Genomic DNA, 57,671 nt, shown 5'->3' with positions numbered 1-57,671 from the left:
CGGCCGGCAAGCTGGCCGAGGTCGGGCCGGTGCTGCCGGCCGACGAGCGCATCGAGGAGCTCCGCGCCGCCACGCGCATCGAGCGTGTCGACCCTGCCTGAGCCAGTCCGGAGAGAGGGTATCCCTGCTGTCGATCGCGCCGGCGGTCACCGCTCGACCAGCAGCACCGGGCTGCCCGAGAGGTCGAGCGTCACCTTGCCGCCGCGCGCGTCCAGGGGCGTCTTCGCGCCGTCCCACGCATGGACCTCGAACCCCGTCGCGGTCGCGAGCACGACGCTCGCGCGCGCCTCCTCCGTGTCGCCCGGCGTCACGGCCCAGAGGGCGATGCGGCGCTCGCCGTCCTTCCGGAAGACGGCGCCCCGCGCGCCCCCGGGCAACGCGAGCTCCCTCGTCGCGCCGTCGTCGTACGACGCCCCGGAGAGCACCTCGGTGAGGATGGTGTAGGCCTCGCCGAGATCGGTCTTGGTCGCCTGATCCACGCTGGTGAGGGCGCCGAGGTCGTCGTAGAGCCCCATGTGCGCGAACACGTCGTCGCTCCCCTCCTCGCCGTTCGACAGGATGAACCAGTCGACGCCGCCGATGCCGCGCGCGTGCGCCATGATCATCACCTTGAGGAGGTAGTTGCGCGCGTACTCCGGGCTCCCCACGTCCGGGTAGTCCGGCGTCGGCGCGAGCGGCGCGCCGCTCTCCGAGACGTTCCACCCTTGCACCTCGACGCCGGCGCCGGCGAGCGCCTCGGCAAAGGCGTCTCTCGTGGCGAGGAGCTCGTCGACGGACGCGTCCGAGCTCTTCGGGCTGAAGATGGGATAATAGTGGAAGTCGACGACGTCGACGTAGGCGCCGCCCTTCTCCGGATACTCCGGCGTGACGGCGCCGCCGTCGGGGTTGTCGGTGTAACGCAGGATCGCGGAGAGGAACGACGGATAGCCGATGCCCCCCGTCGCGATCCGCGCGTCCGGGTCGGCCCGGCGCGCGGCCTCCTTCGTGACGCGCAGCATCCGTACGTAGTCGAAGATCGAGCCGTTGAACCGCGGGAGATCGGCGGCCCTGGGCGGCTCGGTCTCCCACGCTCGCGTGACGCTCCAGTCGGCCACCCAGTCTGGCTCGTTCCACACGTGCCACAGGTGGATCCAGGGCTTGTACGTGTCGACGGTCCGGTACACGTACGACGCCCACGTGTTGCCCGGGTTCACCGTCCCGTCGGGCAAGAAGACCGGCTCGTAAAGGCTCTTCGGGATGTAGTGCTCGTTCTCCCAGTCGGCCGCGCCGGGCGGCGCCACGGTCAAGTCCACCGACTCGGAGCCGATGAGGAACCCGATGTGATCGGCCATCCCCAGGGACGCGTACGTCTGGATGTCGCCGAGCTCGATATCGACTCCCCACGTCGCCAGGTGGGCCGCCGGGAGCTTGACGCGGAGGCTGCGGGCGCCCGCGCGCGCCGCGAGGGTCGCCTCCTTGTCGTCGCCCCAGGCCGCGTTGCGGTGGCCGAGGTTCACGCCGTGGCGAAACGCGCGAGGGAGCCCCGCGCCGCCGGCGCCGCCCCCTCCAGCCCCGGCGCCGCTCCCTCCCCCGCCGGCGCCGCTCCCGCCGCTCCCCGCTCCGCCGGGGCCGTCATCGCCGCCCGGCGCGTCGCCCCCCGAACCACACGCGATGAGCGCGGAAGCGCACAGCAGAACGAACCCTCGGCGCATGAACGAGACCTCCTCCCGGCGGGCGCCGGGCGGCCAGTATAACTGCGCCCGGTCTTCACGCGCCGTCCGCGGCGAGGTGGACCTTGAGGACGCTCTCCTCGGCGGGCACGCCGAGCCGGAGGGGGAAGCCGTAGTGGCCAGTCCCGCGGTGCACGTAGAGCCGGTCCGGGCCGCGGGCCCACAGGCCGTGATCGGGCATCGTCACGAAGAGCCGCATGGCGGTCCAGGTGCCGCCGAGGCTGACGATGCCGACCTGCCCGCCGTGGGTGTGGCCCGACAGCACGAGGTCCCCCTCCCCCTCGCCGAGGTGGCGGAACGCGCCCGGATCGTGGAGCAGGATGAGCCGGAGCGCGCCGGGGACGCGCGGGTGCCGGGCGCAGACCTCGGCCATGCGCTGCGCGCGATCGCGGTAGTGGAAGTCCATCCCGAGGATCTGCACCGGCCCCGCGGCGGTCTCGACGAGCGCGGCGTCGTCCACGAGCAGGCGCGCGCCCGCCCGGGCGAGCGCGGTCGCGACGTGGCGGGGCGCCTCGTGATCATGGTTGCCGTGGCAGGCGAACACCCGGCCCTCGAGGGCGCGGAGCGGCGACAGCGCCTCGGCGAGGTGCTCCGCGGTGCCCTGCGACTCCATGGTCAGGTAATCGCCGGTGAGCACGACGAGGTCGGGATCTCGCGCCACCGCGCGCTCGCAGATGCCGCGGAGCCGCGCGACGGACATGAACGGTCCGAGGTGGGGGTCGGTGATCTGGACAACGCGGAGGGGGCGGCGCGCGTCGGGCGCCTGCTCGCGCGGCAGCGGGTGGCGGCGCAGCCCCTCGACGCGGGCGCGGTCGACGACGAGCTCGACCTCCTCGCGACGCGCGGTGAGCGACTGGAGGATGCCGATGCCCGCCAGAGCGAACGGCGCCCAGAGGCCGTACGGCGTCGCCCCGAGCCCGCCCGCGATGGCCCACGGGAACGACAGAAAGGTCGCCGCGACGAAATAGGACGCGGGGATGCTCACCAGCGCGCGGTAGGCGACCGGGCGCATGCGCGGGCGCGAGAGCAGGAGGAAGTGCAGGTACACCGCGCCGTGGAGGTACGCGAACACCGGCGCGAGCGGGCCGACGTGACGGAAGAGCGCGCACGCGATCAGGGTGTGGATGCCGAGCAGCACGCCGACGAAGCGCGCGTAGAGCCCGCCGCGGCGGCGCCTCGCCGCCGCCACGACGGCGATCCAGGCGAGGACCGAGGCCACCCAGAACAGGACGATGGGGGACGGGAACGTCAAGCTGCAGCTCCAGGCGACTCAGGCGTACAGAGCCACCGTGGTCTGCCCGGCCTGGTCGGACGCCAAGTCTCCCGCGTCCAGGGTGTCCGCGCCAGGATCCCGGGGCCGATCGAGGCGCGGATGAGCCGGCCGCAGCGGAGCGCCGCGCCGCCTGGCCGCGTTGCGGCACAGGAACCTTGCTGGTACGGAGGTGCGATGCTCCTCTCCGTGAGGCGCGCGCTCGATCTCGACCAGCGATGAGGCCCCTTTCCACCACGGCTCCCGCCGCGAGGGACGCGCCCGATGATCCCCTATCCGAGACGCGATTGGCTTCACCTGCTGGTCTCCCCGCACGGCTCCTTGTCGCCGGGCGTGATGCGACGGGTGCTGGTCTTCGGGGCCATCGCCGCGGCGCTCTGGCTCGCGGACAGGTACATCCCGCGCGTGGGCCTGTCGATTGGCTTTTACGAGGTCGCGGGCGCGGTGATCGCGCTCATCCTCGCGTTCCGCACGAACACGGCCTATAACCGCTTCTGGGAGGGTCGGACGCTCTGGGGCTCGATCGTGAACGCGAGCCGCAACATCACGCGCATCGTGAGCACCCATGCGTCGGTGGACCCGGCCGCGGCGCGCGAGGTCGCCGTCTGGGTGGTGGTGTTCGTCCACGCCGCGCGGCGCTCGCTGCGCGGGCAGGCCGAGCGCCCCGAGATCGAGCGGCTCCTCTCCGCGGAGCAGGCCGAGGCGCTGGCGGCGCACGCGCACCCGCCGCTCCACGCCGCACAGCAGATCTCCGCGCGGATCGCGGCCTTCGCGCGGGCCGGGAGCCTCGAGCCCAACATGGCGGTGTGCGCCGAGGAGGAGCTGAACACCCTGGTCAACTGCCTCGGCGGCTGCGAGCGCATCCTCAAGACGCCTACGCCGCTCGGCTACGTGCTGCTCTTGCAGCGCGGCGTGGTGCTTTACCTGGCCACGCTGCCCCTCGCGCTCATCGACGCGATCGGGTTCATGACGCCGATCGTGACGATGATGGTCGCCTACCCCGTCCTGATGATCGAGGCGCTCGGCGGGGAGCTCGACGACCCCTTCGGCCACGAGCCGAACGATCTGCCCCTCACGCGCATCTGCGACACGATCGAGCGCAACCTCCTCGGCTCGTCGCCGCTCGTCCTTGTGATGGCATCGAAGGCCGAGAGCTACGAGGACTGAGCGCCGCATCCCGCGAGATTCGCCCCTGGTCGCGCGCGCGATCGAGGATCATGGATCCTCGATCCGTTCGCGCTCGGCGCCGAGGCCCTGCTCCGCTCACCGGATCGCGAGCGGGATCCCGGGCGATCCGGACGCGCCCCGGAGGGGCAGCGGGCTGTAGACGTAGAAGAACTCGTACGGGCTCCTGTGGCCGCGCGGCCGCTCCTCGAGCTCTGCGGCCAGATCCGCGGCCAGCTCCGAGAGCACCATCGCCTCGTGCATGAAGATTCCGCTCTTCACCAGCAGGTGATGGTGGACCGGGAAGACCACGCCCGGCGCGACAGGAGGCTTCGGCGGGGTGACCTCGATGCCGAAATTGTCCGACCCGACGCAGGCGATTCCCCTGGACGAGAGCCACTTTGCGACCTCGAGCCCGATCCCCGGCTGGGCCAGCCCCACGCCCGGCTGCGTGTAATACCCCTCGGTGCCGAGCTCCCAGTTCTCCTCCCAGCCCGTGAAGATCAGCACGACGTCGCCGGCGCCGATGTCGCGCGCGTCCATCTTCTGCGCGCGCAGCGTCTTCATCACCATGGACAGCGTGATCTCCTGGCCCCACGCGAGCGTCTCCCCGCCGTTCGCGTGGCGCTTCACGTCGAGGAGCACGCCGCGCGTGACGAGGGGCTTCACGTGCTCGACGCCGAGGTGCGCGAGCCCGTCTTCCGTCATGACCTCGGCGCCCGTGAACTGGTTGTAGAACAGCGCGTCGGCGGGGTCGGAGCTCCCGGGCGGGATGTAGCCGAAATGCCCGAGCGCGTCGAACTGCGTCCCCATCTGGCCGAACTCCCCGTGCATCACCTCGGAGTTCGTGACCTGCTGCGCCAGCAGCGTGACCGGCCCGGCATCCACGGAGAGCCCCTGGTTGCCGGGGAACGTCGCCATACCCGGCTCGTAGACGTGGCCCAGGCGATAGACCTTGCCCTCCTTGATCAGGCGCTTGCCGTCGAGGACCTTGTCGGGCGTCTGCGTGTTGGAGGCGCCCGCCTCGTCGTCAGGGCCCCACGGCGAGGGATCGGGCACCGGATCGTACGCCTCCAGCATCGGCACGCCGCGGGCCAGCGCCGCGCCTCCGATCAGGCTGGCGGCCATGGTCACCACGATCGCGCCCCGTAACGGCATCACTCCAGGCTTCATCGACAACCTCCTGGGCTACATCGCACGTTGTACCGACAGCGCCGCACGCGCCCGTCACGGGCGCGGACGCACGTCATTACCATTGTACACCGAAATGGGCGCCAGAGCACCGCTATCCCGCGAACTTCGCGGTCTCCGCCGATTCCGTGGAGCGCTTGTGCGCACGCGCGCACGCGCGTACACCCGGGGTCTTACAGGGGGAGCGCGCGCGGCTATCAGCGGCTACCAGCGGCGTCGGCCTCCGAGCGCGTAGGCAATGCCGCTCTGCAGGGTCCCTTTGGTCACGATGCCGCTCAGATCGGCGCCCAGCGTCGTGAGCGTCTGCGCGATCTGCGGCTTGATCCCGGTGAGCACGACCCGGGTGCCGAGCAGCCCCGCGGCCCGCGCCGCGTCGACGAGCGACCGCGCCACCCGCGCGTCCACGTCCTTCACCCCGGTGATGTCGAGGATCGCGATCCTGGCTTTCTGGACGGCGATCCCTTCGAGCAGCGTCGTCAGGATCTGCTCGGCGCGCGCGGGGTCGACGCTCCCGACGATCGGCATCGCGACGACGCCGCGCGCCAGGGGCAAGAGCGGCGTGATGAGCTCCTGGATCGTCGCCCGCTGCATCTCGATGAGCTGCCGCTGCATCTCCGCGCGCTCGGCCTCGGCCTGCTTGGTCCGGCTGATGTCCACCGAGACAGTCCCGACCGCGTAGAGCTTCCCCTCGGCGTCGCGGATGGGGAACTTGGTCGACAGGTACGTGCGCGGACCGTCGGGGTAGACGAGCACGTGCTCGGACGCGCCGGGCCGCCCGGCGGCCGCGGTCTCTTCATTGGCCTTTCGTATCGAGGCGGACGCCGCCGGCGGGAGGAGGTCATAGACGACCTTTCCGAGCAATTCCTCGCGGCTCATCCTGTAATAGGACTCGATCTCGCGGTTCACGAGCAGGAGCCGGCCCTCGACGTCCACCGCGACCATCATGGATGGCGTGTATTCGAGGAATCCATGGAGCAGGCTCTCGCTCCTCTCGAGCATCTGCTCCGTGTGCTTGCGCGCCGTGATGTCGTGCGCCGATCCCAGCACCCGGCGCCCCCGCCCCTCCGGCCCGCGGTCGAGCGCGACGCCTCGCTCGAGGAACCAGCGCCAGCCGCCGTCGCGGCCGCGCGCGCGGTACTCCACCGTCGCCTGCTCCCCGCTCTCCCCGGCGGCCACGCGAGCCCGGTACTCCTCGATGCGATCGAGTTCGTCTGGATGGAACATCGAGGAGGGGCCGTCGCCGCGGAGCGGGCCCGCCGCCCCGCCGCCCCCTCCGGCGAGCTCGCCGAACTCCCGGTTCCAGTAGATGTACCGCCGCTCGTCGAGATCGAGGACGTAAACGAGGGTGGGCAGCGCGTCGAGCAATCGGTCCGGGATGCTGCGGTCGGCCTCCTCCAGCTCGGCATTGCGGGAGCGCAGGCGCTCCACTTCCTTCCGCAACGCAACCACCTCCGCCTCGAGCGCCACGGTCTTCTGCGGCTCGTTCATCGCCTCCCGGGGGATCTTATCCCAGCTTCGGGCTATGGCGGATCACAATCTTCCTTATCATACAGGATTTCGCGAGCGGCCTTGGCCCGCTCCGCGCACAACCTGGGGAAATTCATTCTCCCCCGCTCAGGCCTGCAGCACCCGCAGCGACCCCCTCACCACTCCATAGCTCCCCTCGGCCCGCAGCCCGCGCGCGACCTCCGCGGGCGCCACCTCCCCGGCGAGCAGCCGCCGGTACGCCTCCACGACCCGCCGCGCCCCCTCGGCGTCCTCGCGCACGAGCTCGATCCGGAACCGCCGCACACCGCTCTTCGCCAGCGTCGGCACGAGGTGCGCCGCGCTCTGCGGCGCCGCGTGAAACACCGTGTTCCGACACCCCACGTCCGCCTCGAGCGGGTGATCCATCCCCGCACGATCCCGCAACGACAGCGCGTGCTCCTCGCACGGCCGGCCGCAGGTGCGGTGATCCTTGCCCTCCGAGAGCGTCGCCGCGATGACGCAGTGCTCCATGTGGAAGAGCGGCATCGGGTGGTGCACCACCACCTCGGCGAACGGCGCGAACGGCGAGTCGAGCAGCCCCTCGAGCTGCGCGGCGTCGAGGTCGAACGACGGCGTGAACGCGGCGAGCCCCCGCGAGAGGACCTCGCGCGCGGCCAGCTTGTTCGTGACGTTCAGCGAGAAATCGCCGATCCGCGGCACGCCCGGCGTCGCGTCGAGCAGCGCGCCGAGGCTGCGGACCAGGATGGCCGACGGCCCGAGCGAGAGCAGGTACCTGTCGATCTTCTCCTCGCCCGGCTTGCGGATCCGCGGCGGCGCGACCGCCACCGAGGCCCCGGCCGCGATGAGCTCGCGCGCCGCGGCGCCGAGGCCGACCATCTCCAGGAAATCGAGGTACACGCCGCTCGCGCCCGCGCCGAGCGCCGCGCGCGCCTGGGCCACGTTGCGGCACAGCACGAAGAGGCCGGGCGGCGGCGGCTCGACCGCCGGGGGGACGGCCCCGGCGACGAGGTCCTCGGCCGGCGCGGCAGCGCTCGGGTGCGCCCGGTGCGACGCCTCGAGGAGCGCCGCGACGAGCGCCCGGCGGGCGCGGTTCAGCGCCGACGGCGGCACGAGCGCCGGCCCGTCGAGCGACAGCCCGACGCCGCGCAGCACGAACGGCGTGTCCCCGAGCCGGTCGAGCTGCTTGCGCAGCGTGGCCTCGTCGAGCGGCGACCGATCGGCGCGGCCGAGCGGGGCGTCGACCTCGACCGCGGCCGCCGCGCCGCCATCGGCCACCGCCGAGAGCCGCGGGCGCTCGCCGAGGCGGCCCTCCAGGCGGACGTCGATCGCCACGCGGCGCGGGGCGCGATCGAGCGCCTCGCGGACCTCGCGCGCCGCGGCGGGGTCGCTCGTGCGGAAGACGCGGCGCCCGCGCAGCGACCGGGCACCGCGCAGCACGTCGTCCGGCAGGCGCTTGTCAGGGCCGAGCCAGACCTCGACGTCGCCGCCCGCCGGCGCGCGCTCGACCTCGCGGCCGTCGATCCACAGCCCCCAGATGCGGCCGCCGATCTCGCCCTCGCCGGCGAAGCCGCCCTCCACGAGGATCCCCTCGCCGCGCGCGAGCGGCCGGGCGGCGCGCACGACAACGACCTCGTGGCCGCGCCGGCGCCCGGCGCCGCGCGCCTCGCCCACCTCGAGGCCGCGGTGGTCGCAGGTGCGGCCGTCGACGAGGCGCTGGTGGTCGACGCCGCGCAGGAAGCCGGGCCCCGAGCCGCGCGAGAACGCCTGGAGCGCCGCCTCGCGATCCGGGGACCCCGGTCCGGCCCCCTCGCCGAGCGCCGCGTCGATCGCGGCCCGGTAGAGCCGCGCGGTGGCGCCGACGTACTCGGGACCCTTCAGGCGCCCCTCGATCTTCACCGAGGCGACGCCGAGGGCGACGAGGTCCGGGATGACGTCGGTGGCGTCGAGGTCCTCCGGCGAGAGCAGGTAGGCCGCGTCGCCGAGGTCGCGGAGCGCGCCGTCCACGACGAGCCGGTACGGCAGGCGGCAGGCCTGGGCGCACGCGCCGCGGTTGGCGCTGCGACCGCCGATGGCCTCGCTCGTCAGGCACTGCCCCGAGTAGGCGATGCAGAGCGCCCCGTGCACGAAGACCTCGAGCTCGACGTCCGTCGCCCGGCGGATGGCCGCGATGTCGTCGAGCGAGAGCTCCCGGGCGAGGATGACGCGCGCGGCGCCGAGCGAGCGCGCGAGCTCGACGCCGGCCGCGTCGGTGCAGGTCATCTGCGTGGAGGCGTGGATCGGGAGCCCGGGCGCGATCGCCCGCGCGAGGCGCATCACCCCGAGGTCCTGGACGATGATCGCGTCGGCGCCGGCCGCGGCGCAGGCCTCGATCGCGGCGCGGACGGCCGGGAGCTCGTCGTCGAACACGAGCGTGTTCAGGGTGACGTAGCCCTTCACGCCGTGGGCGTGGAGGAAGCGCATCGTCTCGGCGAGCTCCGCCGCGTCGAAGTTCGCGGCCCGGGCGCGGGCGTTGAAGGGCGAGGGCGCCGCCGAGGCGCCGGAGGCGCCGCCCCGGAGGCCGAAGTAGACGGCATCGGCGCCGCCGCGCACGGCCGCTTCGAGGGCGGCGCGGTCGCCGGCCGGGGCGAGGACTTCAGGGCGCGCGGACCGCATCATAGGCGGGCGGTTCTAGCAAGGCGCGCAGCGGTTGTCCCCGCGCCGCGAGCAAGAAAGCGTCCCAGTCGGGCTCGCTCCGGCGCGCCCGAGCGCCTTGACCTGCCTTCCCGAGGTGGGGCACGATCCCGCAACAGCCCACCCGACCGAAACGCCCTCTGGCCCTCGCCGGCCGGCGGGGCGAGGCCTGGATGGCCGAGCCGGATGAGCGGCCGTGACGACCTTCCCCATCAACCACCAGCGCGGAACTCGGGAGCTGAACGTCGGAGAGGCGCTTGCATTTCCCGCCCGCCCATGCGTCTTCACGGCGCATGCCGCAAAGGGATGCCATGACGAGAGACGGATTTCGCTTCAGGTACGCGCTCTCACCGGCCGTCTCCTGGCTGCCCGCCGCCGTCCTGGCGGTGACGTCCGCGTGCTCCAGCGAGGTGACGTCGGAGCCGATCTGCGATGCCCCCTACTCGAACTGCGGCGGGGTCTGCGTGGCGCTGCGCTCCGATCGCGACCACTGCGGCGCCTGCGGCAATGAATGTTCGTCCGGCGAGCTGTGCGTCGCCGGCGCCTGCGAGGAGCGGCCGCCGCAGGGAGCCGGGGTCGGCGGCAGCGATGGCGTCCCGCAAGGCGACGGCGGCGGCCCGGAAGACGACGGCGGCGCGGGCGGCGATCCGGTGGCGTGCGACGAGACCCGCTACGTGAAGCGGTGCGACGGCGACTGCGTCGACACGCGCACCGACCCGGACCATTGCGGCAGGTGCGGCCAGGCATGCGACCCGGGCCGCGCGTGCGCCGGCGCGCGGTGCCAGCCGATCTGCCGGGAGGGCTTCACCGAGTGCGCCGACGCCTGCGTCGACCTCGACGCGGATCCGCAGCACTGCGGTCGCTGCGGTCACGCCTGCGATCCCGGGCAACCGTGCGAGGCCGGCTCCTGCGGGTGCAGCACGGAGCCCTCCGAGGACATCGGGTCCACCGTCCCCCAGGAGGTGAGCGGCACCACGCGCGGCGCCGACGACAGCCGCTTGCCGAGCTGCGGGGCGCCGGACACCGCCGATCAAACGTTCCTGTTCACCGCCCCCACGACGGGGACGTACTTCTTCGACACCCTGGAGGCGGCCTTCGACACGACGCTCGCGGCGCTCGCGGCGGGCACCTGCGCCGAGCTGGCCTGCAACGACGACGGCGAGGGCATCCAGTCGCAGATCGCCGTCGATCTCCTCGAGGGGGAGTCCATCCTCGTGGTGGTGAGCGGCGCGAGCGGCGCGGAGGGCGACTTCACCCTCCGCGTGACCCAGCCGGGGCCGGTCCTGTGCACGCCGACCGCCCTCGAGCCCGTGGTACCGCAGACGTTGACGGGCACGACCGTGGGGCTCGAGGATTCGGTGTACTACAACTGTGGTGTCACCTCGATCCCGGACGCCACCTACACGTTCATGGCCCCCGAGGTGGGCGCCTACGTCTTCAGCGCGCGCTTCCCGGAGGAGATCATCATCGACATCCTCGACGGCGGCGCCTGTGACGGCATGTCGCTCGGCTGCCAGTACGGCTACGGCCAGGCGAACACGATCGTGGAGCTCGATGCCGAGCAAACGGTGCTCGTCGCCGTGTCGGGCCCGAGCAGCCCGCTGACCCGCTTCACGCTGGACATCTTCAAGGCCCCTCCGTGCCCGGGCCAGGATCTCGGCTCGACGGTCCCGCAGACGGTGACGGGGAGCAACGAGGGGCTCCCCAACGTGCTGTCGGCCTGCTACGCCTTCTCGACCGGCGGCGAGGCGACCTACGGATTCACCGCGCCGCGCGACGGCGTGTACCTGTTCGACACCGAGGGGTCGACCTTCCCCGTCCTGATGGAGGTGCGCCGCGACTCCTGCGCCGGCGAGGTCCTCACGTGCTCCGACGGCGAGCTCTCCGCTGCCCGGATCACGACCCCTCTCACGGCCGGCGAGACCGTGGTCATCGTGCTGGACACGTACATCGGCACGGGTGATTACCGGCTCGAGATCAGCGAGATAGCGTGCCCCCTGATCGACCTCGGCTCGACGGCCCCGCAGACGGTCACGGGCACGACCGCCGGGTTCACCGACGTGCTCGCGCCGAGCTGCGGCTACTCCGGGGGGCCCGAGGTGACCTATCGCTTCACCGCCCCGGCCGACGGCCTCTACACCTTCGACACGGAGGGCTCGGCGTTCGACACGACCGTGGACGTGCGGGACGGCTCGTGCGCCGGCCGCTCGCTCCGGTGCAACGACAACGTGGATCCGACGGGGGAGCTCACCCACTCGCAGGTGAGCCTGCTCCTCTCCGCCGATCAGACCGTGATCGTCTCCGTGGACAGCAACTACGCGAGCGGCGAGTACACGCTGAACATCACCCAGCAGGAGGCGCCGCCGTGCCCGCTCATCGATCTCGGCAGCGCCGTCCCGCAGACGGTGACGGGCAGCAACGAGGGCTATCCCGATCTGCTCACCCCCGAGTGCGGCTGGGGCGCCGGCGGTGAGGCGACCTATCGATTCACGGCCCCCGCGGAGGGATACTACGTCTTCGACACCGCAGGCTCCACCATCGAGACGGTGCTGTCCGTGCGCGAGGACGGCTGCGGAGGCCCCGAGCTCGCCTGCGCCAGCGACGGCGCGCGCTCGCGGACGATCGTCTGGCTCGAGGCGGAGCAGGCCGTCGTGCTCAGCGTCGACAGCAACGGCGACGAGGGCGAGTACATGCTCAACGTGGGCCAGTTCGACGGCTCCGGCACGTGCGAGGCGCCCATCGAGCTCGGGTCCGTCGTCCCGCAGACCGCGACGGGGACGACCCGGGGGAGCCTGGATGAGCGGAGCGCGAGCTGCGGCGGCTCCAGCGCGCCCGAGGTCCTCTATTCGTTCACCGCGCCCGAGGCGGGGACCTACACGATCGACACGCACGACTCCGAGTACGACACGGTCCTCGCCGTCTTCGACGGGGGCTGCTCGGGCGACGAGCTCGCGTGCAGCGACGACGCGCCCCCGGAGGAAGACTGGTTCCCGGTCACGTCGGAGCTCACGGTGTCGCTCGAGGCGGGGCAGACCATCCTTATCCAGGTCGACGGCTACGACCGGGACTCCGGCCCCTACGCGCTCAACATCCGTCGTTGACCCGCCCCGCGCCGCGCCGCCGGGCGGCGCCGCGGAGTCCCGTCCCGACAGGATCTAGAACGAGACGAAGTCCTGATCGCCCGCGGCGTGCGGCACGCGCCCGTTGCTCGATGCGCCGCCGCCCGGGGGGCCCTTGTGCGGCGGCCTCCACAGCGCCCTGCCGCCGCGGCGGTCCGGCAGACGCCCCGGCGCCGCAGGCCCGTGGCCCGGGTCGCCGTCGCTCTCCTGCGCGAGGCGGAACGACGCCATCACGTTCTGGAGCTGCTCTGCCTGCGCCGAGAGCTCGGCCGCCGTGCTGGCGAGCTCCTCCGCGATCGCCGCGTTGCGCTGCGTGGACTGCTCTATCAGCTCCACCGCCCCGCTGATCTGGGCCACGCCGTTCGACTGCTCCTTGGACGCCACGGCGACGCCCTGCACCAGCTCCGCGGTCTCCCGGATCGACGGGACGAGCTCCGCGATGAGCTGTCCCGAGCGCTCCGCGACGACGATGCTCGACGCGGCGAACGAGCCGATCTCCTTCGCCGCGTCGCGGCTTCGCTCGGCCAGCCGCCGCACCTCCGTGGCGACCACGGCGAACCCCTTGCCGTGCTCGCCCGCGCGCGCGGCCTCGATCGCGGCGTTCAAGGCGAGCAGGTTCGTCTGGTACGCGATCTCCTCGATGATCACGATCCGCTGGGTGATCGCCTTCATCGCCTCGACCGTCTCCCGGACCGCCTGACCGCTCTGCTCCGCGTCCCTCGTCCTCCGGTGCGCCGTCTCCTCGACCTGCTTGCAGTTGGCGGCGTTCTTCGCGATCGTGCCGCTCAGCTGCTGCAGGCTGGTCATCGTCTCCTCCACGGACGCCGCCTGCTCGCTGGTGCCCTGCGACAGGCTCTGCGCCGTCGCCGAGAGCTGCACCGAGACCGAGGAGACCGAGACCGCGCCGCCCCGGACCTCGCCGATGAGGCCCGCCAGGCGCTCCGACATGGCCTTCACGGCGCCGAGCATCTGGCCGAACTCGTCGGAGCTCTTCACCGTGACGTCGCCCGTGAAGTCGCCCGCGGCGATGCGCTGGTGGATCGACACGGCCTGGGTGAGGGGCACCAGCATCATCCTGGTGAAGAGGACGGCGAGCACGGCGGCGACGACGAGCGCGAGCAGACCTCCTATCTGCAGCGTCACGTACATCGTCTGGACGAGCGCGTTCGTCGCCGCCTGCCGCTGGCCGAGGAGGGCGATCTCCTCGTCGTCGATCTCCTTGAGCGCCGCGCGCATCTGGTCCATGAGGCTCTTCTCGCGCCCCTTCCTGACCTCCTCGACGGCGCGATCCGCCGACGCCTTTAGATCGTCCGCGCTGCGGCGTTGCTGGATGAGCGGCTCCAGCACGGAGGAGAGCCACTCGTCCTGGAGCTTGTCGACCTTCTCGAGGCGCGCCTGCTGACGCGGGTTGTCCCTGGTGAGCTCCCGGGCACGACTCATGCTTTGCTCGAACCGATCGCGCCCGCGGCGGTACGGCTCCAGGAACGACTCCACCCCGGTGATGATGAAGCCACGCTCCCCTGTCTCGGTGTCGAGCAGCGACTCCATGATATCGCTCGTCGCGAGCATCACCTCGTACGTGTGCTGGTCCCATGAGCGGGCCTCGTCGAGCTCCGCGAACTTCTTGTAGGCCGTGCCCGCCAGTCCGAGGACGATGACGACCATGGCGGCGAAGCCGAGGTAGAGCTTCCGGCCTACTCCGATATGCGCAAGCATGATGCATGCTCCGGGCTGGATGTGTTGCGGCTTCCTTCGAGCCCTGCCGGGGGCTGGAGCCGATAAACGGACGGCGCGACGCACCGCACGCGGTGGTCCGTCCCGTGGAGGCCCTCGGCGTGTCCGAGGAACAGGTACCCTGAAGGCGCGAGGCTGGCGATGAGCCTCGCCACGATCGACGCCTTCGTCGCGGCGTCGAAGTAGATGAGGACGTTCCGGCAGAAGATGAGATCGAACAGGCCGAATCGCTTGGGCGCCGCGTCGAGCAGGTTGAAGCGCCGGAAGGTGATGAGCCTGCGCAGCTCCGGCCGGGCCTTCATGAGGCCCGCGCTCGGGCCCGTCCCCCGGAGCATGTAGGCGCGCAGGCGCTCCTCCGGGATCTCCGAGGCCCGCTCGATCGGCCACACCGCGCGTTGCGCCTGGTCGAGCGCGCGGACGGACAGGTCCGTCGCGAGGATGCAGATCCCCGGAGCGCCGGTCGACGCGGCGCCGGCCCCTGACGGCGCAGCGTCAACCGGCGTGCCGCTGCGAGCCCGGGAGTGCGGGCTGTCGAGCAACGACATCGCGATCGAGTAGGGCTCTTCCCCGGTCGAGCAGGCCGCGCTCCAGGCGCGCAGCGGGCGGCGGACGCGCGCGGAGGGCGCTCCGTGGCCCGCGCTCTCGTGCCACGCCGGGAGGATCTCGCGCTCGAGGAGCTCGAACTGATCGCGCTCCCGGAAGAAATGGGTCTCGTTCGTGCAGATGCAGTCGAGCATGTGCACGAGCTCGCCCTCGCCGCCCGGCGCTGTCACGCGGCGGTAGTACTCGCCGAAGCTGCGGAGCCCGAGCGCGCGGAGCCGGGGCCCGAGGCGGCAGAGCAGGAGCGGCTTCTTCTGCGGGCCGAGCGCGATGCCAGAGGCGCGCTTGACGAGCCTCTGGAACAGCGCGAAATCCTCGTCGCTGAGGGCGCGCGGGCTCAGCTCGGCGAGCGAGATCATGGCCTGTCCCCTTCGCCGGCCGGCGCGCCGTGGCTGCCTGGGAGCGCCGGCGGGGCCCCGGGGGCCGGGGGGCCGGGGGGCCGGGCGAAGAGCTCCGCCGGCGAGAGGATGCGGTCGATGTTGAGCAGCAGCACGAGCTTCTGGCCCACCTTCGCCATCCCGAGCAGCTGATCCACGCGCACCTGCGCGCCGAAGGCCGGCGCGCGCTCGATCTCGTCCTCGGAGAGCGTGAGCACATCGCCCACGCCGTCGATGAGCAGGCCGAGGCGGGTGTTCTCGCCGTCGAGCTCGGTCTCGACGATGAGGACGCACGTCCACCGGCTCACCCTCGTCGGCGGCAGCCCGAGCTTGACCGCGAGATCGATGACCGGCACGACGCGGCCCCGGAGGTTCATGGCGCCGACGATGCACGCTGGCATCATCGGGACCCGCGATGTGACGCAGCGCTCGACGATCTCCCGCGCCCGGAGGATGTTCACCGCGTACTCGTCCCCCGCGATGATGAAGGAGATGTATTGCGACACGGGGCTCGACGCGTCGGAGATCATGACGCCTCCATGGAGAGAGATGGGAAACGCGCCCCCTGCGCGCCGGGGCGCCGGCTCATACCGGGCTGCCTCCAGCGGCCGATGGCGCTGCCCTGCGCTCGTCGGGGGCGTCGGCCGGGCCGAGGTCCCTGAGGACGCCGCCGAGCAACGCGTCGACGTCGAGGATCATCGCCACGCTGCCGTCTCCGAGGATGGTCGAGCCGGAGATGCCCCGGACGCGGCGAAACAGCTGGCCGAGCGGCTTGACCACCGTGCGCCCCTCGCCGTCGAGGAGGTCGACCACGATGCCGGCCTCGGCGCCGTCGTGCGCGACGACGACGACGCGCTCATCCGGCGGGGGAGATCCGCCGAGCCCGAAGAGCGCCCGGAGGCGGACGCACGGCAGCGCGCGTCCGCGCCGGATCATGAGCCCCTGGGCGCCGCCGTGCGCGAGCGCGCCGCGGGGCAGATCGCAGCAGGCGAGCACCGCGCGGAGCGGGATCACGTACCGCTCGCCGCCGATCCCGACGGAGAGCCCCTCGATGGTGGCCAGGGTGAGCGGGAGCTGGATCGACAGCGACGTCCCGTCCCCTTCCCGGCTCTCGATCCGGATCGTGCCCTGGATCGACTCCACGCTTCGCCGCACGACATCCATGCCCATGCCGCGCCCGGCCAGGTGGGACGACTCCACCGCCGTGGAGAACCCGGGCTCGAACACGAGGCTGAAGAGCTCCTGATCGGGGAGCGCCTCGGGCGCCGGGTGCCCCCCCAGCGCGCGGACGCGGGCGGCGATGCGCTCGCGGCTCATCCCCGCGCCGTCGTCGGAGATCCGGAGCGCGATGCCGCCCCGCTCGTGCGCGGCGTGCAGGGTGATCGTGCCGCAGGGGTCCTTGCCCGCGGCGAACCGCGCCTCGGGCGCCTCGATGCCGTGACAGATCGCGTTGCGCAGGAGGTGCGTCAGGGCGTCCCGGAACCGCTCGACCACGGCCGTGTCCACCTCGACGTCGCCGTCCACGACGACGAGGCGCGCCTGCCTGCCTTGCGCGTGGGCGAGATCGCGCACCGTGCGCTCGTAGTGCCGGAACCAGGGGCCGACAGGCACCATGCGCGCGGCGCGCACCGCCTCCTCCAGCTCCTTGCAGAGCCGATCTTGCTCCTCCATCTCGTCGCGCAGCGCAGCGCCGGCCTCCCCGCGCACCGCGCGGAGCGTCCGGGCGATCCTGTTCCGGCCGAGGGTAAGCTCTCCGATGAGATCCGCCATGCGATCGAGCTTCTCGACGGCGACACGGATGCTCTTGATGCTCGTCGCTCCCTCCGCTTCATCCTCGGTCGCGCGGCGCGCGCTCGCCGCCCCCGCGTCCTCTTTCGTCTTCAGCCCTCCGCGCCGCGCTTCCTCCAGGCGCGCGACGACCTCTCTGTACGAGGTGCTGCGCTCGGCCTGCCCCCGCTCGACCTCGGCGACGAGCCCGCGGGCTGCGTCCACCGTCTCGAGCAGCAGCGAGACCACGGGCGTCGAGAGCGGGAGTTCGCCGCGGCAGAGCGCCTCGATGACGTCCTCGGCGGCGTGCCCGAGCTCGCTCAAGCCGCCGAGGCCTACCGAGCCGGCGCTCCCCTTGAGCGTATGGGTGGCGCGGAAGATGCGCTGGAGGACGTCGTGCGCGTCGCGGCCGGTCTCGAGCTGCAGCAGAGCGCGCTCGATCTCGTCGACGATCTCGTGCGCCTCTGGCATGAACGTATGGAGCAGCTCGTCGCGATCGCAGTCCATGCGGCTCACAGGGGCTGGATCGAGATGGCGCCGTCGCTCGTCCGGAAGACGATCTTGCGTCCCCGGTTGCCGCCCGTGTCCTGCTGGGCGATCCGTATCCGCTCCGCGCGCAGGAACGCGAGCCCGGCATCCACGTTCTGGGCGCCGAGGTGGGTGCCGCGCTCCCGGAACGCGGAGATGAGGCAAGCGCCCCCGACGACGCGCGCTTGCAGCGCCCGGCTGGAGGCCCCGAGCTTCACGAGCCGCTCGAGGAGGCGCTGGCACGCGACATCGGCGAAGCGCACCGACGCCACCGACGGGTTCGGACTTTCCGGGAGCACGTAATGGTTCATCCCGCCGACGCCGGTGGTAGCGTCCCAGAGGCAGATCGCCACACAGGAACCGACGATGGTGGTCACCGTGGTCGGCTCGGGCGAGGCGAAGAGCTGGCCTGGCATGACGTGCTGGATCTCGGTCGGCAGCGAGCGCCAGCTCGGCGGTCCGACCGACGCGGAAGGCGCCCTTCGGTCGGACGGACTGGTCCTCTCCTCTCCGCCGACATCGTCGGGCAGGGGTACGGACTCATCGTCGCCGCTGGAAGGGGCGAGACGTCTACCCTCGGATGCCCTCGCCGCCGTGTCAGTCCCCAAGGCAGTTCCTGACCTTTTCCAGGAGCTCCATCGTGTCGATGGGCTTCGTGACGAAATCGGAGCAGCCGCACCGGAACCCCTGTTCCATGTGCGCGACATCGCTCCGGCTGGTGACGAGCAGGATCGGCGTGCTGCGCGTCGCCTCGTCCGCGCGCAGCTGCCGGCAGGCGTCGAACCCGTTCATGTGCGGCATGACGACATCGAGGAGGATGAGATCCGGCCGCTGCTCCAGGGCCACTTCGATCCCCTGGCTACCGTCGTTCGCCGTGATGAGATCGTAGTGCTCGCCCAGCGCCATCTGCTCGATACGCAGGATGGTCTGCGAATCGTCGACCAGCAGAATCTTCTTCCGCGGCATCGTTCCCCCCCTCGATCCGAGTCAGCGGACATGGCGCGGCCGTGCCATCGCGCATGGCCACCATGACTCCCCCTCTTCCACCTGCCTACAGGCCGTCTCCCCCGGCGCGGGATCACCCTATCACGAGGGCAGGCGGAAATTTCAATAGAAAATTGCAACAGGCACGCATCTGGTCCCTGTCGGTCGCGATGATTTGCCGGCGCGCCGGGATCCTCTGTGTGTTCGAACTCTTCCCCATGATGGCGCCAGGGATGAGCTTCGGAAACGCCCTGTTGGGCTCTGCCCGACGGCCGTCAAGCGCCCGGGGAGCGCGCGAGAAGGGGAAACAGCGCCGTTCGAGTCCGGCCGGCGGTCCGGCCGCTCGAGACGTTCGTCAGGCAGAACGTGCGCCGGATCGCCCGGCGCTCGCGTACACTCCCGGCGCTCGGCATGGATCAGCCCGTCTCCGGGGTCAGCAGGGCGCAGCAGGCAGACGTCGCGGGCGCGCTCGCGGAGCGGGCCTTCGGCGCGCTCGGCGTCCTGCTCCGCGGCTTCGAGGAGGCGGCCGAGCGCGACGGGCCGGACGCGCTCGAGGACGCCCTCGCCCGCGGTCCGGAGCACCTCTACGGCGGGCTTCTGACGGCGCTCCTCCGGCTCGTGTTCCTGCTCCACGCGGAGGCTCGCGGGCTCCTGCCGGTCGAGCACCCGCGCTACGCGGCGCACCTCGGCGTGCTCTCGCTGTTCCGGGAGCTCGCGGCGGAGCGCGGCGCGAGCCCGGCCGCGATGCGGCGGCGCTTCGGGGCCTGGGAGCGGCTCGTCGCGCTGTTCCGCGCCGTGTTTCACGGGCTCTGCGGCCCCGAGCTGACCCTGCCGGCGCGGCGAGGGCAGCTCTTCGACCCCGAGCGCTACCCGTTCCTGGAGCGCGCGGGGACCGGCGCAACCCGGGCGAGCGCGGCGAGCGCCCCCGGCAGCGCACGCGCGCGCGCGGCGGCGGAGCGCCGCGAGGCGCCGTGGGGCGGTAGCCGCGGGCAGGCGCCGTCGGTGGACGACGCCACGGTCTACGCCGTGCTCGAGCGGCTCCTCGTGCTCGACGGGCGGCCGATGTCGTACCAGGCCCTCGACGTCGAGCAGATCGGCGGGCTCTACGAGGCGCTCATGGGCTACCGGGTCGAGCGCGCCGCCGGGACGACCGTGTGCCTCCGGCCGGAGAAGGTCTGGGTGAGCGCGGCCGAGGCGCTCGCCCAGCCGAGGGCGCGGCGGGCGGCGTGGGTCGCCGAGCGGGCGGGGCTCTCGCGCCGGGAGGCGCGGGCCCTCGGCGAGGCGCTCGCCGCCGCGAGGACCGAGGGCGACCTCCTCGAGGCGCTCGGGCCGCTGCGCGCGAGGGACGCCGAGGTGCTCGAGGCGGGGCGGCTGTACCTCCAGCCGGGCGCCGAGCGGCGGCGGACGAGCTCCCATTATACCCCGAGGAGCCTGTCGGCGCCGATCGTCGCGCGCACGCTCGAGCCCCTCGTGCGGCAGCTCGGGGAAGAGCCGCCCTCGGAGCGCCTCCTCGGGCTCGCCATCTGCGATCCCGCGATGGGGTCGGGCGCCTTTCTGATGGAGGCGTGCCGGTACCTGGCCGACCGGGTGGTCGCCGCCTGGACCCGCGAGGCCGCGCGCGGCGACGCGGCGGCGGCGCGGCGGCTCGCCGGCGACGCGGCGGGCGGGGACGTCGGCCTGGCGCGGCGGCTCGTGGCGCAGCGCTGCCTGTACGGCGCCGACAAGAACCCGTTCGCGGTGAGCCTGGCGCGGCTGTCGCTCTGGCTCGTGGCGCGCGCCACGGACGAGCCGTTCACGTTCGTCGATCACGCCCTCCGCCACGGCGACTCGCTGGTGGGGCTCGACCTCGCCCAGCTCCGCGCGTTCCACTGGGAGCCCGCCGCGCCGGCGCCGCCGTTCCGCGAGGCCGTCGACGCGGCGGTCGACGCGGCGCTCCGGCTGCGGCGGCAGCTCGCCGACGGCGCCGGCAGCGCGGAGGGTGACGCGGCGCGGAGCGGCGACGCCAGCGCGGCGCGGCTGGTGCAGGAGGCGGAGGAGGCGATCGGCCGGGCGCGGCTCCTCGGCGATCTCGTGGTGGGCGCGTTCTTCGCGCACGAGAGGGACCGGGACCGCCAGCGGGAGCGCGACCGCCGGGCGAGGCTCGCGAGCGCGTGGCTCAGCGGCGGGGGGCCGCCGCCGGAGGAGCTCCTGGCGATGCAGCGGGCGCTCCGGGAGGGCGCGCCCGGGGGATCGCCGCCGCTGCCGGCGTTCCACTGGGCGCTGGAGTTCCCGGAGGTGTTCCAGGAGCCGCGCGCGGCCGACGAGGAGCCGGGCGGCGCTCCGGCGCCGCGCTCGGGGAGGCTCGACGCGTTCGTCGGGAACCCGCCGTTCCTCGGGGGCAAGCGGATCTCGACGGATCACGGCGACGTCTACGCCGCGTGGCTCGAGGCGCTGCACGGCGCCACGAGGAACACCGATCTGGCGGCCCACTTCTTCCGCCGCGCGGCCGCGCTGCTCGGGCGCCGCGGGACGGTGGGGCTCATCGCCACGAACACGATCGCCCAGGGCGACACCCGGCGATCGGGGCTCCAGCCGCTCGTCGAGGGCGGGCGGGCGATCATCTACCACGCGGTCCGCAGCGCCCCGTGGCCCGGGGACGCCGCGGTCCACGTCGCCGTCGTCCACCTCGCGGTGGGCATGTCGCCGCGCGACGGCGTGCCCCCGCCCCGCCTCGACGGCCGCCCCGTGCGCCACATCAACTCCCACCTGCGCGCCATGCCGGAGCGGCCCGACCCGCGCCCGCTGCGGGCGAGCCAGGATCTGTGCTTCATCGGCTGCTTCCTGCGCGGCGGGGGCTTCGTCCTCGCCGAGGGCGAGGGGCGGGCGCTGCGCGCGGCCGATCCGGCGGCGGGCGACGTGCTCCGGCCGTTCCTCGGCGGCGAGGAGGTCAACTCCTCCCCTTCGCACAGCCCGCACCGCTGCGTGATCGACTTCGGCGAGCGCGGGCTCGAGGAGGCCGGCCGGTGGCCCGCGCTCCTGTCGATCGTCCGGAGCCGGGTGAAGCCCGAGCGCGATCGCCTGAGGAGCACGGGGGTGGACGCGGGCCACAAGGCGCGCTGGTGGCAGTTCGCGAACCCGCGCCCGGAGCTCCGGCGCAGGCTGGCGCCGCTCCGGCGGTGCCTCGTCGCGGCGCGGGTGACGAAGCACCTCTGCTTTGCGTTCCAGCCCGTGGACCGGACGTTCTCGGACCAGCTCTGCGTCTTCGCCATCGAGGATCACGCGCGCTTCGCGGTGCTCCAGTCGCGCGCGCACGAGGCGTGGGCGCGCCTGCTCTCCTCGACGATGGGAGAGGGCCTCCGGTACGCGCCGTCGGACTGCGTGGAGACGTTCCCCTTCCCTCGCCCGGAGCACCTCGGCCCTGGCGGCCCCGTCGAGGCCGCCGGCGAGCGCCTCTACGTGGCGCGCGCCCGGTTGATGACCGAGCTGGGAGAGGGCCTGACCGCGATGTACAACCTCCTCAAGGACCCTGCCTGCGCGCGCCCCGGCGTCGTCGAGCTTCGAAGTCTCCACGAGGAGATGGACCGCGCCGTCCTCGCCGCGTACGGGTTCGACGACATCGAGGTCCCCCCGTACGCCGCGCCGTCCACGCCCGGTGAGCGGCAGGCGGCGGGCGCGTTCGAGGACCAGGTGATCGACCGGCTCTTCGCGCTGAACGAGGCGCGCGCTGCGGAGGAAGGTCGGGAGCGCGGAGATCGCTAGTTCCGCCCGCCAGGAGTCGGGCCAGGGATCCGGAGAGAGAGTTCAACGCAAAGGCGCAAAGACGCCAGGGCGCAAAGAAGACAATTCCCATACATTTTTGCGTCTTTGCGCTCTTGGCGCCTTTGCGTTGAACTCTCTCTCTTCTCTCAAGGCAGAGCCCTGGCAGGATTTCTGCCCCGCGGAACTGGCGCCGGGTCGCCCGGGTGAGAACGCGGCGCGCTGAGGCCGGCCCGAGGACGCAGCGTTCGTCGTCCTGCCTTCACTTCGCCCACGCCGCGCCGGTCGGAAACTCGAAGCGATCGAGCGACTCGGGCCGCATGGTGATGCTGTACCCCGGCGCGGCGGGCGGCATGTACCGGCCAGCCTGGAGGACGACCGGATCGACGAAGTGCTCGTGGAGATGGTCGACATACTCCAGGATGCGGTCCTCGAGCGACGCGCTCACGCAGATGTAGTCGAAGAGCGAGATGTGCTGCATGATCTCGGAGAGGCCCACCCCGCCGGTGTGAGGGCAGACCGGGACGCCGAACTTGGCCGCCATGAGCAGCACGGCGAGCACCTCGTTGACGCCGCCCAGCCGGGCGCCGTCCACCTGGCAGAACCGGATCGCGTCCGCCTGGAACATCTGCTTGAACATGACGCGATTGTGGGTGTGCTCCCCCGTCGCCACGCCGATCGGCGCGATCGCCCTGGCGATCGCGGCGTGGCCGAGGATGTCGTCGGGGCTCGTCGGCTCCTCGATCCACCACGGATCGAACGCGGCGAGGCGCTGCATGCTCGCGATGGCCTGGCCCACGTCCCACACCTGGTTCGCATCCATCATGAGCCGGCGCTGCGCCCCGATCTCCTCCCGGACGATCCGCGCCCGGCGGACGTCATCATCGATGCTCGCGCCGACCTTGATCTTGAAATGCGAGAAGCCGCGCGCGAGCGCCTCGCGGCAGAGCTGGCGCAGCTTGTCGTCGGAATAGCCGATCCACCCTGCCGAGGTCGTGTACGCCGGAAAGCCGTGCTGCCGCATCTCATCTTCCCGCGCTGCGCGGGTAGGCGCGCTCCGGCGGAGGATCTCGAGCGCCTCCTCGGGGCTCAGCACATCCGTGATGTAGCGGAAGCTGACGCAGCGGACGAGCTCCTCCGGGGTCATGTCCACGAGCAGCTTCCAGAGCGGCTTGCCCGCGGTCTTCGCCCACAGGTCCCAGGCCGCGTTGACGACGGCGGCCGTCGCCAGGTGGATGATCCCCTTCTCCGGGCCGACCCAGCGGAGCTGGCTGTCGCCGGTGATCTCGTCCCAGAAGGCGCCCATGTCGGCCGTCATGGCGTCGACGCGCCTGCCCACGAGCATCGGGCGGAGCGCGTCGATCGCCGCCACGCACAGCTCGTTGCCACGGCCGATCGTGAAGGTCAGGCCATGCCCCTCGATCCGCTCCGGGCCGTCGGTCTCGAGCACGACGTAGGCCGCCGAGTAGTCCGGCCTCGGGTTCATGGCGTCCGAGCCGGCGAGAGAGCGCGAGGTCGGAAAGCGGATGTCGCGGGCGATGACATCGGTGATGCGCACGGACATGGGGTCCCCCTTCGTGTGGACTACGCCGGACAGCGCGCCGGAGATGTCGATGCGGCAAAGGCTGGATGGAGCGTCGCTGTCGCGGCTAACCGCCGCTGGCCCGCTGCGCCGTCTGCCCTCGCGACAGGAAGGCGCGGACCTCCTCGGCGAGGCGCGCGGGCGGCGCGATGCCGTCCACGCGCGTCCAGCGCCCCTCCGCCTCGCGGCCGATGAGCGTCACCGGGGTGTGCTGCTCCTTGATGGGCGCGCGCCCGCCCAGCGCGTCGAGCACCCGCCTCACGCGCTCGCGGCTGCCCGTCAGGAACACCCAGCCCGGCCGCCGGCCGAACTTGTCCGCATAGCGCTTCAGCCGCTCCGGCGTGTCGGTCGCCGGGTCGAGCGAGATGGAGACGAGCCGCACGTCCCGCTCCAGCGCGTCGCCGAGCTCGCCCTGGAGCCGGCCGAAGATCGCCGCCATCGGCGAGCAGATCGTCGTGCAGGCGGTGAAGATGAAGTTGACGACGAGCACGCGGCCCTTCGCGAGCTCGCGCAGGCGGACCGGCGCGCCGTCCTGGTCCACGAGCTCCTCGTCCGGCACCGCGACGTCCGGCGCCGGCGCCGAGCGCACCGCCGCGGCGGCGCCCGGCCCCGCTGGCGCCGGCGTCCCGCTGGCGTCGCCGTCGCCCGGAGGCCCGCCCCCGCGGCCGCACGAGGCGGCGGCGAGCGCGACGGCGAGGAGCAAAGCGTTCGACACGGAAGACGAGAGAGAGCGCATATCGGCCTCACCGCAGATCCCTGCCCGGCCGCATCGAACGGCTGCCGTCCGAGCGCCACCCTCCGGCTGGTTGATCGGCGCGCGGCGCGCGCCGCACGCCGGCGACGCCGCACGCCGGGACTGGCCAGCAGGCCTGGAGCTTTGTCTGCTCGGTCCCGTCGGGTCAAGAACCTTTGCGCTGCGCCGGAGATGCGGAGTCGAGGCAGGCGGATGCCCCGGGCGTCACCCGTCAGAAATCGATGCAGACGGGCTCGTCGATCCGCAGCACAGACTCCTGGTCGAAGCGCGTCTTGTACTCCTCGCGGATCGCCTCGATGCTGTCGTGGGCGGCCTGACCGCCGTCGTGGAGGAGCATGATCAGCCGGCTGTCCTCCCGGATCAGCTCACCCGTCGACGCGAGGTACTGGCCGTCGACGTCGAACTGCGTCAGCCCGTCCTTGAACCGCGGCGTCACCGCCGTATCGACGAACTCCTGCCACTCCTCCGGCGTGACCGAGGGCTCCTCGAACCGATCCAGACCGAAGAAGAGCTCGGTCCGGATCATGAGATCCCCGCTGTCGCAGGTGACGCCGGCGCCGGGGGCGGGCCCCGCGTCGTCCGCGGCGCTCTCGCACCCCGCGGTCGCGAGGATCACGGCGAGGAGGGGACACGCGAGCGATCGGCTGGGCATGGCGGCTTCCTCCGAGATGAGGGCTGTCGGGCGCTGGGGCAGCGCGCCCGGCAGCCTATCACAGCCGCCCCCGCGCTCAGTACATCAGGTTGCCCTGGCCGAGCACGAACGTGATGTTCTGACCGAACTCGGCCCGGGCGGTCGTCACGCGCGAGATGGCGTTCACGACGCGGTTGCGGCGCTCGCTCGCCGAGCCTGCCGTGAGGCCCTGGGCGATCTCGGCGCGCGCGAGGTCGAGCTGCTGCGACGCGGCGGGATACAGCGTCATCGGCGCCATCACCTCGATGGCGTCGTCGAGCTCGACGCGGGCGAGCTCCAACAGCCGCTGCTGCACGTCGGCGCGCGTGTTCGCGAAGCGGTCGACGAGCACCCGCGCGGCGTCCAGCCGCTGCTTCGCCATGTCGACGTTGAAGGCCGCGTTCAGCGCGCGCAAGAACCGGGAGATGGCGTTCGAGTCGAGCGGCGCGAGGTCGAGCGGCGTCCCGAAGCGCTGCTCGAGCTCCAGGGCGGCGGGAGAGAGGTTGAAGGGCGTCGAGGCGTAGAACGTCACGGCATCGTTGATGCCCGGATCTGCCCTGTCGTTGATCTGCAGGTTGTTGTGGAAGAAGGGCGGCGTGTCCGCGGCCTCGATCAGGGGCGGCGGGTTGAAGGTGCCATTGCCGAACGAATTGGCGAACCCGATGCCCGTGGCGTCGAAGTTGGGCGCAGCGAGGTCTCGCCCCCCGAAGCCGCCGTCCGCGAGGAACTCGTCCCCGAAGGTGCCCCCGTTGAGCGGCGACCCCTTGGTGCGTGTTCCTGTATCGAAGTTGCGGTTGTTGCCGGTGTCCTGGAAGTTCGCGCCGGCGTTGTGGTGGCACACGTTGCAGCGGCCGCGGTTCGGGTCGATGAACGCGAGCCGGCCGTCCTCCGCCTCCGCATCGGACATGCGAACGCGGTCGAGATCGAGCTCGTTCAGCCGGCCCAGGCTGAGCTGGAAGGCCACGGTCACGCTCTCCTCTTCCGGTGTCGGCAAGCGGAAATCGACGCCCGGCTCGCGATCGAGGCGCTTCGGGAAGTGCTGGGTGATCGCGTCCTTGAGGAAGCCGCGCAGCGTGCCGTCGCTCGAGCCGTCTCCACCCCAGCCTGTCCGCTCCGCGGGCGGGTTGGTGGTGCCGTCCCCGGAGTCCGCCCGGATGCTGGTGCTCAAGGAGAGGATGTGGTTCACCCCGCGCGAGACGAACCGATGGCTCGAATCGATGAAGCCGTCCACGTTCTCGAGGATGGCCGCGTCGTCCAGGAGGTCCGAGGTCTCGAGCTCGGCGAGCTCCGGCACCTGCCGGAAGACGAAGAGCGGGTCATCCGGGCTGTTCTGGTCCAGGGCCCTGATGAACTGCACGTCGAGCGTGGTGTTGTTGTCCACGGGGTGGCAGGTGCCGCATGTGCGGCCGTTGCCCTCGAACGTCTCGTGGAAGAAGACGCCCGCGCCCGCGCAGATGTCCTGGGAGACGAGCCCGGCCACGACGCGCGGATCCTGCGCGCACTCGGCGAGCCGATCCGCCAGGGTGACGGCCTGCGACACCGCGTCGAGGTGCGCCGTGGCGCCCTCCTCCGCGTCCGAGCACCCCGCGGCGAACAGGGCCACGCAGCCCCCGAGCGCCATCCATCGCCGAGTAGTCGATCGTACCATCGAGATCTCCTGTGTTGCGAGCGGCAGCCCGGCTCCGAGGGCATCTTCGCGCTTATTAAATAGTATTTACAAACGCGCCCGAAGACAGGCGGCGCGAGGCACCGGCGTGCCTCGACCCTCGAGGCTCGGCTGGCTCCTGCGTCGCCGCTCGACGCTCGCCGGGTGGATGCCGGCCCCCTCGCTCCTCCTTCGCGCAAAGCGCGCCGGACCGCGTCGCTTTCCTGCTGCCTTGACGGCCGTGGTCGATCCCGCCCCGTCGGAGGCTGGTCCTTCGAGCGAGCGCCCCGGCCCTAGCTCATGTTGTACGCGACCATCGCGATCCCCGCCGCGATCATGACGATGCCGCCGATCTGCAGCGTCGTCAGGGTCTCACGCAGGTAGTAGACGGAAAAGACGGAGATGATCAGGAATCCTCCCGACGACATGATCGGGTAGGCGATCGACAGGTTGATGCGCTTCAGGGCGAGCACGTAGAACAGGATGTTCGAGGCGAAGAGCACGAGCCCGAGCATGAGGTGGTAGTTCGTCGCGAGCGCGAGCCCCTTCTGGACGAGCGAGAGCCCTTCCATCGCAGGGACGCGCCGCGACGCCAGCTTCATGAGGATGTTCGCGGTCGCGTTGAACAGGAGGGCGATGATCAGGAAGAGGTAACCTTGAGCCATTGTCTGCTGTGCGGCGGGCGCCGGCGCCCGGACCCGCCATTCCCGGGAGACCTCTGGCGCAGCCGGCGGCACGGATCAACAGCGAATCGCGCGCCTCGCGCGCCTCGCGCGCCTCGCGCACGGGCCTCGGTGAAGCTGCGACGGCGCGCGTGCGCCAGATCGCCGTGGCCGGCCGCATGCCCCGGTGCGAGACTGCCGCCCACCATGAGCCTGGACCCTATGGAGATGCCTTTTTCCCCGACGATCGCGGCGGTGGGAACGGCGCTGCCGCCGCACTACGCGACGCAGGAGGAGACCTGCGCGGGGCTGCGCCGGCTCTGGGCGGGCAAGGGCGATGCGCTCGCGCTCGTGGAGCGGGTCCGGCGATCGATCGAGGTGCGGGGGCGCCACCTCGCGCTGCCGATCGACGATTATTACGCGCCCTCGACGTTCGCCGAGCAGAACCGCCGCTGGAACGAGTGCGCGATCGAGCTCGGCGAGCGCGCCTGCCGCGACGCGCTCGAGCGGGCGGGCCTCGGGCCCGAGGACGTCGACCACATCGTCTTCGTCTCGGTGACCGGCATCTCGGCGCCCAGCCTGGACGCGCGGCTCGTCAACCGGCTCGGCTTCCGGCGCGACATCAAGCGCACCCCGGTCTTCGGCCTCGGGTGCGTGGCCGGCGTGGCCGGGGTCGGGCGCGTCACCGACACGCTGCGCGCCTTCCCGCAGCACACATCGCTCCTGCTCTCGGTCGAGCTCTGCTCGCTCACGCTGCAGCGCGACGACACCTCGGCGGCGAACGTGATCGCCGCGCAGCTCTTCGCCGACGGCGCCGCCGCCGTCGTCGCGCGCGGCGCGCAGGCCGCCCGCAAGAGCGGCCGGACGGGCGGCGCCGCGGTGCTCGACGCGCAGGCCGTCTTCTACCCCGAGACCGAGCACATCATGGGCTGGGACGTCGTCGACACCGGCTTCCGCGTCGTCCTCTCCGCGGGCGTGCCGGCGCTCGTGCGGGAGCACGTGCGGCGCGACGTCGACGCGTTCCTCGCGCGCCACCGCCTGTCGCGGGGCGACATCCGCCACTGGATCGTCCACACCGGCGGGCCGAAGGTGCTCGAGGCGATCACCGAGACGCTCGAGCTGCCCGAGGAGGCGCTCGCCCGCTCGTGGCGCTCGCTGCGCGAGATCGGCAACGTGTCGTCCGCGTCGGTGCTGTTCGTCCTGCGCGACTTCCTCGACGCGGCGGACGCCCGGCCCGGGGACCACGGCGTGATGATGGCGTTCGGCCCCGGCTTCTGCTCGGAGATCGCGCTCCTCCGATGGTGACCTCGGAGCTCCTCTACCTCGCCTTCCTGGGCGCCGTCGGGCTCGAGCGGCTGGCCGAGCTCGTCATCTCGCGCCGCAACGCGCGCCGCGCCTTCGCCAGGGGCGGCGTCGAGGTCGGGCAGCGGCACTTCCGGGTGATGGCGCTGATGCACACCGCCTTCCTCGCGGCGTGCGCGCTCGAGGTCGACGCGCTCGACCGGCCGTTCCCCGGGCTGCTCGGCGTCGCCGCGCTCGCCGCCGCGCTGCTCGCGCAGGCGATGCGGTACTGGGTCATCGCCACGCTCGGGGAGCAGTGGAACGTGCGGATCATCGTCGTGCCGGGCGCGCGGCCGGTGTCCGGCGGGCCCTACCGCTACCTGCGCCACCCGAACTACGCGGCCGTGATCGTCGAGATGGTCGCCCTCCCGCTCATCCACGGCGCCTGGCTGACCGCGCTCGTCTTCAGCGCGCTCAACGCGGCCGTGCTCCGGGTGCGCATCCGCGCCGAGGAGGAGGCGCTCGGGCCCTCGTACGCGGCGCAGATGGGCGGCCTGCCGCGGCTCGTGCCGGGCCGCCGCGCCGCGCCCGAGCGGCCCTCGGCGCCGTGAGCGCGCGGTGCGACATCGCCGTGGTCGGCGGCGGGCCGGCGGGCCTCGCGGTCGCGATCGGCTGCGCGCGGCGGGGCCACGACGTGCTCGTCCTCGACCAGGCGGCGTGGCCGATCGACAAGGCGTGCGGCGAGGGCGTGATGCCCGAGGGCTGCCGCGCGCTCGCGGAGCTCGGCGCGCTGTCCGAGCTCGATCCGGCCGAGCGGGCGCCGATCGAGGGCATCCGGTACCTCCGCGCGGACGGCCTGCGCGTCGAGGCGCCGCTGCCGGCGCCCGGGGGGCTCGGCGTACGCCGTACGGCGCTCTCCGCGGCGCTCGCGGCGCGCGCGCGGGCCGCCGGCGCGCGGCTCTCCGCGGGCGAGCCGGTGCTCCGGATCGAGCGGGCGGACGGCGGCGCGCGGCTCGTCACGCGGCGTCGGGTCGTCGAGGCGCGCTACGTGGTCGGCGCGGACGGGCTCGGCTCCCGCGTGCGCCGCGCGCTCGGCTGGGACGCGCCGCCCTCGGGGCCGCGCCGGCTCGGCCTGCGCCAGCACTTCCGGTGCGCGCCGTGGTCGACGTTCGTCGAGGTGCACCTCGCGGACGGCGTCGAGGCGTACGTCACGCCCGCGGGGCCCGAGCGCGTCGGCGTCGCGTTCCTGTGGGACGGCGACAGGCTCGAGGGCCGCGCGTCGGCCGAGCGCCTCGTGCGCCGCTTCCCGGCGCTGGCCGACCGTGTCGCGGGGGTGCCGGCCGACTCGACGCCGCGGGGCAGCGGCCCGCTCGAGCGGGCGTCGGCGCGGCTGCACGACGACCGCTTCGCGCTGGTCGGCGACGCGGCCGGCTACATCGACGCGATCACCGGCGAGGGGATCTCGCTCGCGCTCGTCAGCGCGGCGGCGCTGTCGACCGCCCTCGACGCGGCGCTGCGCGGCGGCGGCGCGGCCCCGCTCGCCGCGTACGCGCGCGTCTTCCGGCGGGAGTTCCTGCGCTACGCGGTCGCGACGCGCGCGGTGCTCTTCGTGGCCCGGCGCCCGCGCCTCCGCGACGGCCTCCTGACCGCGCTCGCGTCCGCGCCGTGGCTCTTCCGCTGCGCGGTCGGCGCCGTCCTCGGCCCGCGCTGAGCCTGTCCGACCGTGCGGCCATCGCCGGGCGCGCGCCTTGTGGGACCAGGGCCGCTCGGATAGGCTCCCGCCCGCTCAGCGCACCGGCGCGAGCAGGATGGATCCGGATGATCCGGCGAGAAGGAGCCTGCCAAGTGCAATTGCCTGCTTTGGGTGTCGCAGCGGAGCGCGTGAAGGGGAGCGCCCACGTCTCCCCTTCCCTCTCCCGGGTCGCGGGCGTCGGACGCCGCCTGGCCGCGCTGCTCGCGCCCGCGCTCCTCGTCGGGTGCGGTTACACCGAGTTCGAGTGGCAGGCCCAGCTCGACAGGTCCGAGCGCCTCCAGCGCGATCTGCAGACGAGCCAGCAGCGCATTCGCCTGCTCGAGGAGGAGGTCGCGCGCGGGGGCGCCGCGGCGCCGGCGAGGGAGGATCCGCTGGGCGCCGAGGGCCTCGACCTCGGCGCGGGGGTCCCGCGCGGCGACACGGCCGTGGCGCGGCCGGCGCCCGAGCGCGACAGCGGCGTCCTGCGGGCGTTCCTCCCGGTGGCCGCCGGAGAGGTCACGGTCGCCCCGCGCGACGGCCGCGTGGTGATCTCGATCCCGACGCGCGTCCTGTTCAAGGGCAACCGCGACGCGTTCTCCCCGGCGGGAGAGAAGACCCTGCGGGACATCGCCGCGATCATCCGCGGCCAGGAGGCGTTCAAGGGCCTCGGCTATCAGATCGTCGGTCACACGACGAGCGGCGCGCCGAGCGTCGCGTGGCGCAACGGCTGGGACGTGACGGTCGCCCAGGCGCGCGCCGTCCTGCTCTTCCTGGCGCAGCCCAAGGAGGCCGGCCTGCCCGTCGCGCGCCTGAGCCTCGCGGCCTTCGCCGACCTGCCGCCTGCCGACGCGGGCGGCGGTGCGCCCGCGCAGCCGGCGGATCCGCGCCTCGAGATCGTCGTCGAGGGGACGGCGCAGTTCGTGGAAGGCCCGACCGGCGAGGCTCGCCCGGCTGGCGCGGCAACCCCGGCCGGCGCGGCAACCCCGGCCGGCGCGACACGCCCGGCCGGCGCGGCCCCCCCGGCGGCCGGCGCGAAGGGCGCGGACGACACGTACCCCTGAGGGCGACCCGCGCGCCGCCGCGGCCTTCCCGCCGCGGCGAGCCCGTCACGCCCCGCGCAGCGCCTCGACCCTCCTCCTGAGCGCCCCCGCGTCCCCGAGCTCCCCCGCGACCGAGCGCACCGCCTCGGACGCCGCGGCGGACGCGACGTCGTGGATCCGCGCCCGCAGCCGCCGCCCGCTCGCCACCAGGTAGGCCGCCGAGAGCGCCGCGGCCACCTCGCGGTCCGCGCCGCCGCCCTGGAGGAGCGACGCGGCAAGCCCGCAGAGCGCCTCGACCGCCTTGGCCACCTGGGCGCCGTAGATCGGGTGGGCCGAGTCGATGCCCTGCTCATGGCACGCCGCGAGGCACAGCGCCGTGCTGGTGAGCCGCCCGAGATCGGTCGGCTCCCCGCGCTCCCAGAGCCCGGACGCGAGCTGCTCCTCGAAGACGCGCCCCAGGTCAGGCCCCTGGGGCTCGCCCCCTCCGGGGGCAGCGCCAGGCGCCGGCGGCGGGGGCGCTCCCGGCCCGGATCCGTACCGCGCTCCCTCGGGTAGACCCCGCGCGACGGCGCCCGCGGGGGCCGCGGGGGCCGCGACGCGCGCCGATCCGGCGGCGGCGCTCGGCTGAAAGAGCTGCTTGGCGCGCGACAGCAGACCGCCGCGGGCGGCCGGCGCCGGATCGAGGCGGACCGACCGCTCGTCGTCGCCCGCCATGGGAGCGGGCGCGACGGCCCTGGCCCTCATGACGACAGGACCGCCCGTCATCGGACCGCCCACGCTCATCGACATCGCGGCGAACGCGGCGGCCGGCGCCGCCGGGCCACGGTGGCTGGACATCCCCCACCCCGCCGGAGGGCTCACCGGCACGGGCCTCGCCTCGGGCTGCCCGTGGGCCCGCCGGTCGCCCGTCCGCCGCTCGATCACCACGAACGACGCGTGCTTCGAGGCGACCCGGTGCCGGACCGCGAGGTCCACGATGCGCTTGCGCATGGCCTCGGCGCGCTTGCCGGACAGCCCTCGCTCCGACGCCTCGAGCTCCCGCACGCGGGCGCCCGCCCACAGCGCCTCGAGCCCGTGCCGCGACGCCTCCGCCGCGAGCTCGACCGGTACCGTGAGGTGGAAGCGCTCCCCCCGCAGGCTCCCGCGAAGCTCCACGCGCCCCATCCCCGGCTGCTCGTAGCGGCCGTAGAGCACCCACGGCTCGCCGTCGATGAGCGCCGGGAGCTCGGCCGGCGCGAGCTCGCCGACGTCGACGCCCTCGAAGCGCGCCTCGATCCCGGTGACCCGGACCGCCATCGCCCGCGCGAACTGCGCCGTCACCTTCTCGTCGATGCGCTCGCCCGGGTGGATGAACTCCGCGGCGCCCTGCGTCCGGCGCGCGAGGTCGTTCACGAGCAGCTCGCTCACGTTCGTCCCGATCCCGAACGTGTAGACCCGCACCCCCTTGCCCAGCGCGGCGACCCCGTCGACGATCTCGGCCTCGTTCCCCACCTGCCCGTCGGTCAGCAGCACGACCACGCGGTCCCGGTCCGTCTCGCCGAGCATGCCCACGGCGGCGAGCAGCGGATTCAGCATCTCCGTGCCGCCGGACGCGACGAGGCCCGCGACGAACGCGTCCGCGCGCTCGAGGGTCCGCTGCGTGAACGGCGTGAGCGCCGGATCCATCGCGCGGAATTCGTTGGAGAAAGCGATCACCCCGAACCGGTCGCCCTCGGCGAGGTGCCGCAGGCACAGCCGCAGCGCGCGCTTCGCCTGGTCGATCGACTCGCCCTGCATCGACCCCGACACGTCGACGACGAACACCACGTCGCGCCGGGCGGCCGCCCGCTTCGCGTCGAACAGATCCGGCACGACGGTGAGCGCGAAGGTCCCCTCCTCGCCGGGGCGCCTGTCGCAGACGAGCCCTGCCTGCACGCCCGGCGCGCCCGCGGCGAGCAGCACGATGTCCCGGTCCAGCGCCGCCCTGTCGTTCCGCAGCGAGACGCGCTGTCGATGCGCCTCCTCCCGGCGCACCTCGATGGCGTGCGACGGGCTCTCGATCGCGACGTCGCGCCCGAGGTCGAAGACGATGTCCACCGTGATGCCGTAGTCGACCCGCGCGATCTCCGGGGAGATGCGGTCCGCGTCGGGCACCGCGTCCGTCGGCTCCTGGACGCCGTGCCCCGTCCTGTCCCCCTGCGGCGCGCCCGGGATGTACCGGGGCGCGACGAGGGTCGGGACCATGAGCCGCAGCGCCCCCTCGTCGGCCTTCAGCGCCTGCACGAACGCGACCTCCACGACCGTCTCCTCGCCGGGCAGGAGGTTGCCGACGCTCGCCGTGAACACGTTGCGCCGCTCCTCGTCGAGCAGCGCGGCGCCGTGCCCCGTGGAGATCGCCTCGTCGTAGGCCCGGAACGCCTCTTCCCGCTCCTTGACCTCCCCCTCGAGCCTGCGGCCGGCGCACTCCATGGCGAACCCGGCGATGCTCGCCTCGCTCGGCAGCGGGAAGGTGTAGATCGCCTCGATCGGCCGGCGCTCCTCGTTCCGGTAGCGCTGCCGCACGACCAGCCGCGCCGCGCCGCCCAGGACCTCTCCCGACAGCGAGACGCCGAGCAGCGGGACCGGGCGGCCCTCGGAGGAGCACAGACACGACATCGGCGCCGGTAGCGACACATCGGTGGACGGGTTCATCGCGAGCCTTTCGGGGCAAGGGTTGCGTAACGAGACTCGATATCGAGGGCGATGCGCCGCGAGCGCTCCGGCGCGTCGCTCCGCACGTGGAGCTCCACCCCGTCGGCGATCTCGACCCGCTCCCAGCGCTCGCCGCGCGGCGCGCCGGCGACCGGAGCCGGCGGCGCGGCGTCCGGGCCGGGACAGGGCGCCGTCGCCGCGCGGGGCGGCGCCGCCGTGGCGATGCGCTCGATCTCGTCCACGCCCGCGCCCGCGAGGCGCGCCTGGATCTCCTCGAGCGGCAGGTGCGCCTGCTGGAGCACCTTGATGGCGCGGAGCCGGGCGAGGTGCTCGCGCCCGTAGGCGGTGTCCTTCCCGCGGAACTCCGGGGCCGGCAGGAGGCCGCGCTGCACGTAATACCGCACCGTGCGCGGCGCCACGCCCGCCTCGGCCGCGAGCTCGTCGAGCTTGTACGTCGTCACGAGGAGCATCCTGCATCGCGACACAATGACTGTCAAGTAGACACCAAGAAAGCACGTTCTCGTCTCCTCTCGGGCGCCCGTGGCGCGCAGATCGAGCGCCCGCGGCACGTAAGCGGCACGTAGAGTCGATGGAGCGCCAGCGGCATGTCGAGCGCCAGCGGCATGTCGAGCGCCCTCGGCGCGCCGATCAAGCGCCCTCGGCGTGCCGTGGCCCCATGGACAGTACCGGGGACATGTGATGTCCTGAGAAGTTCGGGCGTGCTGGGATCTTTCCGCGAAGGAGCCGGTGCCGTGACGGCATCAAGGGTTCTGAGGCGGAGGACGAGGAGGACTGCGGGTCGCATGAAGCTTACACAGGTTGCGCTCTTTGGAATGATGGCTCTCGTGGGATGTGTGGGGGAAGAGAAGGAGAAGGAGGAGACCGGACAGGTCGAGATGAGCCTCGTGGGCCAGGCGCCCTCGGGCACCATGTACCGGCTGCGCGATGGGGTCGTGATGGTCCAGGGGCCCCAGGACACGCTCTTCTTCAACACCGAGGACGACCCGAACCGGATCCGCATCAGCGCGGACGTGCCGGTCGGCGGCTACTTCGCCTTTTTGCAGGAGGGATGGCGGCTCGAGCGCCTGAACCTGGACGGCGTGGCGCAGCCGGTGCAGGCGCAGCTCATCTCGACGAACCCCCAGTGGTTCGACGTCTACGCGGATCAGCGCACGACGGTCGCGCTGCGCTTCCGCGCCGGGGTGGACGAGGTGAGCCTCGATCAGGGCTCGTTCGACATCGTGATCGAGGTCGAGGAGCAGCCGGCCGCGTCGGCGCTGTGCGCGTCGGACAGCGACTGCGCGGCGGGCGAGACCTGCTGCCTCGGCGGCTTCATGGGCACCTGCGCGCGGCTCGAGCCGGGCGCGACGTGCCCGCTGCCCGACCTGACGGTCTCCGCGGACGTGGCGCAGTTCAGCCTGAACATCGGCCACGAGGTCTTCCCGGCAGACAGCTGCGCGATCGTGGAGGGCTGCGTGGGCTCGGCGGGCGATCGCCGCCTGATGCGCTTCTCGACGGAGACCCCCAACGTCGGCGAGGCGGACATGATCCTCGGCGACCCGACCCTCGTCCCCGGCTTCGAGTTCTCGGCCTGCCACGCTCACTATCACTTCAACGGCTACGCGCTGTACGAGCTCCTCGACGCGACCGGCTCGATCGTCGCGACCGGCCACAAGCAGGCGTTCTGCCTGCTCGACAGCTCGCCCGTGGGCATCCCGGGCGCGCCGACCACGCCGCGCTACCACTGCGGCTTCCAGGGCATCCAGCGCGGCTGGAGCGACGTGTACCACGCCAGCCTCGACTGCCAGTGGGTCGACATCACCGGCGTGGCGGCGGGCGACTACCTGCTCCGCATCGCGATCAACCACGATCGCACGCTGCCGGAGAGCGATTACGACAACAACACGGTGGAGATCCCCGTCACCATCCCGGAGGACGTCCCGACGACCCCCGGGGACCCGCTCGCGGCGTGCCCGGCGTTTTCTGGGGGTCCGGACCGCGACTGCGGCTGGTCGATCGCGCCCGGGTTCGAGGGCGTGTCCTGCACGCCCGGCGCGCCGATCACGGTGGGCTGCGGCTGCGCCTGCGGGAACGATCCGGTGATCCGGGTGTGCGACGGCGTGTCGGGCTGCACCCGCGCCGAGGCGCTCACCTCGGTCGACGACACGTGCGGCCTGTGCCCGCAGGCGCCGTTCGTCTGCCCGGACAGCGGCGTCTACACGGTGCTCGTCGGGTCGTACGACACGTTCTCGCCGTTCACGTGCGACGTGGCCGTGGCCGCTCCGTAGTCCCCTCCCCGGTGGTTCTCCCTCCTCACGGCCCGCCCGCGCGTGCTACGAGAGCGGCGCGCGGGCGGTGACGCGCTCGCTCGGTGACAGGGCGTCCTGTCATCGAGCGCGTCACCCGTCCGGCCGGAGGAGACGCGATGCGCCCCATTCAAGAGAGCGATCTGCCGCCCGTCAAGGAGCTCACCCGGGCGTTCTTCCGGGCGGTGAATCCGCACGTCGAGCCGGTCGAGTTCGACGAGAAATGGAAGTCCGCGCTGCGCTCGCCGATGCGCTTCATGCGGAGCTTCCCGCAGGCGTGGCACGTGGATCTGCTCGACGTGCCGCGGAGCAAGGTGCCTGGCGGCGGTTGCCTGTGCTTCGGCGACGCGCACCCCGACAACTTCGGGCTCATCACGTTCACCGTGGGCCCGCGCTACGTGTTCAACGATCTCGACGACGCGGGCCCCGGCCTCGCCGCCCTGGACGCGCTCCGGTATTTCACCGTGCTCCGGCTCCTGCTCGACGACAGGAAGGCGCTCGGCGAGCTCATGGAGCTCTACGAGGACATGCTGCAGGGCAACGAGCCCCTGCGCGAGCTCCCCGAGCCTCTCTATCCCGACGTCGCGGCCCGCGACGCGCGGCAGCTCGCGAAGTGGACGGAGGGCGAGGCGTTCCGGCTCGACGAGCCCGCGCTGAAGCTGTCGCGCGCGGAGGCCGATCTCGGTGGAAAGCTGCTCGAGGCGCTCGGGCGGCTCGGCGAGCGGGCGGACGTCGAGGTGATCGAGCTCGCGCATCGGGACCGTGACTCCGGGGGCTCCGGCGGGCTCGAGCGGTACCTGCTCCTCGCGCGCGAGCGGGGCGACGGGCGGCGGCTGCGTCTGCTGGAGCTCAAGGAGACGACCCACGCGGCGACGAGCTGGAACAACTTCTTGCACGAGGACGAGGACAGGCTCGATCGGGCGAAGGCGTCGATATGGCGGGGCCTCGAGGTGCCGTTCTATGTCGAGGTCCAGGTCGGCCGGAGCGTCTACCTGCTCCGGGATCGCCTGGGGCGGGCCTCGCTGGACATCGAGGAGCTCAAGAAGAGCGATCTGCGCGCGGTGCTCGAGGTGCAGGTGAGCATCCTCGCGCGCCAGCACGCCGAGGCGTTCGCCGGGCTCGACCTGCGCGATCTCGACGACTGGCTGAGGGAGAGCCTGCAGGTGATGTCGAAGCGGTGGTTCAGGGTGTACGAGCGGGCAAGGAAGGGATGATCCTGCGCCGGCGGAGATCCTCGAAGATCCCCCGGAACATCGCGATGGCTGACCAGCGCCAGGCCTTGGGCGCGGCTCATTCATGAGGGCACGCCAGCAGCTCCGGCGCGCTCGTGGCGCGCCTGCCCACGCCCCAGACGACGTTGTCCTCCGGGTGAAAGAGGACCTGCGCGCCTGTCGGGCCCGACAGCCAGCATTGCTGCTGGATGGAGCTCGACTGCCTCCCGCGCGAGGCGTCACAGCGCGCGACCTCGCCACCGTAGATCGTGACGTCGCTCGCGTCGATCCTGATGCCGGGGTAGGAGCCCGACGTCGCGCGTAGGCTGTTGTCGAAGACGAGCGGCCTCTCCAGGATGACGCTTCCGACGCGGACCGAGCTCGCGGGGAGCGACGTCCCCGAGCTCAGGTACATGCCGTAGAGGCCGTTGCCCCAGGACCAGAGGTCCCGGAGCTGCACGCCGGTGCCTGCCTGGATGTGCACTCCATAGTTCCCGTTGTAGGCAGACCTGATCCTCTCGAGCCGGATCCCCGTCGGGCGATCGTCCTCGACGGCGCTCGCCATGGCGACGCCGGTGCCGCCGTTGTGGTGAAAGTAGCTGTCCTGGACCAGGACGTTCGCCGGCACGGCGCTAGGGATGCCGGGTGCGACGCCGACCTGGGTGGCGATCCACAGGCCGTACCCATTGTGGATCGAGGTGGATCCGTCCCGTGGATGCAAGAGGCTATGGTGGACCTCGCAGTTCCGCACGGTCGCATTGGCGGTGATGATCTTGATCGCGGCGGCCGCGATCGGTCCGTCGATGTTCTTGACCTCGCAGTTCTCCACGAGGACCGGGGGCGTGTCGTGGTATCCGGCGATCGAGGACAGGTAAATGCCGCCCTTCGGTACGCCGTCCACGATCACGTTCCGGATCACGCCCCCGGATCCGAGGGAGAAGGTGATCCCATCCAGGTTGGCCGGCTTGCAAGACGGCAGTTGAGGCGCGAGGGGGGCGTACCGCATGATGACGTTCTCCACCTCGCAGTCCGAGCAGTTGTTGAGCTGGATGCCGCTGTTGGCCGTCTTTCGTGGCCCCTCCGTGAGCTCGATCTGCAGATTGCGGATCCAGAGCCCCCAGACCTCGTCGACGCCGTGACCGCTCCTGGCGGCCTTGTGGACCTGGATCGCCCCGGGGAGCTGCTCCGGGTTGCAGGGGATCGCCACCAGCGTCGCGGTCTCTGGATCGCCCGGGCCGGTGTCCGGAGACAGCTCCGGCCCCTCCAGGGTCAGCGCGTCGTGCTGGGGTCTCAGCGGTGTGCGCAGCACGTACCGCCCGGCAGGGAAGCGCACGGTGCGCCGGTAATATGACAGCGACGCTGCACACTCGATGGCCCTCGCCAGGCCTGGGCTGTCATCGACGTTGGCGCTGTGGTTCACGGAAGCGTCGGCGGAGAACGGCCATTCCGCCGGCCGTTCCAGGTAGGGTACGACATTGACCACGCCATCGACGCCGACGGACCCCGGCAGGCAGCAGCCCTCTCCCTGGCAGGAGTTCAGGTCCTCGTGCAGCACGACGGTTCCATCGCACACGCCGCTGTCGGGGCAGAAAGGTCCCGTGCACCGCGGCGACTCTGTAGCGTAGCTGGGGCAGCTCTTGCCGGTATCCTCGTCTGCCGTGAACGCCGGTTCATTGTAGGGCGCATCGAGGCTGCAGACATCCGGGTACGCGGCGCTCTCCCCTCGGGGAGGGTGATAGCCCCACGCGGACCAGGAATCGCTGAATCCGGCAGGGGGCAAGGCCGCCCAGGCCGGGGCGGCGGCGAGCGCGAGCGAGGCGCCGATCCAGGCTCTTACAAGCCGCTGCGTCGACAGCATACGTTGCTCCTTCTTTGCGAGGGCCGTGCGTTCTTTCTGTCAAACGGGATGAGCAAGCACGGAAGTCGAGCGAAGCATGGCTGGATCGACACGGGAGGATCTCATCGGGGTACCCGCGCCGCGCGGCCGGGGCTCCACGGCCGGCGCCCTGCATGAAGGCTCTTCGCTTGTGGGCGCGACGCGCCGATCCACCCCCAGGCGTTCCATCGTCGCCAGAGAGGGGCTCCATCGGAGAGATGAGCGAGGCAGCGGCGCCGGGAGACGGTGGACTGCTCACGCAGCATGGAAACGACAGCGCGACTAAAAATGTGACGTAGCCAACAGTATCACGCCGGAGGGCCTGGTCGAGGCGGAGCGGTGCCGCCGGTTCCGGCGCGGTCCATTGCACCGGACGTGACCGCGGTCGCCGCCGTGGACGTGCCCGATCGCGGCGCTCGCTCGGATCGACGATGCGGGTCGTGGTGGGGCGCCGGCCCGCCGTCCGCGTGCGCACAGGACGGTCCGGCGATCACGCACCTCCACAGTCCGCGAGTCGCTGCGCTGCTGTTCGCGCTTTGCCCGCCGGGACGATCGCGCGTTACGCGCTCGATGACCGGTGCGAGGAGCTCGGCATCGAGCATGGGGCGACCCCGCGATGCCGGAGGTCGGTGCATTCGAATGGATGCTCGCCCGGTGCGCTGAACACCACTGTCGTGCGCAATGCTTCGTGCAGCGCTCTCTCGAGCGCGACGCGGCGAGCCGTCTGTTCGCGGAACATCGGCGTTCCCGCGCGGCGCGACCTGCAGTCCCATCGGCGCAGGAGGACGTGATCGCCGCTCGGCGGCTGGGCAGCGCTCGCGGGTGGTGAGGCGCGCCGGCGGCAGACGATCGACCATGGCGGCGAGGAAGAGCTTCGCGCTCGTCCGCGCACTTTCCTACCTGCTCGCCGATCTTGCGGTAGCCACCCCGCGGGGAGGACAATCGGGTGCGATGGCGACCTCCTCCTCGTCCGTGACGGTCGAGCTGCTGGAGCGGACGGACGTCTACGTGGTGGCGACCTGGCGGCGGCTCATGCTGCTCGTCTGGCGCGCCCAGGCCAGCGTCGCCGGCGTCGAGCGTTCCCGGGCGCTCTTCCAGTCCTTTGCGGAGCGCCAGCCGGGAGGGGCAGTGTTCCTGGTCGTGGTCCCCAGCCAGCGCACCGGGCCGCCCGACGAGCAGACCCGGGCGGCGATGCAGCGGGCGGCGAGCGCTCCCGGGGGGTACCTGAGGGGCATCGCCACGCTCATCGAGGCCGAGGGGTTCATCGCCGCCTCGGTCCGCGCCCTCATGATGCGGCTGCAGGCCGGCGGGACGCAGGTGCCCGCGCCCAACATCTTCCGGACGCCGGCCGAGGTCGCGACCTGGGCGGCGGCGGTGCTGCAGGACCGGGAGGTCACGCCAGAGAAGCTGGCGGAGGTGATCCGCGTGGCGCGCGAGGGCTGAGCGCGTGACCGCGCCCGCGGCACAGGGAGACGGTCCGCGTAAGCGGGGGAGGCCCCCCCGCCGGGTCCCGTTGCCTCACTGTCGCCACGCCGGGTGGGTCGTCGCGTCCCGTCCGGTAGCCGATGGGGGCTAACCGTGCGGAACGACCTGAGATTTACCAGCACCCCCGGCAAGAATTGAACTTGCGACCTTCGGTTTAGGAAACCGCTGCTCTATCCACTGAGCTACGGGGGCAGGGGCGTACAGCCGCTACGGGCGCCGGACCCTGGCACACCTCGCTTCACGTATCAAGCCAGATCCCCCGCCCTCTCTCGCCGAGCCCACGCTTCCGCCGGCCCGCCCTCCCGCCGGCCGCCGGCAGCCTCGTCGCGCCCCGATCACCGCCACGGCTCCCCCAAGAGCGCCGCCCCGATCGCCAGCGCGATCCCGCCCCGCGCCAGCCCTGCCCGCAGCGCCGCCACGGCGCGCTCGCGGTTGCCCCGCACGATCCGGGCGATCTGCCGCGTTCCCCGGTAGGCATGGGTCGGCCGCACCACCTCGACGAGCACCTCGTCCCCCAGACCGAGGTCGACGCTCTCCCCTCTCCCCACGCCCGTCCCGCTCCGCTGTCCCCCCGCGTCCCCGTCGCTTCGACCTCGACCTCCACCTCCCCCGCGTCGCCCCGCTCTCCCCCCGCTGCTGCCCCCATCGGCCCCCGCGGCAGCCTCAGCACCCGCGCCAGCGCCGCCGCGTCGACCACGAACAGCGCCCCCACCACCGCGAGCCCCATCGCCGCCGCGGCGCGCCCCAGCTCGGGCGCCACCGGCGCCCCGAAGAGCGCCCCCGCGCCCAGCGCGGCCACGGCGATCACCGACGCCGTCGCGGCCCACACGGCGCGCCGGTCGGCGCTCGCCACGATCGAGCCAGCGCGCGCCCTCCCGACGCGGTTCGCTGCGAGCAGCACGACGGCGAGCGCCGGGATGAACGGCAACGAGAAGACGGCGCCGAACGCCGCGCCGATGATCATCCCCGCCGGCCCCACCATGAGCCCGATGGTCATGCCGTTCACGACGCCGGCCACGCCGATGGCCCACACCGCGAGCAGGCTCGCCACGATCGGCCCCCGGCGGGTCCACCGTCCCGGCCCCTCCATCCACCCCGCGCCCACCAGCCTCGCGCCGTCGACGGCTCCCGCGCCGGCGCTCGAGGTCGCCGCTCCCCCGCCCCCGACGCCTCCGATCCGCTTCGTCAGGTAGCTGCCCAGCAGCGCCGCCGTGATGGGCGTCACGCCCGCGAGCAGGAAGCGGGGCGCGTCGTGCGGCGGCTGGAGGTGGAGGCTGTCCGCCGTGAGCCAGCCGCCCACGAGCCCGATGGCCCCGAACGGGAGCGCGAGCGACACAGGAGCATCAGGCGACATGGAATCGGACGTTGAACGCGGCATCTTGAAACCTCCGGCTCGATCGTTCCCCTTCGACGCGCTTGCCCCCCGGGCAGCTTCCAGCGCGCTGGTTCGCCGCCCGACCTTCCATCATCTCACCACCGCGCTCCACGCGCGCTGCACACGCGGGCCGCGCCCCCCGGCCTCGCGTGCGCGCACGCCGGCGCCCCGCCTGCCCCCGGCCACGCGCCGGGCCCCTCAGCCCGCCCCCGCCCGCAGGTGCGGGTAGTGGCTCAGCGCCACCAGGTTGCCCTCGGGATCGCGCGCATACATCGAATAGGCGCTCTCCCGCTCGATGGCCACGCCCCGCGCGGCCAGCCGACGGCGCCACGCCTCCCGCTCGGACGGGGCGATCCCGAGGGCGACGCAGTGCCAGCCTGGCGCCTCGTCCGCGCGCGTCGGCCCGCCGGCCGCTGCCCGTTCCACGGCCAGAAACGCGCCGCCCCCGAGCTCGAGCCACACCGACCGCGGCGCTCCGGCCTCATCCGTCCAGCGCCGCACCACCGGCAACCCGAGGACGCCCGCGTAGAAGGCCTCGGCCCGCCCCAGATCGCGCACGACCACGGCCAGGTGATGGACCGACAGCGACGGCAGCGTCTCGCTCATACGGCGCCCTCATCTCAGCGCCTTTCTCGCGGGGACGCACCTGAAAAGCCCCCTCGCACGCGCCTCGCCGGCGCCAGGCGCTCGACCGCCGGCTCGACCCGTCTTGCCCCGGCAGGGCACCTCGTCTATGGTCCCGCTCGCGGACACCACGCCCGGGGAGTCGCACAGTCCGGTAGTGCACGAGCTTTGGGTGCTCGTTGTCGCGGGTTCAAATCCCGCCTCCCCGACCCTTTTACGACGAACCCCGTCACCCTCGAGCCCGACGAGCCTTCCGGCCGCCGTTCGCTGGCCCTGGCCGCTCGCTCACCGGCCGCGCCGCCCCTCCCACGGGCGCTGCGCGCTCCGCTCACCGGCCCTGCCGCGCGCGTCTCATCGCCCCCGCTTCGCCTGCGTCTTACTTGGCCCCCTCGGGTCCGCCGCGCATAGTCCCCCCGATGTCGACGCACGGAAAGCTCATGCTCGGCGCATGCCTCTCCCTGGCCGTCCTCGCTGGGTGCGGCGGGCAGCAGGCGTCCGGCCCGGCGGCGGCCCCTGCGCCGCCTGCGAGGAGCGCGGCCCCGGCCAGGCAGGCGGCGCCCGCCGGGCAGCTCGCCCGCGCCGACGTGGAGCGGGTGCTGATGCAGGGGCCGCCGTGGATCCTGCGGCGCGTGCCGGTCGAGGAGGTCGTCCGGGCAGGCGCCTTCATCGGCTGGAAGATCCTCGCGCTGCCCCCGGACTGGAGCGCCATCGAGCTCAAGCCCGGCGACGTCGTCACCCAGGTGAACGGCACGCCGCTCGAGCGCCCCGACGACCTGTTCGCGGCCTACCGCGCCCTGGCCAGCGCGAACGAGCTCAAGATCGCTTACGAGCGCGAGGGCACCGCGCGCGAGCTCGTCATGCCCATCTTCGGGCCGCCTTCCCAGGAGACCGTCAAGGCCTTCGACAGCGACAGCCCCCCGCGCCGCCCGGCCACGGCACGACCGCGGGGAACCACCGTCATCGAAGAGGACGACGGCGGGACCTCGCTGGAGAGCGACGAGATGTGAAGCCCAGCCGGGCGCGGCGCGTCCAGCGCCCAGCACCCGGCCTTCACCTTCATCGCCAGCACCGCCCCCGGCGCTCCCATCGCTCGCCGCGCCGACGCCGCTCCTTCCACCGCGCCGGCGCCGCTCGCCATCTCACATATCGAGCGCCAACCCCGCGATCCACGTCGACGTCCCGACGTGCATCTGCGGGCGCGAGCCGAACCCATCCAGGTTCGCGTACATCCACTCGCCGAACAGGTACGTATGGTTGATGCCCGTGGAGTCGTCGAGCTGGGATGACGCGCGGCGATCCAGCCAGTTGAGCGCGAGCATCCCGCCGACCGCGAGGTGCGTGCCCCAGGTGATGCCCTGCGCGCGGACGCCGTCCGGCCTCGCCAGCCGAGGGCCCGACACGGAGTACCAGAGCCCCATGCCGACACCCGCCTTCGCGTAAGGCACGATCGGAATGCCCGTCCGGCGCATCAGCTCATCGATACGGACGACGGCCGACAGGTGCAGGGGCATGATGGTGAGTGAGGTCTCCTCCGCCTCGGCCCTCACGTCGCTGCCCGCCTCGAAGGCGTTCGCCGACGCCGATGTGATCCCCAGGCCGAGCCCCGGTCCGATCACGCCGACGAACGGGATCCGGAGCGGTAGCCAGTCGAACTCCATCCCGAAATAGAACCGCTGGTCGTCCCCGAACGTCTCCTCGAAGGAGCCCCCGCTGGCGGGATCCTCGTCGACCTCCGGAGAGTACGGGCCGAAGCGGAGCTCGAGCGCGAAGCTCTGAGGCGAGGCATAACGCTCTTCCTGCTGGATGCTCGAGCGATCGGACCGCCGCCAGTCGCTCGTCGAGCGGCTGGACTGCGCGCCCGCCACGGAGGCGATGAGGAGCGCCGCGCTGCCGGCGAGGCACGCCGCGGCAGGATGACGGAGATGACGGTTCATGCGCTCTCCTGCGTGACGGGACGCGCGCGGCGCCGGCGGCTCCTGCGCCACAACCCCAGCGCCGCGCCGGCCGTGACGGCGCCGAGCGGCCAGGAGACCCACGAGCCCGCCCCGACCGGCCCCTCGACGCTGCAAAAGCCCCCGCCAGCTTGCCCGCCGGCTTCTCGGTACTTCTCGAAGAAGCCGTCGACCTCGACCGGCGTCCCACAGGCGAGCGCCGAGAGCGGCCCGGCGTTCCCGACGGCGTCATAGGCCGCCACGCCGACGACATAGGAGTTGCCATTCGTGAGGCCCTCTGCCGAGCCACGGTTGGCCTTCCCCACCTTGCCACACGGGGCCACCTCCGGGATCTCCCCCGGGACGAGGCGCGAGGACTGGCACCCCGAGCTGCCCGCTCCTCCCCCCGTGCCCTGGCCACCGCTCCCGCCGTCGCCCCCTCCGCCCGCGCCGGCCGAGGACTGCCCGCCCTCATCACAGTAGAAGTAGTAGCCGAGCACGTCCTCGTCCTCGTTCTGCGTGAAGTCGACGAGGAGCCGCCCATCGCCGGCGCGCGCCTCGATCCCGGTCGGCGGCTTCGGACCCTGAAGATCCATCTTGGTCTGCTCCCACTTCGCGACGTCCGTCGCGTCCGCGTCCAGGGATTCGAGCCGCATGAAGTAGAGGGTCACCGCGACGGCGCCGGTGCTGGCCCTCGTGCTGTCGCAGCCCTCCGCGCCGAGCGCCGCCGCGATCTGCTTCACGGGTAGCGTGATATCCATCGTGTCATCGAGGTTGGAACGACTCAGCACCTCCCGGCACCGCATGCCGGTGTCGCGGTTCGAATACAGGGTGCAGTCCAGCGACTCGCTGACCCAGACGGCCAGCGTGTCGTTGGCCGAGAAGCCCTGCAGCGTCAGCGTGAACGCCAGATCGTTGTCCTCGATGCAGTCCTGGCGGCTGATCCACAGCGGGAACTCCGCGTCCTGCCGCTCGGTCTTGGTGCGCTCCACGTCCTTGCTGATGGTCACCGTCGCCGCGGCCTGGCGCGCGCCTCCGGCGAGCGCCGCGGCCGCGAAGGCCGCCGCGCACAGCCGCGGGAGGAGCCGCCGCCCTCGCGGCCGGAGCCGCACGAGAAACCTTGTCGTGTCCATGTGCGCGTCCTTTCAGCACAGCTCGTACCACGCCGCAAATGCCCCGCACAGCCCTTCAAACAGCCCGGAAACCCGCGCGTGTCCCCGTCGGAGGCCGCGCCGGAGGTCCGTAGAGGTCACCTCGGAGCGGCGCGGCGTGACGACCTGGCCATCGTCGGTGTCCATTCCTGACAAGTTGTCAGCGGCGCCGTGCAGCGCTAGGCGAGCAACCCGGCGCACGGTGCCGCAGGCGTCGGACGCCTCGCGTGGCCTTCGACACGCGCCGGAGGAGAGGGCTCGGCTAGCTTGAGGCAGGTGGATCCAACCGACGCCGCTCCCCTGGAGCCGAGCGCGAAGGAGCGCGCCTCCGCGACGGAGGCGGTGCGCCCCGGGCAGCTCGATCCGCGCAAGGACAGCGCGCCTGCGCCCGGGTCCGCGCCTGCGCCCGGGTCCGCGCCGTCGGTGCGCCCGACCTCGAGCCGGCCGAGCCGGCTGCCGCCGAGCGTCGCCCCACCGGAGGCCGACACCGCCGTCCTCGGCGTCCCCCTCACCCGCGTCGAGCTGCACCGGACCGCGCTGCTCTTCTGCCTCCTCTTCCTCGCCGCGCTCATCTTCGTCGTCGGCCGCTCGGCGCGCGACGCGCTCTTCCTCACCAGGTTCCCCGTCACCTGGATCGCGCCGATGTGGATCGTGTACGGCGCCGCCTCCGCCGTCGCCGCGCTCGCCTACGACCGCGTCGCCCGCCGCATGCCGCGCGCGCAGCTGTGCGTCGCCTTCGCCCTCTTCGGCGCGGTCACCTTCGCGCTGCTGCGCGTCCTCATCGGCCAGGAGATCCGCGCCGCGTACCTCGTCTTCTACATCTGGTCCGAGATCATCGCGAACTTCACCGGCGTCCTCGTCTGGGCCCTCGCCCAGGACCTGCACGACCCCCGCAGCGCCAAGCGCCTCTTCGGCCTGATCGGCAGCGGGCGCGTCGTCGGCACCGTCGCCTGCGGCTTCGCGACCGGCGGCGTCGTCACGTGGATCGGCACCGAGAACCTGCTCTTCGTGCTCATCGCCGCGCTGCTCGCCATGGCCTCGCTCACGACGCGGCTCGCGCGCCGGCACCCGCTGGAGCGGCCCCCGTCCGGCGCCGAGGAGCTCATCGAGGCCCGCCTCCCCCGCATGGAAGTGTGGCGCTCGCGCTACGCCCTCACGGTCGCGCTCCTGACCTTCCTCCTCTTCGGCGTCCTCACGGTCGGCGACTACCAGTTCAAGGCCATCGCCCTCACCGCCTACCCCGACCGCGACGATCTCGCCCGCTTCATGGGCTTCCTCTACGGCGCCGTCGGCGTGCTCGGCCTCGTCCTGCAGCTCGGCGTGACGCCCCGCATCCTGCGGCGCCACGGCGTGCTCGGCGGGCTGCTCGCCATGCCGGCCGCGTTCACCGCGAGCACCGCCGCGCTGCTCGCGAGCCCGACCCTCGTCGTCGCCTCCGTCCTCAAGCTGAGCGACAACGCGCTCCAGTTCACCCTGCACGACGCGACGATGCAGATCCTCTTCTACCCGTTCCCGCCGGCGCTCCGGGAGCGGGTGAGGACGCTCGTCTCCGCGATCGCAAAGCCCCTCGGCTACGGCCTCGGCGCGCTGATCCTGCTCGCCCTACCGCCCACCGCGGCGGCGGGCCCCGCGCTCGTCGACGAGGCCGCGCGGCTCGGCCTCTACTCCCTCCCGCTCTGCGCCGTCACCATCGCCCTCGTCCCGCTCGTGCGGCGCGGCTACTTCGACGCCATGCGCCGGACCTTGATGCGCCGGCAGATCGACCCCGACAGCGTCGTCTACGGCCCCCAGACGCGCACGATCCTCCAGGAGGCGCTCTACAGCCGCGCCATGACGCAGGTGCTCTTCGCGGTCGACCAGCTCCGGCAGCTCGACCCCGCGCTCGTGCGCGACGCCGTCCCCGCGCTCGCGCACCACGGCTCGGCCAGGGTGCGCGCGCTGGCGGTGCGCCTCGCGGCCGAGCTCGGGCACGACGAGGGCCCCGAGATCGCGCGCGCGGCGGTCCACGACCGCAACACAGCCGTCCGCGTCGCCGCCGTCGACACCCTCGCCGCCCTGCTGCGGGAGGACGCGCACGACGAGCTGCTCGCGCTCGCGCGGGAGGGCGCCGCGCCCCGGGCCGCGTCGAGGAAGGCCCCCGGCGACAGCGACGCCCCAGGCGACAGCGACGCCCCGAGCGACAAGGAGGCCGCCGCCGACGAGGAGCTCCGGGTCGCCGCGATCGCCGCCCTCCTGCGCCACTGCGGCCTCGACGGCATGCTCGAGGGCGCGCCGCGGCTCCGCGCGCTCCTCGAGAGCCCGTCCCCCCGCGATCGCGTCGCCGCCGCCCGCGTCCTCGGCCTCGCCGGCCGCGCGTCGCTCCAGCGCGCGCTCGCGCGCCTCCTCGGCGATCCCGACCCCGCCGTCCGCCGCGCGGCCGTGCGCGCGTCCTCGAGCGTCGCCGATCCGCGCCTGCTCCCGCTGCTCGCGGACGCGCTCGCCGAGCGCCCCCTCGCGCCGGCCGCGGCCCGGGCGATCGAGGTGCTCGGCGACGCCGCCATCCCCGAGCTCGCGGCGCGCCTCGACGACGACGGCACGCCGCGCGCCGCGCGCCTCGCGATCCCGCGGGTGCTCGCGCGGCTCTCCAGCCAGGGCGCGCTCGACGCGCTGCTCGCCCACATCGCCCACCCGGACGAGGCCCTCCGCCAGAAGGTGCTCGCGTCCGCCTCGCGCCTGCGCCTCGCGCTGCGCGCGCCGCCGGCCCCCCTCCGGGTCATCCGCGCCTGCATCGACGACGAGACCGTCGATCACGTCCGCACGCGCGAGGCCTACATCGCCGTGCGCCCCCGCGTCGCGAGCCCGCTGCTCGATCAGCACCTGCTCCGCCGGCTGCGGAAGGGGCTGATCCGGGTGCTCCGCCTGTGCGAGCTCGCCTACCCGCGCGAGGTCGTCGCCCTCGTGCGCACCCACGTCTTCGGCCCCGATCCCGCGCTGCGGGCCAACGCCTTCGAGGTGCTCGAGTCGCTCCTCGACCGCCCGCTCCGCGAGCGCCTCGTCGCGCTCGTCGACCGCCTGCTCGAGCTCTCCGTCGCCTTCCCGACGAGGCCCATGCCGCCGGAGGCCGGCGTCGTGGCGTGGCTCCGCCGCGAGATCGCCCGCGGCGAGCCCTACAGCGCCGCGCTCGCGCTCAACGCGGTCGCGCAGCACGCGATCCTCGGCGCCGCCGAGGACGCGCTCGCCGCGACCCACGATCCCGATCCGCTCGTCCGCGAGGCGGCCGCGATCGCGATCTCCGTGACCCGCCCGCCGGGCGCCCGCGAGCGCCTGACCACCTTGCGCGCCGATGTCGATCCCGCGGTGGCGCGTTACGCACGATACTGGGCGGTCACCGGCGGCACCGGCATCGACCCCGAGGACGAGATGTACACCACGATCGAGAAGGTCCTGTTCCTCCAGCGTGTCCCGCTCTTCTCGCGCGTGGCCGGCGACGATCTCGTGGCGCTGGCGCGCGGCTCGCTCGTCGTCTCGCTGCTCCGCGGCGACGTCATCTTCCGCCAGGGGGAGCCCGGCGGCGCGCTCTACTCGATCATCTCGGGCGAGGTGCGGCTCACGCTCGACGGCCGCGAGATCGCCCGCCTCGGCCCGCACGACGTCTTCGGCGAGATGTCGCTGTTCGACAGCGAGCCGCGGGCCTCGACCGCCGTGGTCACCGAGGACGCGGAGCTGCTCCGGGTCTCCGCCGAGGACTTCCACGAGGCGGTGCGGGAGACGGCCGAGATCGCCGACGCGGTGATCCGGGTGCTGAACCGCCGCCTGCGCGAGGCCGATCGCAAGCTGGCCGACGCGCACGCGCGGCTGTCGCTCCTGCCGAAGGCGCCGCCCACGCTGCGCCCGCGGGAGCTGCCCGCGGCGGGAGACGGGGCGCCGAAGCCCGCGCTCGACGACAGCGATCTCGACTGACGGCGCGCGCCGCGCCGCGTAGCGACGGAGCGGAGCACCGGAACGTCGTTTGCATTCCAAAGGAGGCCGGTCGCGCGCGCAGGCTGCACCGCGCGCCGCGAGGCAACGTCTGACGGACGTGCGAGAGCCGTCCCAGGGCGCCCGAGGCCGGCCCGACCTGTCCCTGGCATCCCCCTCGAGAAGGACCCATCATGCTCCCGATGCCGCTTCCGCAGTCCTCTTCTCCGCTGTCCCCCGCGCCCGCCGCGGCGCAGAGCCCGTTCAGGGCCCGGCTCCGCCGGCTAGGAGGCGCGCTGCCGCTGCTCGCCGCGCTGATCGCCGCGCCGTCGACCGCCGCGGCCCAGGGACTGCCGCAGGGCTACACGAGCGACGCCCCTGCCAGCGCCGGTGAGACCGCGCCTTCACAGCCCGCCGAGACCCAGCCGGTCCAGGCGGAGGTCGGCGTGAGCGCCGAGATCGAGGTGGACGCGTACGAGGACACCGACCCGAGCGCCCTGGTCGAGTTCGACGAGCCGCTCGCCCCCTACGGCACCTGGATCGACGACCCGAGCTACGGCAGGGTCTGGGTGCCTTCCGCTGTCGTCGTCGGCCCCGACTTCGCGCCGTACCAGACCGCGGGGCGCTGGTCGCTCACCGAGGACGGCGAGTGGATGTGGGTCAGCGACTACGCGTGGGGCCACATCCCGTTCCACTACGGCCGCTGGGTCTGGATCTCCGCGCACGGCTGGTCGTGGATCCCGGGACGGGTGTACGCCCCGGCGTGGGTCGTGTGGCGCGTCGGCGACCACGGCTACGTCGGCTGGGCGCCGATGCCGCCGACCTACTACTGGACCGGCGGCGTCGCCGTCTCGCTGTGGACCGTTCCCCCGGCGGCGTACGTCTTCTGCCCGACGACGCACGTGTTCCACCGCCACGTCCACACGCACATCGTCCGCGATCGCGGCGTCGTCCGGCGCATCGCCGCGCACTCGCACACGTACAGGCCGGCGCGGCCGACCGCGGGCAGGCCGGGCCACAGCGAGGCCCGCCCGGGCGGCGCGGGTCGCTCGGGCTCGGCCCACGGGATCCGCCCCGGCAGCTACCGCCCCGCGTCGCCCTCGCTCGCCGAGGCCGGCGTTCCCTCCGCGTCCGCGCCGAGGCACCGCGCCCGGCCCGACCCGCGCGCCCTCGCCTACGCGGGCAAGAGCCCGGCATCGAGCGCGCGCCTCGCGCCCCCGTCGGCGCGCCGCCTGACGGCGCCCCCTGCCCCCGCGGCCGGCGACCGGCGCGCGAGGCCCTCGCTGCGCACCCCGAGGTCGCCCGACGGCGAGGCCCCGGTCGCCAGGCCCGCCCTTCCGGAGCGAGGTCTGTCCGGCGCCGGCGCCCTGCCCCGCGCCGGCGCGCGCGAGCCGCACCGCGCCTCGCCGGCGATCCCCGCGCCGCCTTCGCCTTCCCCGGCGCCGCGGATGGCCCCGACGCCGCGCGTCGTCACGACGCCGCACGCCGCGCCCGCGCCGCGCGCCGCCCCGCAGCGGTCGCCGTCGGTCTCGCCGCCGGAGTCCCGGTCGCTGCCGCGGGCCACGCCGGCGCCGCAGCTCGGCGCGCCGCCCTCGAGGCCGCGCGTGGCCCCGAGCGCGCCGTCCGTCCCGTCGCGCCCCAGGATCCACCTCCCGTCGGGCCCGGGCAGGGCGGCGCCGGCGGCGGGCCGGCCACGATCGCGGTAGCGCTTGGCCCACGTCTTGCGACGTCCACGAGCAGGAGCAGATCCGATGACGTTCTCCGCTGACTTTGTGAAGCTTCGTTCACTGGGACCGTGGTCGTCCCTCCTCGTCGCGGCGTCCCTCGCGCTGAGCGGCTGCATCGTCGTCGACGAGGACGGCCACGACCACCACCACGACCACCACGACGACTGGGACGACGGGGACGACGGGGACAGCACCCCCCCGCCGCCTCCCACGAACGATCCGATGCGCGTCTCCATCGACACGGACGCCCTCCTGAGCAGCGAGCCGGGCGAAGGGGTCGGCATCTTCGTCGAGTACGCGGCCGGCGGGACGTGGACGCTCTGGACGACCTGCGACACCAACCAGTCCCAGGTCGCCTGCAGCTTCGATCTCTACGCCTCGGTGGACACGTCGTCCGAGCTCTTCGACATCGAGGGGATCGATGTCGAGAAGACGGACGCGACGCGCCTCGTGGACGAGGGCGTCGCGTACTTCCACGCCGAGACCGGCTCGGACATCGACGCGATGGCGTTCACCACGACCGAGGGCGCCGTCGTCCGGCTGGAGGCCTACCTCGACGGGGCCCAGGAGCCTCGCTACGTGTACTGGTTCGGCGACGGCATCCTGCACGAGGGCGCCCCCACCAACCCGCTCGACTTCAAGCCGACGGTGCCCTGAAGGCGCGGCGCCGGCGGCCGCTCCTCCCGATGCCCGCGCAGCAGGAGGAGCGCGCGGCGCGGGGGCGCGCCGCTCAGGGCGCCCTCTTCACCTGGATCGGCTGCCCCTCGACGTCCCACGCCTCCGGCTCGCCGAGGCCGATCGCCTTGAGCTGCGGCAGGATCTCCTGCTGCGGGCCCACCACCACGATGGTCGCGCTCTTCGGGTCCACCGCCCGCGCGAGCTCCGCGAGCCCCGCGAGCGTGGCCTGCTGTCGCGACTGGCTCGCCGCGGCGTCGAACGTCTCGGGCAGCCCGAGCCGCGCCAGGGTCGCGTAACGGAGGGCGGTGCGGTTCGCGGTCTCGTAGGCCGAGACGAGGTCGGCGCGGTCCTGCGCCTGCACCTTGGCGAGCTCGTCCCGGGTCAGCCCGGAGTCTGCCATCCTGGCGAGCTCGCCGAGCATCTCCTTCAGCGCGGGCCCGGTCGCCTCGGCGACCACGGACGCGCGGGCCACGAAGGCGCCCTGCTGCCGCGCCTCGGTGAACGCCGAGGCCGCGCCGTAGGACCAGCCGTGGTCCTCGCGCAGGTTCTGGTTCAGGCGCGACGTGAACGAGCCGCCGAGCGCTGTGTTGACGAGCTGGAGCAACGGCCGCCGCGGATCGCCCGCGGCGACCCCCTCCCGCACGACGGCGATCACCGACTGCGGCGCGCCCGGGCGGTCGACGAGCACCAGCCGCGGCGGCTTCCACGACGGCGCGGCGGCAGGCGCGCCCTGCCCCGGCTGCGCGCCGGGCGAGGCGCTCTTCGCCGCCGGCGCGGCGCCTGCCGCCGCGCCCTTCGCCGCCGCGGCCGCCGGCGCGCCCTTGGCGGACCACGCGCCGAGGTCGCGCGAGATCGCCTGCATCACCTCGTCCCGGGTGATGTCGCCGACCACGGCGATCACCGCGCGATCCGGGCGCCACGCCGCCTTGTAGAACGCCTTCACGGCCGGGAGCCCGATCGTCTTCGCGTCCGCGAGCAGGCCCTCGACGGGGTGGCCGTACGGCGTCCCCGGCCCGTAGAGCGCCGCCGTCGAGACCAGCGAGGAGACGCGCGTCGGGTCGTCGCCGCGCTTCCTGAGGTCGTTCTGCCAGAGCGCGCTGACGCGCTGCCACTCCTTCGCCTCGAACCGCGGGCGCGCGACAACGTCGGCCAGGATCGAGAACGCCTTGGGGAAGTTCTTCTTCAGCACGGCGAGGGTCGCGACGCTGCCGTCGGCGCGCGCCCCGACCGAGAGCGTCGCGCCGAGGTCGTTGATCGCGCTCGACAGCTCGACCGCGCTCCGCTGCCCGGCGCCCTCGTCGAGCATGCTCGCCGTGATGTGGGCGAGCCCCGCCGCGCCCTTCGGATCGTCCGCCGAGCCCGACGCGACGGTGACGGACACGGACACGATCGGGAGCGTGTGGCGCTCGAGCAGCCACACCTTCGTGCCGTTCGGCCCGTCGATCACCACCGGCGCCGGCGGCGCGAACGGCTTCGGCTTCGGCAGCTCCGGCCGCGGCCCGAGCGGGTCCGCCTGCGGGGCGGCCGCCGCCGGCGCCGTCGGGCGCGGCGCCTCGGTCCGGGCTGTGGGCTGCGCCGGCGCCTTCGGCCCGCAGCCGGCGGCCGCGGCGAGCAGCGCGATGATCGCACCTGCGTGCCTCGCTCTCATTTCGTCACCGCCTTCTTCGTCTCGTCGCTGCCCTTCGGCACGACGCGGAGGATCACCCGCGCGTTCGGGTCGAGCGTGCTCTTCGCCTGGGCCTGGATCGACTCTGCCGTCGCGTCGCGGTAGCGCTTCAGGTCCTGCTCCACGAACCCGGGCTGGCCCGTCCACGTCTCGTACCGGTTGAGCAGCGAGGCCCGCCCGGCGACCGACTCGAGCGCCGTCACGAAGGCGGTCTCGTACTGGTTCTTGGCCCGGTCGAGCTCCTCGCGGCTCACCTTGGCGTCGCGCACCCGCGCGAGCTCGGCGTCGATGGCGGCCTCGAGCTTCTCGAGCGGCACGCCCGGCCGCGCGATCGCCTCGACGGTGAACGTCGAGCCGAGGTCGCCGGAGCTCTGGGTCGCGCTCACCTCCTGCGCGAGCTCCTTGTCGTAGACGAGCGCCTTGTACAGGCGGCTCGCCTTGCCCTGCTCGAGCGTCGTGGCGAGGAGGTCGAGCTCGGCGTCGCCGGGCGCGAAGCGCGCGGGGCTGTGCCAGGCCATCACGACCTTGGGGAGGTTCACGTTGTCCTCGATCGTCTCGCGCACGACCCCGTTCAGCTTCACCGGCGCGGGCGCCGTCGGCGCGGGGACGGGTTGCCCCGGGATGCCGCCGAAGTACCGCTCGATGACGTCGCGCGCCTCCTGCGGATCGAAGTCGCCGGCGACCACGAGGGAGACGTTGTTCGGCACGTACCACCGCCGGAAGAACGCCTTCACATCGTCGACGGTCGCGGCCTGGAGGTCCTCGTGCGAGCCGATCACCGGGTGGTGGTAGGGGTGTCCTTTCGGGTACAGGAGCGAGGGCAGGACGAGGTCGACCTTGCCGTAGGGCTCGTTCTCGCTCGTCTGGCGGCGCTCGTTCCGCACGACGTCGCGCTGCGTGTTGAGCTTCGCGAGGTCCATGCTGTCCGCGAGCGACGAGAACCGGTCGGCCTCGAGCCAGAGCAGGAGCCCGAGCGCGTGGGCCGGCGCCGACTCGTGGTACGCGGTCCGGTCCTCGCTCGTCCACGCGTTGTTCGAGCCGCCCTCGGCCTCCATCCACGCGTCGAACTGCTTCGTGGGGACGCGGCGCGTGCCCATGAACATGAGGTGCTCGAACAGGTGCGCGAACCCGGTGCGCCCCGGCTCCTCGAACCGCGAGCCGACCTTGACCATGAGGTTCAGGGCGACGATCGGCAGGGAGCGGTCCTCGTGGAGGATCACGGTGAGGCCGTTCTTGAGGGCGTACTTGGTGAAGGGGACGTCGAGGTGCGGCGGCGCGGCGGCGGGCGCGGCCTTCGGCGCGGCGGCGGCGGGCGATGCGGGCGATGCGGGCGCGGCCTTGGGAGGCGCGGCGGCAGGCGCGGCGGGCGGGGCCTGCGGAGCCGCCGCCGGCGCGGCCTTTGGTTGAGCGGCGGGCGGCTGGGCGGCGGCGGGCGTGGCGGCCGGCCCGGAGAGAGAGAGCGCCGCCGCTACGGCCGCCACGATCGGCCGGGCGGCGCGCGGGAGCGGCGCGTGACGCGCGTGGGTTTGCATGGAGGCGAGGGTTGCGCCGGCGGCCGACAGGACGCAAGCGGGCTCGACCAGCGAGGGCGCTAGTCTCGCGGCACCCGGCGCGACAGAACGACGCCCGGCAGCGACGCCGCGAAGGCGATCGCGAAGAACGCGGTGAACCCCACGCGGGCGGCCAGGTACCCGCTGACGCTGCCGGCGAACGTCGCGGAGACCGACATGAGCGCCGACCCGATCGCGAAATGCGACGACTTGTACCCGTCCACGCAGCGCCGCATCAGGAACACCACGAGCACCGCCGTGCCGACCCCGGCGACGAACTGCTCGAGCGTGACGAGCGCGACGATCCACGGGAGCGTCGGCCGCGACCACGCCAGCGCCACGTAGAGCAGGATGGCCAGGCTCTGCACGAGCGCGATCGGGAAGATCGTCCGCGCCAGCCCCCACCGCTTGATGAGCACGCCGCCGAGCGTCGAGCCGGCGATCGAGGCGACCGTCCCGACCCCGCCCACGTTGCCCCGCGCCGCCGTGTCGAGGCCGAGGCTCTTGAGCAGCGGCGACGACATCGCGAACATGAGCGCGTCGCCGGCCCGATAGCAGAGGATGAACGCCAGGCTCGACGCGATCCGCGGCTGGCGCAGGAACACCCGGAACGGCTCGACGTAACGCAGCAGACCGGCCGCGCGGGGCGCGGTGGCCCCCGGCGCCGCAGCAGCGCCCGGCGCGCGGTCGACCGGCAGCGCGGCGACCGCTCCGGGCGGGGCCGCCGCCGCAGCGGGCCGCGGCAGCGCCACCGCGTGCGCGCCCGCGAGCAGCGCGAGCCCGACCGCGGCCACCGCGAAGGACGCGCCGAAGCTCGCCCAGCCCGCGAACGCGACCAGCAGCGCGCCCGCGAGCAGCGCGAGCCGGTAGGCCCCGACCCGCAGCCCGGAGAAGGCAGCCTGCGCGTCCTTGTCGAGCGCCTGCAGATAGAAGCCGTCGACCGCGATGTCGTGCGTCGCCGCGGCGACGGCGACCAGGCCGAACAGCGCCGCGACCAGCCCGAGCGCGCCGCTGTCCGCCGCCGCAGCCAGCCCGAGGAGGATCACCGCGAGCGCGATCTCGCACCCCACGAGCCAGCGCCGCGAGCTGCCGTGGAGGTCGACGAGCGGGCTCCAGAGGAACTTGAGGTTCCACGGGAGCCCGTAGAGCGACACGAGGCCGATGATCTCCAGGCTCGCCCCCGCGGCCGTGAAGAACTCCCCCGCCACCTTGTGCGCGATCGCGTAGGGCAGCCCCTCGGCGAAGTAGGTCGACGAGATCCACAGCCCCCGGCTCGCTCCTCGCGCCGCCGCGCCGGGCGCCGCCGCCGCGCCGGGCGCCGCCGCCGCGCCGCGCGTCGCCTCCGGAGCGCCGCGGCTCGCGGCCTCCGCCTGCTCGGGCAGCGCGGCGCGCGCCGGGACAGCGGGTTCGACGGGCTTGTGGGATGTGACGACAGCCTCCACGCCTTCTCCGCGCTTCTCCACGCGTTTACGCGCTCTTACGTGCCTTTACGTGCGTCCACGCACCCTTACACGAAGCGCCCGGGGGCGGAGCAAGTTCCAGGACGCGCGCGCGTCGTGCGTCGTGCGTGGTCAAAGAGAGCTCGCAGACCGCCGCGCCGGGCAGCGTGGACGTGGGCGCGAGGACGCTGCGCGCTCCATCGCGAGCGACCCTGTGGTATCGGTCCGGCATCTGGTTTAACGGTGGACTGCATGCGACGGGCTCGCGCTCTCTCGGTGTCCCCCTGCCGTAACCGCCGCGACGCCGATCGCGGCGCTCCGTGGCGGATCGGCCGTGCGGCCGC

41 protein-coding genes and 2 tRNA genes (1 of these 43 cut by a window edge) are annotated in these 57,671 nt (G+C 73.0%); 16 read left to right on the top strand and 27 right to left on the bottom strand.

Annotated elements, in window-relative coordinates; translation table 11 throughout:
• Nucleotides 1-101: the 3' end of a 1-phosphofructokinase gene (gene pfkB, locus WME76_RS06605; RefSeq protein ID WP_437959339.1), read on the top strand. It extends 898 nt beyond the left edge of the window; the window shows 101 of its 999 coding nt (coding positions 899-999); its start codon lies off the left edge, out of view; it ends in the stop codon at nucleotides 99-101.
• 45 nt (nucleotides 102-146) lie between these two features.
• Here pfkB and WME76_RS06600 read toward each other — a convergent pair whose 3' ends face one another.
• Nucleotides 147-1,691: a hypothetical protein gene (locus WME76_RS06600; RefSeq protein WP_437959338.1), complete on the bottom strand. Its 1,545-nt coding sequence runs from the start codon at nucleotides 1,689-1,691 to the stop codon at nucleotides 147-149.
• Nucleotides 1,692-1,746: 55 nt separating this feature from the next.
• The gene (locus tag WME76_RS06595; protein WP_437959337.1) at nucleotides 1,747-2,961 is read right to left on the bottom strand and encodes a metallophosphoesterase; all 1,215 of its coding nucleotides are present in this window, start codon (nucleotides 2,959-2,961) and stop codon (nucleotides 1,747-1,749) included.
• 282 nt (nucleotides 2,962-3,243) lie between these two features.
• Between WME76_RS06595 and WME76_RS06590 the strand changes: the two genes are divergently transcribed.
• Nucleotides 3,244-4,146, top strand: a complete 903-nt coding sequence (locus tag WME76_RS06590; protein ID WP_437959336.1) for a bestrophin family protein — start codon at nucleotides 3,244-3,246, stop codon at nucleotides 4,144-4,146.
• Between the two features lie 96 nt (nucleotides 4,147-4,242).
• Here the strand turns inward: WME76_RS06590 and WME76_RS06585 are convergent, their stop codons facing one another.
• From WME76_RS06585 to WME76_RS06575, 3 genes are all read right to left on the bottom strand, one after another.
• On the bottom strand, nucleotides 4,243-5,316 hold the full coding sequence (locus WME76_RS06585; RefSeq protein WP_437959335.1) for a cyclase family protein: 1,074 nt from the start codon (nucleotides 5,314-5,316) through the stop codon (nucleotides 4,243-4,245).
• Between the two features lie 222 nt (nucleotides 5,317-5,538).
• A complete protein-coding gene (locus WME76_RS06580; protein WP_437959334.1) occupies nucleotides 5,539-6,822 on the bottom strand; it encodes a PAS domain-containing protein in 1,284 nt (427 codons plus the stop codon).
• Nucleotides 6,823-6,948: 126 nt separating this feature from the next.
• A complete protein-coding gene (locus WME76_RS06575) occupies nucleotides 6,949-9,477 on the bottom strand; it encodes a DUF3656 domain-containing U32 family peptidase (RefSeq protein ID WP_437959333.1) in 2,529 nt (842 codons plus the stop codon).
• Between the two features lie 326 nt (nucleotides 9,478-9,803).
• Between WME76_RS06575 and WME76_RS06570 the strand changes: the two genes are divergently transcribed.
• Nucleotides 9,804-12,593: an MXAN_6577-like cysteine-rich protein gene (locus WME76_RS06570; protein ID WP_437959332.1), complete on the top strand. Its 2,790-nt coding sequence runs from the start codon at nucleotides 9,804-9,806 to the stop codon at nucleotides 12,591-12,593.
• A gap of 54 nt (nucleotides 12,594-12,647) precedes the next feature.
• Here WME76_RS06570 and WME76_RS06565 read toward each other — a convergent pair whose 3' ends face one another.
• The 6 genes from WME76_RS06565 to WME76_RS06540 form a co-directional block, all read right to left on the bottom strand.
• The gene (locus WME76_RS06565) at nucleotides 12,648-14,327 is read right to left on the bottom strand and encodes a methyl-accepting chemotaxis protein (protein ID WP_437959331.1); all 1,680 of its coding nucleotides are present in this window, start codon (nucleotides 14,325-14,327) and stop codon (nucleotides 12,648-12,650) included.
• Nucleotides 14,306-15,304, bottom strand: a complete 999-nt coding sequence (locus WME76_RS06560; RefSeq protein ID WP_437959330.1) for a CheR family methyltransferase — start codon at nucleotides 15,302-15,304, stop codon at nucleotides 14,306-14,308. Before WME76_RS06560 ends, WME76_RS06565 begins: the two co-directional genes overlap by 22 nt.
• A complete protein-coding gene (locus WME76_RS06555; RefSeq protein WP_437959329.1) occupies nucleotides 15,301-15,852 on the bottom strand; it encodes a chemotaxis protein CheW in 552 nt (183 codons plus the stop codon). Before WME76_RS06555 ends, WME76_RS06560 begins: the two co-directional genes overlap by 4 nt.
• Nucleotides 15,853-15,907: 55 nt before the next feature.
• Complete coding sequence (locus WME76_RS06550; RefSeq protein ID WP_437959328.1) at nucleotides 15,908-17,596, bottom strand: chemotaxis protein CheA; 1,689 nt, start codon at nucleotides 17,594-17,596, stop codon at nucleotides 15,908-15,910.
• A gap of 5 nt (nucleotides 17,597-17,601) precedes the next feature.
• Nucleotides 17,602-18,033, bottom strand: coding sequence for a chemotaxis protein CheD (locus tag WME76_RS06545; protein ID WP_437959327.1), 432 nt, complete (start codon nucleotides 18,031-18,033; stop codon nucleotides 17,602-17,604).
• A gap of 181 nt (nucleotides 18,034-18,214) precedes the next feature.
• Nucleotides 18,215-18,583 carry a response regulator gene (locus WME76_RS06540; RefSeq protein WP_437959326.1) on the bottom strand — a complete coding sequence of 123 codons (369 nt, stop codon included), beginning with the start codon at nucleotides 18,581-18,583 and terminating at the stop codon, nucleotides 18,215-18,217.
• 429 nt (nucleotides 18,584-19,012) lie between these two features.
• Here WME76_RS06540 and WME76_RS06535 point away from each other — a divergent pair, with 429 nt between their 5' ends.
• Nucleotides 19,013-22,339, top strand: a complete 3,327-nt coding sequence (locus WME76_RS06535; RefSeq protein WP_437959325.1) for a DNA methyltransferase — start codon at nucleotides 19,013-19,015, stop codon at nucleotides 22,337-22,339.
• Nucleotides 22,340-22,598: 259 nt separating this feature from the next.
• On the opposite strand, the gene WME76_RS06530 is transcribed toward WME76_RS06535, so the two are convergent.
• The 5 genes from WME76_RS06530 to WME76_RS06510 form a co-directional block, all read right to left on the bottom strand.
• Nucleotides 22,599-23,900, bottom strand: coding sequence for an L-fuconate dehydratase (locus WME76_RS06530; protein ID WP_437959324.1), 1,302 nt, complete (start codon nucleotides 23,898-23,900; stop codon nucleotides 22,599-22,601).
• Nucleotides 23,901-23,985: 85 nt separating this feature from the next.
• Nucleotides 23,986-24,633, bottom strand: a complete 648-nt coding sequence (locus WME76_RS06525) for an SCO family protein (RefSeq protein ID WP_437959323.1) — start codon at nucleotides 24,631-24,633, stop codon at nucleotides 23,986-23,988.
• 250 nt (nucleotides 24,634-24,883) lie between these two features.
• On the bottom strand, nucleotides 24,884-25,324 hold the full coding sequence (locus WME76_RS06520; protein WP_437959322.1) for a DUF3574 domain-containing protein: 441 nt from the start codon (nucleotides 25,322-25,324) through the stop codon (nucleotides 24,884-24,886).
• A gap of 76 nt (nucleotides 25,325-25,400) precedes the next feature.
• On the bottom strand, nucleotides 25,401-26,990 hold the full coding sequence (locus tag WME76_RS06515) for a hypothetical protein (protein ID WP_437959321.1): 1,590 nt from the start codon (nucleotides 26,988-26,990) through the stop codon (nucleotides 25,401-25,403).
• 290 nt (nucleotides 26,991-27,280) lie between these two features.
• A complete protein-coding gene (locus WME76_RS06510) occupies nucleotides 27,281-27,652 on the bottom strand; it encodes a DMT family transporter (RefSeq protein ID WP_433935185.1) in 372 nt (123 codons plus the stop codon).
• Between the two features lie 204 nt (nucleotides 27,653-27,856).
• Between WME76_RS06510 and WME76_RS06505 the strand changes: the two genes are divergently transcribed.
• The 4 genes from WME76_RS06505 (at nucleotide 27,857) to WME76_RS06490 (ending at nucleotide 31,723) form a co-directional block, all read left to right on the top strand.
• Entirely contained in the window at nucleotides 27,857-28,954 is a 1,098-nt protein-coding gene (locus WME76_RS06505; RefSeq protein WP_437959320.1) for a type III polyketide synthase, read from the top strand.
• Nucleotides 28,948-29,541: an isoprenylcysteine carboxyl methyltransferase family protein gene (locus tag WME76_RS06500; protein ID WP_437959319.1), complete on the top strand. Its 594-nt coding sequence runs from the start codon at nucleotides 28,948-28,950 to the stop codon at nucleotides 29,539-29,541. Before WME76_RS06505 ends, WME76_RS06500 begins: the two co-directional genes overlap by 7 nt.
• On the top strand, nucleotides 29,538-30,641 hold the full coding sequence (locus tag WME76_RS06495) for an NAD(P)/FAD-dependent oxidoreductase (protein WP_437959318.1): 1,104 nt from the start codon (nucleotides 29,538-29,540) through the stop codon (nucleotides 30,639-30,641). The genes WME76_RS06500 and WME76_RS06495 overlap by 4 nt, the downstream gene beginning before the upstream one ends.
• A gap of 134 nt (nucleotides 30,642-30,775) precedes the next feature.
• Nucleotides 30,776-31,723, top strand: a complete 948-nt coding sequence (locus tag WME76_RS06490; RefSeq protein WP_437959317.1) for an OmpA/MotB family protein — start codon at nucleotides 30,776-30,778, stop codon at nucleotides 31,721-31,723.
• Nucleotides 31,724-31,768: 45 nt separating this feature from the next.
• Here WME76_RS06490 and WME76_RS06485 read toward each other — a convergent pair whose 3' ends face one another.
• Together WME76_RS06485 and WME76_RS06480 are read right to left on the bottom strand one after the other, a co-directional pair.
• Complete coding sequence (locus WME76_RS06485; protein ID WP_437959316.1) at nucleotides 31,769-34,372, bottom strand: VIT domain-containing protein; 2,604 nt, start codon at nucleotides 34,370-34,372, stop codon at nucleotides 31,769-31,771.
• Nucleotides 34,369-34,842, bottom strand: coding sequence for a helix-turn-helix domain-containing protein (locus WME76_RS06480; RefSeq protein ID WP_437959315.1), 474 nt, complete (start codon nucleotides 34,840-34,842; stop codon nucleotides 34,369-34,371). Before WME76_RS06480 ends, WME76_RS06485 begins: the two co-directional genes overlap by 4 nt.
• A gap of 375 nt (nucleotides 34,843-35,217) precedes the next feature.
• On the opposite strand from WME76_RS06480, the gene WME76_RS06475 reads away from it, so the two are divergent.
• A complete protein-coding gene (locus tag WME76_RS06475) occupies nucleotides 35,218-36,660 on the top strand; it encodes a lysyl oxidase family protein (protein WP_437959314.1) in 1,443 nt (480 codons plus the stop codon).
• 137 nt (nucleotides 36,661-36,797) lie between these two features.
• Nucleotides 36,798-37,892, top strand: coding sequence for a hypothetical protein (locus WME76_RS06470; RefSeq protein WP_437959313.1), 1,095 nt, complete (start codon nucleotides 36,798-36,800; stop codon nucleotides 37,890-37,892).
• Nucleotides 37,893-37,968: 76 nt separating this feature from the next.
• On the opposite strand, the gene WME76_RS06465 is transcribed toward WME76_RS06470, so the two are convergent.
• Nucleotides 37,969-39,444, bottom strand: a complete 1,476-nt coding sequence (locus WME76_RS06465) for a right-handed parallel beta-helix repeat-containing protein (protein WP_437959312.1) — start codon at nucleotides 39,442-39,444, stop codon at nucleotides 37,969-37,971.
• Nucleotides 39,445-40,716: 1,272 nt separating this feature from the next.
• Here WME76_RS06465 and WME76_RS06460 point away from each other — a divergent pair.
• Complete coding sequence (locus WME76_RS06460) at nucleotides 40,717-41,208, top strand: hypothetical protein (protein WP_437959311.1); 492 nt, start codon at nucleotides 40,717-40,719, stop codon at nucleotides 41,206-41,208.
• Between the two features lie 161 nt (nucleotides 41,209-41,369).
• On the opposite strand, the gene WME76_RS06455 is transcribed toward WME76_RS06460, so the two are convergent.
• From WME76_RS06455 to WME76_RS06445, 3 genes are all read right to left on the bottom strand, one after another.
• Nucleotides 41,370-41,442 (bottom strand) — tRNA-Arg (locus WME76_RS06455).
• Nucleotides 41,443-41,488: 46 nt separating this feature from the next.
• Nucleotides 41,489-42,604, bottom strand: a complete 1,116-nt coding sequence (locus tag WME76_RS06450; protein WP_437959310.1) for a hypothetical protein — start codon at nucleotides 42,602-42,604, stop codon at nucleotides 41,489-41,491.
• A gap of 219 nt (nucleotides 42,605-42,823) precedes the next feature.
• The gene (locus WME76_RS06445; protein ID WP_437959309.1) at nucleotides 42,824-43,231 is read right to left on the bottom strand and encodes a VOC family protein; all 408 of its coding nucleotides are present in this window, start codon (nucleotides 43,229-43,231) and stop codon (nucleotides 42,824-42,826) included.
• A gap of 153 nt (nucleotides 43,232-43,384) precedes the next feature.
• Between WME76_RS06445 and WME76_RS06440 the strand changes: the two genes are divergently transcribed.
• Nucleotides 43,385-43,458, top strand: a tRNA-Pro gene (locus tag WME76_RS06440).
• 207 nt (nucleotides 43,459-43,665) lie between these two features.
• Nucleotides 43,666-44,256 carry a serine protease gene (locus WME76_RS06435; RefSeq protein WP_437959308.1) on the top strand — a complete coding sequence of 197 codons (591 nt, stop codon included), beginning with the start codon at nucleotides 43,666-43,668 and terminating at the stop codon, nucleotides 44,254-44,256.
• A 132-nt stretch (nucleotides 44,257-44,388) separates the two neighbouring features.
• On the opposite strand, the gene WME76_RS06430 is transcribed toward WME76_RS06435, so the two are convergent.
• The gene (locus tag WME76_RS06430) at nucleotides 44,389-45,183 is read right to left on the bottom strand and encodes an MXAN_2562 family outer membrane beta-barrel protein (protein WP_437959307.1); all 795 of its coding nucleotides are present in this window, start codon (nucleotides 45,181-45,183) and stop codon (nucleotides 44,389-44,391) included.
• Entirely contained in the window at nucleotides 45,180-46,313 is a 1,134-nt protein-coding gene (locus WME76_RS06425; RefSeq protein WP_437959306.1) for a hypothetical protein, read from the bottom strand. Before WME76_RS06425 ends, WME76_RS06430 begins: the two co-directional genes overlap by 4 nt.
• Before the next feature lie 294 nt (nucleotides 46,314-46,607).
• On the opposite strand from WME76_RS06425, the gene WME76_RS06420 reads away from it, so the two are divergent.
• From WME76_RS06420 to WME76_RS06410, 3 genes are all read left to right on the top strand, one after another.
• Entirely contained in the window at nucleotides 46,608-50,270 is a 3,663-nt protein-coding gene (locus WME76_RS06420) for an MFS transporter (protein ID WP_437959305.1), read from the top strand.
• Between the two features lie 191 nt (nucleotides 50,271-50,461).
• Complete coding sequence (locus WME76_RS06415) at nucleotides 50,462-51,973, top strand: DUF6600 domain-containing protein (RefSeq protein WP_437959304.1); 1,512 nt, start codon at nucleotides 50,462-50,464, stop codon at nucleotides 51,971-51,973.
• A 45-nt stretch (nucleotides 51,974-52,018) separates the two neighbouring features.
• Nucleotides 52,019-52,651 carry a hypothetical protein gene (locus WME76_RS06410; protein ID WP_437959303.1) on the top strand — a complete coding sequence of 211 codons (633 nt, stop codon included), beginning with the start codon at nucleotides 52,019-52,021 and terminating at the stop codon, nucleotides 52,649-52,651.
• Nucleotides 52,652-52,724: 73 nt separating this feature from the next.
• Here WME76_RS06410 and WME76_RS06405 read toward each other — a convergent pair whose 3' ends face one another.
• Genes WME76_RS06405 through WME76_RS06395 form a run of 3 tightly spaced genes read right to left on the bottom strand, consistent with a single transcriptional unit; the run spans nucleotide 52,725 to nucleotide 57,330 of the window.
• Nucleotides 52,725-54,320 carry a M16 family metallopeptidase gene (locus WME76_RS06405; RefSeq protein WP_437959302.1) on the bottom strand — a complete coding sequence of 532 codons (1,596 nt, stop codon included), beginning with the start codon at nucleotides 54,318-54,320 and terminating at the stop codon, nucleotides 52,725-52,727.
• Nucleotides 54,317-55,870 (bottom strand): M16 family metallopeptidase, encoded by a 1,554-nt coding sequence (locus tag WME76_RS06400; protein ID WP_437959301.1) that lies wholly within the window; start codon nucleotides 55,868-55,870, stop codon nucleotides 54,317-54,319. The genes WME76_RS06405 and WME76_RS06400 overlap by 4 nt, the downstream gene beginning before the upstream one ends.
• 59 nt (nucleotides 55,871-55,929) lie before the next feature.
• On the bottom strand, nucleotides 55,930-57,330 hold the full coding sequence (locus tag WME76_RS06395) for an MFS transporter (RefSeq protein ID WP_437959300.1): 1,401 nt from the start codon (nucleotides 57,328-57,330) through the stop codon (nucleotides 55,930-55,932).
• Nucleotides 57,331-57,671 lie beyond the last annotated feature (341 nt).

The sequence above is a fragment of the Sorangium sp. So ce119 genome (assembly GCF_051524405.1).
Classification (GTDB): domain Bacteria; phylum Myxococcota_A; class Polyangia; order Polyangiales; family Polyangiaceae; genus Sorangium; species Sorangium cellulosum_G.
Note: the sequence above shows the minus strand (reverse complement) of the source record. Positions and strands in the feature narration are given on the sequence as shown.

What these genes read in the sequence shown, in the direction of transcription:
- WME76_RS06590 (WP_437959336.1), top strand. Translation starts at nt 3,244, where the DNA reads ATGATCCCCTATCCGAGACGCGATTGGCTTCACCTGCTGGTCTCCCCG.
- WME76_RS06460 (WP_437959311.1), top strand. Translation starts at nt 40,717, where the DNA reads ATGGCGACCTCCTCCTCGTCCGTGACGGTCGAGCTGCTGGAGCGGACG.
- WME76_RS06415 (WP_437959304.1), top strand. Translation starts at nt 50,462, where the DNA reads ATGCTCCCGATGCCGCTTCCGCAGTCCTCTTCTCCGCTGTCCCCCGCG.
- WME76_RS06480 (WP_437959315.1), bottom strand. Translation starts at nt 34,842, where the DNA reads ATGCTCCTCGTGACGACGTACAAGCTCGACGAGCTCGCGGCCGAGGCG.
- WME76_RS06560 (WP_437959330.1), bottom strand. Translation starts at nt 15,304, where the DNA reads ATGATCTCGCTCGCCGAGCTGAGCCCGCGCGCCCTCAGCGACGAGGAT.
- WME76_RS06485 (WP_437959316.1), bottom strand. Translation starts at nt 34,372, where the DNA reads ATGAACCCGTCCACCGATGTGTCGCTACCGGCGCCGATGTCGTGTCTG.
- WME76_RS06600 (WP_437959338.1), bottom strand. Translation starts at nt 1,691, where the DNA reads ATGCGCCGAGGGTTCGTTCTGCTGTGCGCTTCCGCGCTCATCGCGTGT.
- WME76_RS06405 (WP_437959302.1), bottom strand. Translation starts at nt 54,320, where the DNA reads ATGAGAGCGAGGCACGCAGGTGCGATCATCGCGCTGCTCGCCGCGGCC.
- WME76_RS06505 (WP_437959320.1), top strand. Translation starts at nt 27,857, where the DNA reads ATGAGCCTGGACCCTATGGAGATGCCTTTTTCCCCGACGATCGCGGCG.
- WME76_RS06530 (WP_437959324.1), bottom strand. Translation starts at nt 23,900, where the DNA reads ATGTCCGTGCGCATCACCGATGTCATCGCCCGCGACATCCGCTTTCCG.
- WME76_RS06450 (WP_437959310.1), bottom strand. Translation starts at nt 42,604, where the DNA reads ATGTCGCCTGATGCTCCTGTGTCGCTCGCGCTCCCGTTCGGGGCCATC.
- WME76_RS06400 (WP_437959301.1), bottom strand. Translation starts at nt 55,870, where the DNA reads ATGCAAACCCACGCGCGTCACGCGCCGCTCCCGCGCGCCGCCCGGCCG.
- WME76_RS06565 (WP_437959331.1), bottom strand. Translation starts at nt 14,327, where the DNA reads ATGCTTGCGCATATCGGAGTAGGCCGGAAGCTCTACCTCGGCTTCGCC.
- WME76_RS06435 (WP_437959308.1), top strand. Translation starts at nt 43,666, where the DNA reads ATGTCGACGCACGGAAAGCTCATGCTCGGCGCATGCCTCTCCCTGGCC.
- WME76_RS06510 (WP_433935185.1), bottom strand. Translation starts at nt 27,652, where the DNA reads ATGGCTCAAGGTTACCTCTTCCTGATCATCGCCCTCCTGTTCAACGCG.
- WME76_RS06545 (WP_437959327.1), bottom strand. Translation starts at nt 18,033, where the DNA reads ATGCCAGGCCAGCTCTTCGCCTCGCCCGAGCCGACCACGGTGACCACC.
- WME76_RS06470 (WP_437959313.1), top strand. Translation starts at nt 36,798, where the DNA reads ATGCGCCCCATTCAAGAGAGCGATCTGCCGCCCGTCAAGGAGCTCACC.
- WME76_RS06500 (WP_437959319.1), top strand. Translation starts at nt 28,948, where the DNA reads ATGGTGACCTCGGAGCTCCTCTACCTCGCCTTCCTGGGCGCCGTCGGG.
- WME76_RS06570 (WP_437959332.1), top strand. Translation starts at nt 9,804, where the DNA reads ATGACGAGAGACGGATTTCGCTTCAGGTACGCGCTCTCACCGGCCGTC.
- WME76_RS06575 (WP_437959333.1), bottom strand. Translation starts at nt 9,477, where the DNA reads ATGATGCGGTCCGCGCGCCCTGAAGTCCTCGCCCCGGCCGGCGACCGC.
- WME76_RS06550 (WP_437959328.1), bottom strand. Translation starts at nt 17,596, where the DNA reads ATGGACTGCGATCGCGACGAGCTGCTCCATACGTTCATGCCAGAGGCG.
- WME76_RS06555 (WP_437959329.1), bottom strand. Translation starts at nt 15,852, where the DNA reads ATGATCTCCGACGCGTCGAGCCCCGTGTCGCAATACATCTCCTTCATC.
- WME76_RS06580 (WP_437959334.1), bottom strand. Translation starts at nt 6,822, where the DNA reads ATGAACGAGCCGCAGAAGACCGTGGCGCTCGAGGCGGAGGTGGTTGCG.
- WME76_RS06410 (WP_437959303.1), top strand. Translation starts at nt 52,019, where the DNA reads ATGACGTTCTCCGCTGACTTTGTGAAGCTTCGTTCACTGGGACCGTGG.
- WME76_RS06425 (WP_437959306.1), bottom strand. Translation starts at nt 46,313, where the DNA reads ATGGACACGACAAGGTTTCTCGTGCGGCTCCGGCCGCGAGGGCGGCGG.
- WME76_RS06540 (WP_437959326.1), bottom strand. Translation starts at nt 18,583, where the DNA reads ATGCCGCGGAAGAAGATTCTGCTGGTCGACGATTCGCAGACCATCCTG.
- WME76_RS06430 (WP_437959307.1), bottom strand. Translation starts at nt 45,183, where the DNA reads ATGAACCGTCATCTCCGTCATCCTGCCGCGGCGTGCCTCGCCGGCAGC.
- WME76_RS06445 (WP_437959309.1), bottom strand. Translation starts at nt 43,231, where the DNA reads ATGAGCGAGACGCTGCCGTCGCTGTCGGTCCATCACCTGGCCGTGGTC.
- WME76_RS06515 (WP_437959321.1), bottom strand. Translation starts at nt 26,990, where the DNA reads ATGGTACGATCGACTACTCGGCGATGGATGGCGCTCGGGGGCTGCGTG.
- WME76_RS06535 (WP_437959325.1), top strand. Translation starts at nt 19,013, where the DNA reads ATGGATCAGCCCGTCTCCGGGGTCAGCAGGGCGCAGCAGGCAGACGTC.
- WME76_RS06520 (WP_437959322.1), bottom strand. Translation starts at nt 25,324, where the DNA reads ATGCCCAGCCGATCGCTCGCGTGTCCCCTCCTCGCCGTGATCCTCGCG.
- WME76_RS06585 (WP_437959335.1), bottom strand. Translation starts at nt 5,316, where the DNA reads ATGAAGCCTGGAGTGATGCCGTTACGGGGCGCGATCGTGGTGACCATG.